Source organism: Geodermatophilus sp. SYSU D01036 (genome assembly GCF_054050435.1).
On sequence record NZ_JBJGZJ010000015.1, the window covers coordinates 1 to 56557 of the forward strand.

Here is a 56557-nt window from a genome sequence, read left to right on the forward strand (position 1 = left end):
CCCCCCCCCGGACGACGGCCGCCCGCCCCCCCCCCCCCCCCCCCCCCCCCCCCCCCCCCCCCCCCCCCCCCCCCCCCCCCCCCCCCCCCCCCCCCCCCCCCCCCCCCCCCGGCCGTGCCGCGTCCTGCACGGGCCGGGGCGGCGGGACGTCGCGGGGCGCGCCGAGGCGCTCCCTCGGATCGGTCATCGGCTGCTCCCCCCGTGTCCGGCCATCGCGGCGGTGCTGCTTATGCGGCGCAGTCGCGGCAGTACATCTGGTCGCCGCGGGTGGCGGCGAGCCGGCTGCGGTGCTGCACGAGGAAGCACCGCGAGCAGGTGAACTCGTCCTCCTGCTTCGGGAGCACGCGGACGGTCAGCTCCTCGTTGGACAGGTCCGCGCCGGGCAGCTCGAGGCTCTCGTTGAAGTCGGTCTCGTCGACGTCGACCGAGGCCGACTGGGCCTCCGCCCGACGGGCCTTGAGCTCCTCGAGGGAGTCCTCGCCGAGCTCGTCGGCCTCGTTGCGGCGCGGGGCGTCGTAGTCGGTGGCCATGGGGTGTGCCCCTCCTCCGGGGTAGTTCGCGGACGCGCGGGGCGCCCGCCTCGTCCGACGGCGGCGGGGTCCGCCGTCGGCCTGGCCGGCCGCCCGGGGGCGGCCGCTGGTCACGGGACCGGACCTGTTCCCGGCCGACCACGGGGTCGGCTGGGTGCGGGACCGGCAGCCCCCCAACGCCGTGCGGCCCCGGTTTGTGCCCGCCTGTCCGCGCGGGACACACGAGGACGGACGACGGCCCGTCCGGGGCGCCGGGACCCGCCCGGGCGGGCGGTCGGGAGGCGGAGTGCCGGAGGTTACCCTGCCGCCCGTGTCGAGTCCCGTGGGAGCTGACCCCGCCGTCGTCGGTCCGTATCTCGCCTCCGTGCTCAACGACGAGCGCTGGCAGGAGGTGACCGTCGAGCTGATCGCGGCGGGCATGTCCAACCTCACCTACGTCGTGACCCCCGCCGGGGGCACGGCCGACGACGCGGTGATCCTGCGGCGGCCCCCGACGGGCGCCGTGCTGGCCACCGCCCACGACATGGTCCGCGAGCACAAGGTCGTCTCCGCGCTCGGGCCGACGTCGGTCCCGGTGCCGCGGACGCTGCACCTGTGCACCGACACCGGGGTGCTGGGCGCGCCGTTCTACGTCATGGAGCGGGTCGTCGGCCTGCACGTGGTGAACGAGATCCCGGCCGGCTACGCCGACACCCCGGAGCTGCGGCGGCGGATCGGCGACGGGCTGATCGACGTCCTGGCCGACCTGCACGCCGTCGACGCCGAGGCCGTGGGCCTGGGCGACTTCGGCCGGCCCGAGGGCTTCCTCGCCCGGCAGGTGCGCCGGTGGACCAAGCAGTGGGACGCCACGCGCGACCGCGACCGCCCGCAGATGGACGCCCTCGCCGAGCGGCTGGCCGAGACCGTGCCCGCCACCCAGCGGAGCGGGATCGTGCACGGCGACTACCGGCTGGACAACTGCCTGCTCGACCCCGAGCGCCCCGGCGCCATCCGCGCCGTCCTCGACTGGGAGATGTCGACCCTCGGCGACCCGCTCACCGACATCGGCATGCTGTTCGTCTACTGGCCCGAGGCCGGGGAGACCCGCCCGGTGCTCAGCCCGGTGACGACGCTGCCCGGCTTCCCCACCCGCCGGGAGATCGCCGAGCGCTACGCGCAGCGCAGCGGCGTGGACCTCTCCGACCTCGACTGGTACGTCGGTTTCGCCTTCTTCAAGTTCGCCGCGATCGTCGCCGGCATCGTGGCCCGCTCGGCCGCCGGCGCGATGGCCGGCAAGGACACCTCCGGCTACGCCGACCGCATCGACCCGTGCGTCGAGCTGGGACGCGCCGCGCTGGAGGACGGTGCCCTCTGAGCCCGGAGGGCCCGCCTAGACTCCGCGCGACCCGACCTGGCGCGGCCCGCCGGACCCCTCCGGGTCGCCGCCGAGGAGGACCACCGTGAGCACCAGCACCGCCACCCCGCCGGTGCGTCCCCGCAAGGACCGTCGCTACCTGCCGCCGCTGGTCTTCCTGCTGGTGCTGGCCCTGGGCGCGCTCGGGGTGTGGTGGAAGGTCTTCTCCGACGAGGGCGCCCGCGACGCGGCGCAGGCCGCGGCGTGCGAGACCGCCGAGGCGGCGCCGCCGTCGCTGGACCCCAGCACGGTCACGGTGCGCGTCTACAACGCCTCGGACATCGCGGGCAAGGCGCAGGAGGTCGCCGGCGAGCTGACCGCGCGCGGCTTCGTCGTCGAGGAGGTCGCCAACGACCCGACCGACCGCGAGGTGACCGGCCCGGGCGAGATCCGGCACGGGGCGCGCGGCACCGACGCCGCCCGGTACCTGTCGCTGTTCCTCCCGGACGCCGGCGCCTACCAGGACACCCGCGCCGACGCCCGCGTCGACCTGGTGATCGGCCCGCAGTTCACCGGGCTGGCCACGGCCGACCAGGTCGCGGCCACGCTCACCCCGATCGCCAGCGCCGAGGCCGCCTGCTGAAGGACCCCGTCCCTCTCACCCCTCGCAGGCTCGGGGTGAGCCTCCGGACGGGGCCGTTCCAGCACGTCACGGGTGGAGGCGGTCGAGCAGCGCGACCAGCGGCCCGGCGACCGACTCCGGGACCGCGACCGCCATCGGTTCGGCGAACGGCCGGCCGGGCAGGCCGGTGACCACCAGCCCGGCCTCGGCGGCGACCAGCGCGCCGGCGGCGTGGTCCCAGGGCTTGAGGTCCAGCTCGTAGTAGGCGTCCACCCGCCCGGCGGCGACCGAGCACAGGTCCAGCGACGCGCAGCCCTGCCGGCGGATGTCGCGGACCTCGGGGAGCAGCTGGGCGACGACGGCGCCCTGGGCCCGCCGCTGCTCCACCCGGTAGCCGAACCCGGTGGCCACCAGCGTCTGCCCGAGGGACGCCGGCCGGTTGCCGGCCAGCCGCACCGGCTCCGGCCGCGCCGGGGTGGAGAGGAACGCCCCGCCGCCGGCGGTGGCGGTGAACAGCTCCCCGGTGGGGACGTCGAGCACCGCGCCGGCCACCGTGACGCCGTCGACCTGGGCGGCGATGGAGACGGCGTACCCGCGCAGCCCGTAGAGGAAGTTGACGGTGCCGTCGATGGGGTCGACCACCCACCGCACGCCGCTGGTGCCCTCGCGGGAGGCGCCCTCCTCGCCGAGCAGGCCGTCCTCGGGCCGGGCGGCGAGCAGCCGGCCGGTGATCAGCCGCTCGGAGGCGGTGTCGACGGCGGTGACGACGTCGGTGGGGCTGCTCTTGACGTCGACGGCGGCCGCGGCCGACCCGCGCTCGCGGGCGACCAGGTCGGCCGCCTCCCGGGCGGTCGCGACGGCGAGGTCGAGCAACTCGGCGGGGGGCGGTGGGGCACTCACCCGGGCGATCCTGCCCGAGCCGCCACCCGGGGTGCGGCCCCGGTCACTAGGGTGACCGCCGTGCAGGGGTTCGGCGTGGACATCGGCGGCAGCGGCATCAAGGGGTGCCTGGTCGACCTCGAGGCCGGCGCCCTCGTGGGCGAGCGGGTGCGGGTGGAGACGCCGCAGCCGTCGACGCCGGAGGCGGTCTACGAGGTCGTCGCGGGCATCGTGTCGTCCTTCGGCTGGACCGGCCGCATCGGCGTCACCTACCCCGGGGTCATGAAGCGGGGGGTCGCGCACACCGCCGCCAACATGGACAAGGCCTGGATCGGCACCGACGTCGACGCCGGGCTGAGCGCGCTGGTGCCCGGGACCGTCGAGACCCTCAACGACGCCGACGCCGCCGGGCTGGCCGAGATGCGCTACGGCGCCGGCCGGGGCCAGGACGGCGTCGTCCTCATGCTCACCTTCGGCACCGGCATCGGCAGCGCGCTGTTCGTCGACGGGCGGCTGGTGCCCAACACCGAGTTCGGGCACATCCAGGTCGACGGCGAGGACGGCGAGAAGCGCGCGTCGGCGGCCGCCCGCGAGCGCGAGGACCTCAGCTACCCCCAGTGGGCCAAGCGGGTCGACCGCTACCTCGACGTCCTCGAGGCGGGGCTCTGGGTCGACCTGATCATCGTCGGCGGCGGGGTGAGCAAGAAGGCGCACAAGTGGGTGCCGCTGCTGAGCACGCGGACGCCGGTGGTGCCCGCCCAGCTGCAGAACGACGCCGGCATCGTCGGGGCCGCGCTGGCCGCCGCGGAGCGGTTCGAGCCCTGACCGGGGCGCGCCCCCGCCCGTCCGGGCGATCCCGCGCCGTTCGAGGCGGTGGTCACACCGGTTCCCGTCGCTACAATGGAAGAGCCCCAGCCCGTCACCACCCAGCCGGGAGTCATCCCCCGTCCGAACAGCGGCGAAACACCGTGCCGGACACTGGGGCCCTCCCCGCTCCGCGGCCGACGGCAGGGGCCGCTGCCCGGGAGTCACACCGCCCCCGGGGAACGCACCCAGCACGGGAAGGATCCTGAGTGCCCGCCGACAAGCCTGCACCGGACGACGCCGCCGCGAGCAGCACCCGCTCGAAGACGGTCGCCGCGAGCACCCGGTCTCCCCGGGCCAGCGCCACCGTCGGGGTCACCGACGACGCGCCGGCCAAGCCCGCCGCACGCAAGCGGGCCGCCTCGGCGAAGACGGCCAAGCCGGCCGCGCCGAAGGGAGCCGCCAAGCCGAGCATCAGCCCCTCCCCCGGTACCGGTGAGGGCACCGTGCTGACCGCCGTCGCCTCCGGGGACGCCGCCGTGGCGGTGGTCGACGCCGGCGCCGAGGGCCTGTCGATCGACGAGACGGTGGTCGCCGGTCCCGACGGCGCCGAGGCCGAGGCGCCCGCCGCCGAGGAGGCCACCGCCGAGGGCGGCGACTTCGAGTGGGACGAGGAGGAGGAGTCCGAGGCGCTGCGGCAGGCCCGCAAGGACGCCGAGCTCACCGCCTCGGCCGACTCGGTCCGCGCCTACCTCAAGCAGATCGGCAAGGTCGCCCTCCTCAACGCCGAGGAGGAGGTCGACCTGGCCAAGCGCATCGAGGCCGGCCTGTACGCCGCCGAGCGCATGCGCCAGGTCGAGGAGGAGGGCCAGAAGCTCTCCCCGCAGATGCGCCGCGACCTCAACTGGATCATCCGCGACGGCGAGCGCGCCAAGAACCACCTGCTGGAGGCCAACCTCCGCCTGGTGGTCTCCCTCGCCAAGCGCTACACCGGCCGCGGCATGGCGTTCCTGGACCTCATCCAGGAGGGCAACCTCGGCCTGATCCGCGCCGTCGAGAAGTTCGACTACACCAAGGGCTACAAGTTCTCCACGTACGCCACCTGGTGGATCCGGCAGGCGATCACCCGCGCGATGGCCGACCAGGCCCGCACCATCCGCATCCCGGTGCACATGGTCGAGGTCATCAACAAGCTCGGCCGCATCCAGCGCGAGCTGCTCCAGGACCTGGGCCGCGAGCCCACCCCCGAGGAGCTGGCCAAGGAGATGGACATCACCCCGGACAAGGTGCTGGAGATCCAGCAGTACGCCCGGGAGCCGATCAGCCTCGACCAGACCATCGGCGACGAGGGCGACAGCCAGCTCGGTGACTTCATCGAGGACTCCGAGGCGGTCGTCGCCGTCGACGCGGTCAGCTTCACCCTCATGCAGGACCAGCTGACCAGCGTGCTGCAGACGCTGTCGGAGCGGGAGGCCGGCGTGGTCCGGCTGCGGTTCGGCCTCACCGACGGCCAGCCGCGCACGCTCGACGAGATCGGCCAGGTCTACGGGGTCACCCGCGAGCGGATCCGGCAGATCGAGTCCAAGACGATGTCGAAGCTGCGCCACCCCAGCCGCTCCCAGGTGCTGCGCGACTACCTCGACTGAGGAAGGACCCTCCTGCCCCCCACCGCTCGCAGGCTCGCGGCGGGCCCCTGCAGGAGGGCCGTTCCAGAACGTCATCTGACGGCCGGCACCCAGCACGGGTGCCGGCCGTCGGCGTGTGTCGGCCGCGTTGCGGGATGGTCACGATCTCACCCCGCCGGGCGGACGACGCGGTGTACCGCGGCACCGGCCGGGTAGACGGCGTAGCGTGGGCGACGTCGAGACAGCAGCGGACCCACAGCCGGAAACCAGCCCGGCGCCCGGAACGACCCAGCACCACCAACAGACCGGCACCACCCAGAGGTCCCTGCTGAACACCGTCCCCACCGGTCCCAGCGGTCACCGGCTCACCGGAACCCGGCGAGTCGTCCGCAGTGACAGGAGGCACGGGAACAGGAGGATCCATCCTGGCGCTGTGCAGGAGGCCGATCCGCAGCAGCGGGTCCGTGCGGTAGAGAGCGAGTGATGACCCAGATGACCCAGACGCTGACGACGACCCCCGCCGCCGACGACCTGGTCGTGCCCTTCCACTGCGACCGGTGCGGCGCACTGGCCAAGGTGCGTGTCGTGCTCGCCAGTGGCAGCGACCTCGTCTTCTGCGGGCACCACGCCCGCGAGTACGAGTCCAAGCTCCGCGACATCGCCGTCGACATCATCGAGACCGACGGCGAGCAGCGCCTCGCACACTGAGAGAGGCGCTATCGTCGCTCACCGCGATGATGCCCTCACCCGACGCCGCCGCCGGCGTCCCCGTCCCGCCTGACGCGGACGGGGACCCGGCGGCTCCGTCGTTCCCGGGGACCCCCGGTCGACGGCGACCCGAGGAACCCCCGATGCCGCAGCACCCTGCCTCGTCCCCGTCGACCGGCGCCGCTCCCCAGGCGGACACCGACGCGCACGCGGACCTGTCCGACGACACCCGCCCGGTCCCCCGCGACCGCGGTCCCGTCGGGCCCGACGCACCCCCTCCGCCGGCCGCCGCCCCCGCCGGCCCGCCGGAGCAGCCCGCCGCGGACGCCGGCGACACGCCCGGGCCGGACCCGGTCCACGACACCGTCGCGCTCACCGGCGGCCCGGCCGCACCGGGCACCGGGCAGCGGACCACCGAGCCGGTCGGGCTGAGCACGCCCGCCGCTCCGCGAACCCCCGCCGGGGACGCCTCGGACACCGTCGTCCTCAGCGACGCCGCCGTCCCGGCCGACCCGCCGGCCCCGCCGCCGCCCGCCGCTCCCCCCGTCCCCCCGTCCGGCTCCGGCGGGAGCTCCGGCACGGGCTCCGGTGGCGCCCCGGGCCCCGGCGGTCCCGGGGAGCCGCCCGCGGGCACCCGCCGCCCGGGCTGGCGCCGGCCCGCCGTGCTGGCCCCCGTCGGCCTGCTCGCCGTCCTCGGGCTGGCCTGGGGCGCCGACGTGCTGGTGGCCGGCGACGACGTGCCCCGCAACACCGTGGTGGCCGGCGTCGACGTCGGCGGCCTGTCCCCCGCGGCCGCCGCCGACCGGCTGGAGCAGGACCTCGCCCCGCGGGTCGCCGCCGACCACGTCGTCGTCGCCGACGACGTGGAGGCCACGCTCTCCCCCGCCACCGCCGGCATCACCCTCGACGTGGACGCGACCGTCGACGCCGCCGACGACCAGCCGCTGAACCCCTGGACCCGCCTGGTCTCGCTGTTCACCGAGCGCGAGGTCGACCCGGTCATCACCGGCGAGGACACCGCGCTGGCCGCCCAGGTCGACACCATCGCCACCCAGGTGGACCGGGTGCCGGTCGACGCGACCATCGCGATCGAGGGCACCACGCCGACCCTGGTCGAGCCGGTGGACGGCCGGACGCTGGACCGCGAGGGCGCCGCCGAGGCGATCACCGCGGCGCTGGCCGCCGGCGGCGACCCGGGGACGCCGATCGAGCTGCCGGTCGACGTCGAGCCGGTGCGGGTGGGCACCGAGGAGGCGCAGCGCGTCCTCGACGGGACCGTCACCCCCGCGCTCGCCGCGCCGGTCACGGTGACCAGCCAGGACGGCGGCACCTCGGTCGAGATCCCGGTCGAGGCGATCGCGGCGTCCCTGACGTTCACCCCGCAGGACGGCGGCGAGCTCGCCGTCGCGGTCGACCCGGCGGCGCTGCAGTCGGCGATGGCCGAGGAGTTCACCGCCTTCGGCGAGCCCGCCCAGGACGCCCGCTTCGAGGTCGTGGGCGACGGCGTGCAGGTCGTCCCGTCGGTCGACGGCACCGGCGTCGACCCGCAGGCGCTGTCCGGCCAGCTGCTCGAGGTGCTGGACGACCCGGCGCCGCGCACGGTCACCGCGCAGCTGGGCCCGGTGCCGGCCGAGCTGACCACCGAGGAGGCGCAGGCGCTCGGCATCGTCGAGGAGGTCAGCTCCTTCACGACCACGACGACGAACAACGCCAGCGCCACCAACATCCGGACGGTGGCCGAGGAGGTCGACGGCGCGCTGGTGCTGCCCGGCGAGACGTTCAGCCTCAACACCCACACCGGCCCGCGCGGCACCGCACAGGGCTACGTGCCGGCCAACGTGATCAGCGGCGGCGAGCTGTCGACGGCGGTCGGCGGCGGGATCAGCCAGTTCGCCACCACGATGTTCAACGCGGTCTTCTTCGCCGGCCTCGAGGACGTCTACCACAAGCCGCACAGCTTCTACATCAGCCGCTACCCCGCCGGCCGCGAGGCCACGGTGTACGAGGGCCAGATCGACCTGCAGTGGCGCAACGACTCCGACACCGGGATCTTCGTCGACACCCGGTGGACCCCCGGGGCCTCCGGCGGGTCGATCACGGTGACCTTCTACGGGACGCGGCGCTACGAGATCGAGGCGATCGAGGGCCCGCGGACGAACTACCGGCAGCCGGCGGTGCAGGAGAAGGTCGACGACGGCGACTGCATCTCGCAGTCCGGCGTGCAGGGCTTCGACGTCACCGTGACCCGGGTGTTCCGCGACCTGCAGAGCGGCTCGGAGATCGAGCGGGAGACGTTCGAGACCAGCTACGCCGCGGAGGCGGTCATCCGCTGCGTCGCCCCGCCGCCGGCTGCCGACCCGGCCGCGCCCCCGCCCGACGGCGGCACGCCGCCGGCGGGCCCCACGGCCTGACCCGCTCCCCGATCGGGCCCACCGGCGCCCGTCCCCGCCCCGTCGGCGGCGGGGGCGGGCGCCGGGCGTGCACACTGGCCTGGTGAGCACCGTGCGGGCCGGCGGGCGGTCCCGCACCGGCGGGGCCGCGGAGGACGCGCACGCCCCCGCGGCCGCCCCACCCCCTGCCGGCGCCCGCCGCGCCGACCTCCCGTCCCCCGGTCGCCTCGACCACTGGCCGCCGGTGGTGCGGGTGCCGCTGCAGGTCCTCGGCCGCACGGTGGCCAAGGCCTGGAAGGACCGCATCCTCGGGCTGTCCGGCGAGGCGGCGTTCTGGCAGATCCTCTCGGTGCCGCCGCTGCTGATCGCGCTGCTCGGGTCGCTGGGCTTCCTCGGCGACTGGATCGGCGCGCAGGCGGTGCAGACCGTCGAGGACACCCTGGTCAACGCCTCCAGCGAGGTGCTCACCGCCGACGTCGTCGACTCGCTGGTGCGGCCCACCCTCAACGACATCCTGACCTCGGGCCGGCTCGACGTCGTCAGCCTGGGCTTCCTGATCACCCTGTGGGCCGGGTCCTCGGCGACGGCGACGTTCATGAACACGATCGTCATCGCCTACGACCAGCGCGACGTCCGCGGCCCGATCGCCACCCGGCTCATGGCGCTGTGGCTGTTCGTCGTCGGCCTGGTGCTCGCCGTGGTCTGCCTGCCGCTGCTGGTGCTCGGCCGCGGGGTGCTGGTCGGGCTGCTCCCGCAGGACTGGCACGAGACGGCGACGGTCCTGATCAACGCCGTCTACTGGCCGCTGGTGGTCATCGGCCTGCTGCTCGCGCTGACGAGCTTCTACCACGTGGTCCTGCCGCGGCGGCTGCCGTGGCGGCGGCACCTGCCGGGGACGCTGCTGGCCGTCGGGTTCTTCATGGTGGCGGCGACGGTGCTGCGGCTGTACGTGTCCGACATCCTCGTCGCCGCGCTGCCCTACGGGGCGCTGGCCACCCCGATCGCGGCGCTGCTGTTCCTGTTCTTCTTCGGGATGGCGGTGCTGCTCGGCGCCGAGCTCAACGCGACCGTCCAGGAGCGCTGGCCGGCGCCGCTGCGCCGGCACACCCGCCGGGCGCAGCGCCGCCGCGCCGCCGAGCTCGAGGCCGAGGCGAAGCGCCTCGGCCTGCGTTAGACGGAGGACCCCGTCCTCCCCACCGTTCGCGAGCTCACGGCGGGCCCCTGGACGAGCCACCGGGCAGCCGGACGGGACGAGGTCCCGCGTCAGTCCTTGCGGAGCTGCTCGTAGATCTCCTTGCAGGCCGGGCAGACGGGGCTGCCGGGCTTGGGCGACTTGGTCACCGGGAACACCTCGCCGCACAGCGCCTCGACCAGCGTGCCCATGACGGCGCTCTCGGCGATCTTGTTCTTGCGGACGTAGTGGAAGACCTCGTTGGCGTTGCCGGTGTCCGAGTCACGGACGTCGGGCTTCTCGAGCAGGTCGGTGTTGCTCACGGTCTCTCCCAGGCTCGGGGACGTCTCCTGCGCGGGCGCCCCGGCGTCCTCCGGCGGAGGTGGTGACCGGACGCGACCGCCCCGCCCACCATGATGGCAGGGTGCCTCCCGAAGCTCCCCGCACCGAGCCCCGCCATGCCGCCGTTGCGCCCCTGACCCTCTCCCCCGAGGTGGCCGAGGCGCTCGACGCCGGCGCTCCCGTCGTCGCCCTGGAGAGCACGCTCCTCGCCCACGGCCTGCCGCGGCCGGACAACCGCGCCGCCGCCGACGACGTCGAGGCGGCCGTCCGGGCCGGCGGCGCGGTGCCGGCCACGATCGCGGTGCTCGACGGCGTGCCGCACGTGGGCCTGACTGCCGAGCAGGTCGACCGGGTGTGCGCCGACCCCGACCTGGCCAAGCTCGGCGTCCGCGACCTGCCGGTGGCCGCCGCGCTCGGCCTGTCCGGTGCCACCACCGTCTCGAGCACCGCGCTGCTGGCCGAGGCCGCGGGGATCGGCGTCTTCGCCACCGGCGGGCTGGGCGGGGTGCACCGGCAGTCGGCCGAGACCTTCGACGAGTCCGCCGACCTCACCGCGTTGTCGCGCACGTCGCTGGCGGTGGTCTGCGCCGGCGTGAAGTCCATCCTCGACGTCCCGGCGACGCTGGAGCGGCTGGAGAGCCTGTCGGTCACCGTCGTCGGCTACGGCACCCGCACCTTCCCCGGGTTCTACGTCGCCGACTCCGGCGCCCAGGTGGACTGGGTGGTCGAGTCCCCCGAGCAGGCGGCCGCGGTGCTCGCCGCGCGGCGCGAGGTGGCGCCGGGCGCGGTGGTCGTGGCCAACCCGCTGCCGGCCGACGAGCAGCTGGACCCGGAGCTGCACGCCCGGGTGATCGCCGACGCCCTGGCCGCCGCGGAGGCCGCCGGGGTGCGCGGCAAGGCGGTGACGCCGTTCGTGCTCGACCACCTGCACCGGTCCAGCGAGGGCGCCACGCTCGCGGTGAACGTGCGGCTGGTGCTGCGCAACGCGGAGCTGGCGGGGCGCATCGCGGCCGCGCTGGCCGCCGCGGCCCGCTGAGCACCCGCCCGGTCGTCGTCGTCGGCGACCTGGCCACCGACGTCGTCGCCGTCCTGTCCGGCGAGCCGGCGCCCGGCTCGGACCGGCCGGCCGCCATCCGCACCCGCGGGGGCGGGGCCGGGGCCAACGTCGCCGCGCACCTGGCCGCGCTCGGGGTGCCGGTCACCCTCGCCGGGTGCGTGGGCGACGACCCGGCCGGCGCGGCACTGGTGGCCGAGCTCGCCGCCGCCGGGGTGGGCCTGGCGGTGCGGACCGTGCCCGGCGCGGCCAGCGGGACGATCGTCAGCCTGGTCGAGCCGGACGGGCAGCGGAGCATGCTCGCCGACCGCGGCGCCAACCTGGACCTGCGGCCCGGCGACGTCCCGCCGCCGGTGCCCGGTGCCCACCTGCACCTGTCGGGCTACACGCTGCTCGACGAGCGTCCCCGCGCGGCCGGGCTCGCGGCGCTGGCCGCGGCCCGGGCGGCCGGCTGCACGGTGTCGCTGGACCCGGCCTCCTCCGGCCCGCTCACGTCGTACGGCGTGGACCGGTGGCTGGCCGACACCGCCGGCGTCGACCTGCTGCTGCCCAACGCCGACGAGGCCCGGCTGCTGTCGGGGTGCGCGGACGTCGCCGACGCCGCGCGGGCGCTGGCCGCCCGGCACGGCGCGGTCGCGGTCACCCTCGGGGCGGACGGCGCGCTGTGGGCCGCCGGGGGCGCGGTGCTGCACCGCCCGGCGCACCCGGCCCGGGTCGTGGACACCACCGGCGCCGGGGACGCGTTCACCGCGGGGCTGCTCGCGGTGTGGCTGGGCGGCCCGGACGCCGACCCGGCCGCGGCGCTGGACGCGGGGCTGGCGCGGGCCGCCGAGGTGGTCGGCCGCGCAGGAGCGCGCTGAGGACCGGCGGGCTCAGCCCTCGATGACGGTGCCGCCCTCGATGGCGCGCCGCCGGCGGGACGGGTCGTCGAGGATCCGGTCGGGCTGCGGCGGCCTGTAGCGGTGGGCGTCGAGCTTCTTCTTCGGCGGCCGGTCGTTGGCCATGACGACGGCGATCCACGGCAGCACCGTGCCCAGCACGGCGAACACGATCGCCAGCCACAGGATCTGGTAGGTCGCCGCGGCCAGCACCAGGGCGACGGCGCGCACGGCCATGGTCAGGACGTACCGCTTCTTCCGGGCCGCGTGCTGCTCGGCCAGGCTCGGCTCGGCCTGGGTGATCAGCACCGGCTCCGACCGGCGGGGTCGTGCGGACTGCTGGCTCGAGGCCACGGACACCCATCCCCTCCGCTGGACCGGGGGCCGGCGCTGTCGCCTCACGGCCGGGACCGGTCCCTGCTGGCCGACCCCGGGATCCCCGGTCCGGCCACCCATGGTGCCACCGGGACAGGGGCTGCGCAGGTACCTCCGCGGACGATCCCGGGCCACATCCAGCGTGTCGCGGCGGACTCCCCGCCGCCTACCCGGCGGCCTGCTCCGCCGCCTGCTTCGCCGCCTTCTTGGCGGCCTGCTTCGCGGCCCTGACCTCGGCCAGCGACTCCGGGCCGGTGATGTCGGCGACCGACCGGCGCGACCCCTCCTCGCCGTAGGAGCCGGCCGCCTCGCGCCACCCCGGCGGGGTCACGCCGTACTGCTTGCCGAGCAGCGCGACGAGGATCCTCGCCTTCTGCGCGCCGAAGCCGGGCAGCTCGCCGACCCGGCGCAGCAGCATGGCCCCGTCCGGGACGCCGTCCCACAGGCCCTCGGCCCGGCCGTCGTAGCGGTCCACCAGCAGCCGGCACAGTGCCTGGGCGCGCTGGGCCATCGAGCCCGGGTAGCGGTGCACGGCCGGCGGTCCCTGGAACCAGGCGAGCAGCCGGTCGGGGTCGGCGTCGGCGATCGCGGCCGCCGAGAGCGGGTCCACGCCCATGCGGTCGGCCAGCAGCCGCGGGCCGGCGAAGGCGCGCTCCATCGGGAACTGCTGGTCGAACAGCATGCCGAGGACGAGGGCGAGCGGGTCGCGGCCGAGCAGGTCGTCGGCGGCGTCGTCCTGGGTGATCCGGAGGTGCGGCACACCGAGATGGTGCCGCAGGGCGGCCCCGTCGCGGTCGTCCGCCCGCAGGCGCGTCCCCGCGCCGACGTCCCCGGGGCGGCCGCGACGGGTCCGGGGACGGCACGTGGACCTCCGGCGGGCGGACGGGGGCGAAGGGCGGATCGACTCGCGGCCTTGGTCTCTGGGCGCCGGCGCGCCCCGGCGGCACCGTCGGGTCCAGGCATCCCGCAGGCCCGGGTGCGAGCTCAGCCGAGGCCCCGCCCGCAGGCGTCGAACCGCTCCGGGGAGGCCTGAGTTCCATGAAGCGCGTCATCGTCGACCACTTCGGCGGGCCCGAGGTCCTGCGGGTGGTGGAGGACCAGATCCCCCGACCGGCTGCCGGTGAGGTGCGCATCCGGGTCCTGGCCGCGGGGGTGTCGCTGACCGACGCCCAGCTCCGCGCCGGGACCTACCTGGGCGTGCCCCGGCCGCCGTTCACGCCCGGCTACGAGGTCGTCGGCGTCGTCGACGACCTCGGCCCTGCCTGCTCGTGGCTGCACGCCGGGGACCGGGTGGCCGCGTTGACCGCCTACGGCGGCTACGCCGAGTACGTCTGCGTGCCCGAGGCGGAGGCCGTCGACGTGCCCGAGGGCCTCGACCCGGCGGAGGTGGCGGGGCTCGTCCTGACCTACGGGACCGCCTACCAGGTGTTGCACCGCAGCGCGCACGTGCAGGCCGGCGAGTCGGTGCTCGTGCACGGCGCGGCCGGCCGGGTGGGCGTCGCGGTCCTCGAACTGGGAGCGCTCGACGGGCTGCGCCTGTACGGGACCTGCTCCGCACGGGACCGCGCCGCGGTCGAGCGGCTCGGGGCGGTGGCGATCGACTACCGCCACGAGGACTTCCTGGCCCGGATCCGCGAGCTGACCGGCGACGGCGTCGACGTCGTCCTCGACGGCATCGGCGGCGCGACCTCGATCCGCTCCTTCCGCGCCCTGCGGCCGGGCGGACGCCTCGTCGTCTACGGCCACTACGCGATGCTGGCCCGCGGGCGCACGAGCCTGCGGCGGTGGGCCGCCGGCTGGGCCGGGTGGTACGGCACGACCGCCACCGTCACGCTGTGGGGCCTGCTCGACCCGCGTCGGCAGGTGACGGCCTACCGGATCCAGAGGTTGCGCGACAGCCGCCAGGTGCTGCCCGTGTCCGGCCGCCGGCCGGCCCGGCTGGTGGGGGGCGGCCCGCGGAACCCGCAGGAGTTCCGGGAGGACCTCGGCGTGCTGCTCGAGCTGCTCTCCGCCGACAAGATCCACCCGACCGTCGCCGGGCGCCTGCCGCTGTCCGAGGCCCGCCGCGCGCACGAGATGCTCGGCGGGTCGGCGGCGAGGGGCAAGCTCGTCCTTGTGCCGTAGCGGGAGAGGAGTGCCCCGATGGCGCTCGACACCCGGGCCGGGCCGGCCGTGGGCCCCGTCCCCGGCGGGGTGCGGCGGCCGCCGCGGACGCGCTACCTGCCCATCGCCGAGCACGGTCTCATCGGCGACCTGCACACCGTCGCGCTGGTCGGCACCGACGGGACGATCGACTGGTACTGCTGCCCGCGGTTCGACTCGCCGAGCGTGTTCGCGGCGATCCTGGACGCCGACGACGGGGGCCTGTTCCGCATCTGTCCCGACGGCGAGGACTGGACCTGCAGACAGCTCTACCTCCCCGACACCAACCTGCTCATCACGCGCTTCCTGACCCCCGGCGGAGTGGGTGAGGTGCACGACTTCATGCCACCGCCGCGCTCCGGCGCGACGGTGCACCGCTCTCGGCTGATCCGCCGGGTCCTCGCGGTGCGGGGGCAGATGCGCTTCGTCGTCGACGTCGCCCCGCGCTTCGACTACGCGCGCGCCGGCCACCAGGGCGCGCTGACCCCGCACGGCGCGCTCTTCCGCTCGTCCCGACTGGCACTCGGCCTCTCGGCGAACTGCCCGCTGGAACTCGTCGACGGCCGGGACGTCCGCGCGCGCATCGAGCTGCGGGCCGGGGAGACGGCCACGTTCGTGCTCGACCGCGTCGAACCGGACGAGCTGCCGGCGCCCTGCTCCGAGGCCGACGTCGCCGCCGCGTTCGACGCCACCGTGGCGTTCTGGCGGGGCTGGCTGTGCCGCTCCCGCTACGACGGGCGGTGGCGGGAGATGGTGCACCGTTCGGCGCTGACGCTGAAGCTGCTCACCTACGCCCCGACCGGCGCGCTCGTGGCCGCCCCCACCACCAGCCTGCCGGAGGTCGTCGGCGGCGCACGCAACTGGGACTACCGCTACACCTGGATGCGCGACGCCGCCTTCTCGCTCCACGCGCTGCTCAGGCTCGGGTTCACCGAGGAGGCCGGCGCCTTCATGCAGTGGCTGGAGGGCCGCGTCCGGCACGGGACCGGCCGCGAGTCCGGCCCGCTGCAGATCGTGTACGGCATCGACGGGCGCGCGGACCTGCCCGAGGAGGAACTCGCGCACCTGGAGGGCTACATGGGCTCGGCGCCGGTGCGCATCGGCAACGGCGCGGCGACCCAGCTGCAGCTGGACGTCTACGGCGAGCTGGTCGACTCCCTCTACCTGTGCGACAAGTCCGGGCTGCCCGTCTACCAGGACGGCTGGACCGAGCTCACCCGGACCCTCGAGTGGCTGATCGAGCACTGGGACCAGCCCGACGAGGGCATCTGGGAAACCCGCGGCGGCCGGCGGGACTACACCCACTCCCGGCTGATGTGCTGGGTCGCTGTCGAGCGCGCCATCCGGATCGCCCTGCAGCGCGGCCTGCCCGCCGACCTCCTGCGCTGGATGGCGGTCCGCGATCGCATCTACGGCCAGATCACCGAGCGGGCCTGGCACCCCGGCCGCCGCGCGTTCGTCCAGCACTACGACACCGACGTGCTCGACGCCTCCCTGCTGCTCATGCCGCTGTGCAAGTTCATCGCGCCCACCGACCCGCGGTGGCTCTCCACCCTGGACGCGATCACCGCCGAACTGGTCTCGGACAGCCTCGTCCACCGCTACGACGCGGACGCCTCGCCCGACGGGCTCGCCGGCAGGGAGGCCACCTTCTCGATGTGCTCCTTCTGGTGGGTGGAGGCGCTCGCCCGGGCCGGGCGTCTCGACCAGGCGCGGCTGGCCTTCGAGAAGATGCTCACCTACGCCAACCACGTCGGGCTGTACTCCGAGGAGATCGGGCTGACCGGCGAGCAGCTCGGCAACTTCCCGCAGGCCTTCACCCATCTCGCGCTGATCAGCGCCGCCTACGACCTGGACCGCCGGCTGGGGTGAGCCCCTCACCCGCTCACCCCGGCGGCGAACGGCATCCGGTCCCGCATCGGGCCCGGCACCGGGACCCCCCTGGTCATGAGCGGAAGGAAGCCCGGTCCGGGGGCTGGTCCCGCCCGCGTGGATGACCACGGGGGGCCGGGCGGCGAGCGGCGCGGTTCCTCGCCGCGGGGTCCCGGCGGCATCCACCGGCGGTCACGAGCGACCAGCGCGGCGATGCGGATCGCCTCGGCGTCCGTGAGGCAGCCGAGGCGGGATCGACGCCGGACGTGAGCGCTGCTGCGGCTCCCGGCATCACCCGCCGGAGGTGAGGCGACGTCCCGAGCCGCTCCCTACCGTCGGCGTCCCACGACGCCGTTCGACCCCGGAGGCCCGATGACCGCGGAGGACGGCGGGTCCGGGGCCCCGGGCCAGGGCGACCGACCGCTGTGGCTGACCGTCGTCCTCGGCGTGGCCGGTACCGCCGTCGCGCTCTGGGGTGTCCACGCCCTCCGCGGGATCCTGGGACCCGTCGCCCTGGCGTTCGTCCTCACCGTCGTGGCCCACCCGCTGATCGGTGCGCTGGTGCACCGCGGGATGCGGCGGGGGCTCGCGGTCGCGGTGGCCGTGCTCGTCGTCGACGGGGGGCTCGTCGCCTTCGCGCTGGCCCTCGCGGTCTCCCTCGGCCAGCTGGCGACCGTGCTTCCGGAGTACACCGCGGAGTGGCGGGAGCTCCTGGACGGGCTGCGCTCCACCCTGGCCGGGTGGGGCGTCGGCCCCGAGCAGGTGGAACAGGCACTGCGCTCGGTCGGGCCCGAGGCGGTCACCGCGGCCCTGGGCGACGTGCTGTCCGGCGTCGCCGGGTCCCTCGCTGCGCTGTTCCTGGTGATGGCGACGGTCGTGTTCATGACCGCCGAGGCGGCCGGGGTGCCCGAGCGCCTGGCCGAGGTGCCCGGCACGGCACACCTGCACGAGGCCCTGGGCGAGTTCGCCCGGAACACCCGGCGCTACGTGGTCGTGACCACCGTCTTCGGCCTCGCCGTGGCCGTCGTCGACACGATCGCCCTCGTCGTCCTCGGCATCCCGCTCCCCCTGCTGTGGGGACTGCTGTCGTTCCTGACCAACTACGTCCCGAACATCGGGTTCTTCCTCGGCCTGGCACCGCCGACGATCCTCGCGCTCCTCGTGGGCGGACCCGGCACGGCACTGCTCGTGGTGGTCGTCTACACCGTGGCCAACTTCGTCCTGCAGTCGTTGGTCCAGCCGATGGTCGTCGGTGACGTGGTCAGGCTCTCGGTGACCCTGACCTTCCTGTCCGTGATCCTGTGGACCGTCGTCCTCGGCCCGGTGGGGGCGATCCTCGCCATCCCACTCACGCTGTTCCTCCAGGCCGTGCTCGTGGGTCAGGACCCGGCGCGTCGATGGGCCAGGACCCTGCTGGCCGGCGCGTCGGGAGCCGAGCACGCCGGGCGGCGTCCGGCCAGGTCCGGGCGGCTCCGCGGACGGCGGGCGGCCGCCTCGCCGCGGGCGGCCACGGCACCGGGGAGGGACGGCGCCAGGGAGGACGCGAGTGGCTAGGCGGCGCGGTCCGGTCTCCTCGCCTCCGCCGACGCCCGCGCCCACGGGCACCCGGCCGGACGGCCCGACCTGCCCTGCGCGCCGCGCCTGCCGCGCGTAGCGTTCATCCGTGGGCGTCGTCGGGGAGACCCCCGGCACCGGGTGCGGCGAGCACGTCCTGCAGCTGCACCGGACCGAGGACGAGCAGCTGACCGGTCTGACCGCCTGGATCCGCCGCGGCCTGGAGCTGGGCGACAAGGTCGTCTGCACCGGACCGCCGCCGCGCCCGGAGGACTCGCTGGTCGCCGCGCTGGTCGCACGGGGCGTCGACGCGGGCGCGGCCGTGCGGGAGGGGCGGCTCGTCGTGCTGCCCGCCGTGGACTTCTACGCCGCCGAGGGCCACGCCGCCGCGGTGGACCGCGCGCTGGCCGAGGGCTTCGCCGGCGTGTGGATGGCGGCCGAGGAGCGTGCCTGGCTGACCGCCCTCCCCCCGGCCGCCCACCGGCTCGTCGAGCAGCGGATGGACGAGCTGGTCTGCACCCGGCCGGTGCACACGCTGTGCCAGTACCCGCACGCGGGTACGGCCGGCTCGCGGCTGGAGGAGGTGCTCGCCGTCCACCGGTCCGGGATGCAGGAGGCCACCTTCGCCACGACCCGGGACCTGGACGGGCTGGCCCTGCACGGTGAGGTGGACGGCACGAACACCGACGTCTTCGAGGCCGTGCTGGCCGCGGCGAGCCGGGCCGCGTCGCGGGTGCTGTGGCTGGACCTGGCCGACGTCGCCCACCTCGACGCCGGTTCCTGCTGGCGGCTGGAGGACGCGACGCTCGCGTTCCGGCTGGCCGGCGGCCACGTCCTGCTCGTCGCCCCCCAGCCGCCGGTCGAGCTCATCCTGCGGCTCATGGAGGTCGACGAGCTGCCGGGCGTGCACGTGCTGACGGGGCGGCCATGACCTCCGGCACCGGAGCGGACCTGCTGCACGCCGCGCTGCTGTACGACTCCGTGGACGAGCTGCGCGGGGCGGCGGTGCCGTTCCTCGCCGCCGGGCTGGCCGCCGGCGAGGCGGTGGTGCTCGCCTGCGGAGAGGAGCGCGACGCGCTCCTGGCCCGGGCCGCCGACGGCGAGGACCGCGTCCTCCGGCTGCCGCCCCGGGACGTCTGGACCGGCTGTGCCCGCGCGCTGGCCGCCTGGCGCCGGCTCGTGCGCCGCTGCACCGCCGCCGGCGCCCCGCGGGTCCGGCTGGTCGCCGCCGTTCCCCCCGACCCCCAGCGGTGGGCGGAGTGGCACCGCTACGAGGCGGCCCTCACCCTGGCGCTGGCCCCGCTGCCGCTGACGGCCCTGTGCGTCTACGACCGGCGCGTAGTCTCCGACGTCGTGCGGGACGGGGTGGAGGAGACCCATCCCCTGCGGCTGACCCCCGGCGGGCTCGTGCCCGGGAACCGCCAGGTCGAGCCCGCGACCGTGCTGCGCCGGTACGCCGCGGGCCCGGCACCCGCGGCCCCGGACCGCCCGCCCACCCTCGTCCTGACCGGCCTGACCGACCCGAGCCGGCTGCCGGAACTGCGCGCGCACGTGCGGGCCGCGCTGGACGGGGCGGACGGGCAGGCGCAGTCGTACGGCCGGTTCGCCGCCGCGGTCACGGAGGTGCTGGGCAACGCCTTCCGGCACGGCACGCCGCCGGTCGCCGTCCGGGTGTGGACGACGCCGACCCGGCTGGAGTGCACCGTCACCGACAGCGGGGACGGCTTCGACGACCCGCTGGCCGGCTTCCTGCCCCCCGACGCCGGCACGTCACCGGCGCGAGCGGGCCTGTGGATGGCCCGGCAGGCCTGCGACACCGTCGAGACCTCCCGCGCCCCCACGGGGTTCGCCGTCCGCCTGGCCACCTCCCTGCCCGGGCCGGACGCACCGCCCGGGTCCGCCCCGGGGGCCGGGACGGACCGGGGCGGGACCGACCGGGGCGGGACCGACCGGGTGGACCGGGCCCGCGCCGAGGCCCGCGAGCTGGCCCGCCGGCTGGGTGCGCGGCTCCAGCCGTCCTGACCGGAGCGGGCAGCGGTGGGCCCCGCCTCCGGAGTCGGGCAGGGACCGACCGGGCCCGGTGCTGCTGGTGCCGCGCCCGTCCTCGGGAGCAGACTCGTGCCGGGCCCCTGGAGGGCTCCCCTTCCCGCGGCGGCGCCGCTCGAGAGGAGGACCCGATGACCACGACCACCACCGGTCACGTCACCGTCGGCGAGGTGATGCGGCCCCCGGTGGCGACGGTCGAGCGCGACGCCCACGTGGCCGCGGCCGCCTGGCTGATGAAGAAGCACCACGACAACGCGCTGGTCGTCGTCACCGACGGCGCGACGCAGGAGCCGGTCACCCTGGTCTGCGACAGCGACGTCGCCCAGGTGGTCGCCGACGGGCGGGACCTGGAGCAGGTGCGGCTCACCGAGCTGCCGCTGTCGGAGATGGTCCTGGTCGCGCCGGACACCCCGGTCGCCGACGCCGCGGAGCGGATGCTCGCGGCGGGCGTCGTCTACGCGCCCGTGGTGCAGGACCGCCGCCTGGTCGGGCTGGTCGACATCTCGGCCGTGTGCCGCGGCCTGCTCGCCGAGCGGCGGGCCGGCGGGGCCTAGTCGGCGCGCGCTCAGGCGGAGACGGCGAACAGCGGCCAGCTCCCGGGCACGCCGCGCAGGTCGTGGACGCCGCGGTCGCCGAAGGCGAGCCCCGAGCCGACGACGAGGTCCCGGACCGTGCCGGAGACGAGCACCTCCCCCGGCGCCGCCTCCGCCAGGACCCGCGCGCCGATGTGCACCGCCAGGCCGCTGACCCCGCCGCCGTCGGTCCGCTCCACCTCACCGGCGTGCACCCCCGCCCGCACCCGGAGCCCGACGGTCGCGGCGGCCTCGCGCACCGCGACCGCGCACCGGATGGCCCGCGCCGGGCCGGCGAAGGTGGCGAGGAGCCCGTCCCCGGCGACGTCGACCTCCGACCCGCCGTAGCGGGCCAGCTCCTCCCGCGCCAGGGTCAGGAAGCGGTCGCGGATGGAGGCCCAGGCGGCGTCGCCGACCCGCGCGACCAGCTCGGTCGAGCCGACCAGGTCCAGGAACAGCACCGTGGCGAGGACGGTCGTGGCGGGCTGCCCCGCGGGGCGGGTGCCGGTGAGGAACTCCTGGATCTCGGCCAGCGGGGTCTCGGTGTCCCCGAGGAAGAAGAGGTGGTCGTCGCCCTGGAGCTCGACCATCCGGGCGCCGGGGATGTGCTCGGCGAGGTACCGGCCGATGCCGATCGGGATCATGAGGTCGCCGCGGCGGTGCAGCACCAGGGTCGGTACCCGGATGGTGGGGAGCACGTCGCGCAGGTCGATGTGCGGGTAGAGCTCGAACATCCGGCGGGCCATCCCGGGGCTGGCGCCGAGCCGCTGCAGCGTCCCCCACCAGGCGCGCAGCGCCGTGTCGCCCCGGCGTCCGGGGGCCCAGGCGCCCAGCCCGGCCCCCTCCCCCCAGTGGTCGACCAGCCCGGACAGCAGCGCCGTCATCACCGGCTCCTCCACCCCGCAGGGGAAGTCCGGCCCCCGGGTGATCCGCGGGTACGCGCCGTAGAGCACCAGCGCCCGGGTGCGCTCGGGGTGCTGGGCGGCGAACAGCAGGGCCATCGCCCCGCCCTCGGAGACGCCGAAGAGGACCGCCCGCTCGGAGCCGGCGGCGTCCATCACCGCGGTCAGGTCCTCGACCCGCTCCTCGAGGCTGGCCGGGCCCGGCACGGGGTCGGACAGGCCGGTGCCCCGCTTGTCGAACAGGATCAGCCGGCTGAAGCCGGCGAGGCGCTCGAGGAACCGGCGCAGCGACGGCTCCTGCCAGTTCCAGTCGAGGTGCGAGATGAACCCGGGCGCGGCCACCAGGTCGAAGGGCCCCTCCCCGACCACCTGGTAGGCGATGGCGAGGTCCCCACTCCGGGCGTACCGCGTCCTCGGCGCCACGGCGCAGTCTGGCACGCCGGCCGCCGGCCGCGGCACCCGCCGACCACCCGGGCCACGTGGCGTCCCCGCACGTCGTGGATGCCGACGCCGTGTCACAGCGTCCGGGTCAGGACCTCCCGCCCGGTCCGGGTGAACCCACGGGCCCCGTACCACTCCGCCAGCCCGTGCGCCCGCTGTCCGGCGGGGGTGACCACGACGTCGAGCTCGGCGCAGCCACGGGCGCGGCACCAGTCGGCGGCGGCGCCGACGAGTCGCGCGGCCCAGCCCCGCCGGCGGCGCTCCGGGAGCACGTAGAGGTCCTCGAGCTCGGCGCTCCGGCCGGCCTCGAAGCCGAAGGTGGTCGTCACCGTCGCCACCGCCACGAGGCCCGTCGCGTCCTCGGCGACCAGCAGGTGGTTGGCCGGCTCGGCGAGGAACGGCCGGACGCGGGCCCGGACGTCGGCCTCCGGCGTGGCGAACCCCTCCTCGCGGAAGAACCGCACCAGCAGGTCGGCCACCGCGTCGGCGTCCTCGGGACCGGCCGGCCGGACGCCACCCCCGGACCTCACGGCACGGTGGAGAGGAAGCGGCGCACCTCGGCGTCGAACGCCGCGGGAGCCTCGAGGTTGACGACGTGGCCGACGCCGGGGAGGAGGACCAGCCGGGATCCGGGGATCGCGGCGTGCAGCGCCTCCGCCACCGGCTGCGGCGCCCGCACGTCCTCGGCGCCGCAGAGCAGCAGCGTCGGGACGGCGACGGTCGGCAGCACACTCCGCAGGTCGGCGTCGGCGAACGCGGTCAGCATCGACCGCGTCCCGGCCGGACGGACGTCCAGCATCACCCCGCGGACGAGGTCGAGGGTCTCCTGCGGCACGGGACCGGCGAAGAAGCCGGACAGGTAGCCGTCGACCCACTCCGCCGGTGGGCGGTCGACCTCCGCGCGCACCCGCCGCAGGCGGGACTCGACCTCCTCCGGCGGCAGCGACCCCCTCCACCCGGCGTAGGCGGAGACGAGGACCAGGGAGCGGACCACCTCCGGGTGGCGCTGCCACACCGCGAGGGCCAGGCCGCCACCGAAGGACAGCCCGCACAGGTGCACCCGGCCCAGGCCCAGCCCCTCGACGAGCGCGGCGACCGCGTCGGCGTACCCGGCCAGTGGCAGGCCCGCCGGCGGATCCGGAGACGCGCCGCAGCCGGGCGCATCCCAGGCGACCACGTCGAACCCGTCCGACAGCCCCTGCAGCTGCAGCCGCCACAGCCGGCCGTCGCTCCATCCACCGTGCAGGAGCAGGAGAGGCGCCCCAGCACCCGCGCGGTGGTAGGCGATGGTCCACCCGCCGGCCTCGACGACGTCCACGGCGGCCCCTCGGCGTTGTTGCTGGCCGTGGTGCGGGGCGGCTGCCACCCCGCGCGGGCCGAGCGTCCCACCGCGGCCGCCGGCCGTCGAGACGCCGGTTCGTGGTGACCGGACGACCCTGGTGCGTCCGCCGGCGGACGCGGGATGCTGTCTGGCCGACCCAGGGACCGGGTCGGACCGGCCGGCCGGGCAGGCACCGAGCCCGACCGGCGCGGACGAGGAGGCGGCCGTGCCGCAGACGCTGACGGTGTCCCAGCTGGGGACGGTCCTGGGGGTCTGGGCCCATCCGGACGACGAGGCCTACCTGTCGGCCGCGCTGATGGCCGAGGCCCGGGACGCGGGGCAGACCGTCGTGGTGGTCACCGCCACCGACGGTGCGCTCGGGGGCGACGGTCCGGTCGCCGACCTGCGGCGGCTGGAGGTGGTGGCGAGCCTGGCCGCGGTCGGCGTCACCGACCACCGGTGGCTCGGCTTCCGGGACGGGCGGTGCGCCGCCGTCCCCCCGGACGACGGCGGCCGGGCGGTGCGCGCCGTGCTCGAGGACGTGCGGCCGGACAGCGTGGTCACCTTCGGCCGCGACGGCCTGACCGGGCACCCCGACCACGCGGCCGTGTCGGGCTGGGTCGAGCGGGCCTGGCGGGCGGACGGGTGCCGCGCCCTGCTGCTGCAGGCCACGCTCACGGAGAGCTTCCACCGCCGCTGGGGACGGCTCACGGCGCGCTCCGCCGTGTGGATGCCCGGAGCCCACCCGCCGTCCGTGCCCGACGCGGAGGTGGCCCTGCGGGTCCGGGCGCACGGGCGGACCGCGCGTCGCAAGCTGGAGGCCCTCCGGGCGCACGCGTCGCAGACCACCGTCCTCCGGGAGGCCGTCGGGGAGGACACCTACCTCCGCTGGTGGTCGGAGGAGAGCTTCGTCCGGGTCCCCGCTGCGCCGGCGGTCCTCGTCCCCGTGCCCCGGGCTCCCGGCGATGCGGGTGCACGGGCGTTCTCCCGTGGGGAGGACCGCTGACCCGTTCCACCGGAGCGGGTCCGGTCGCCGCGCACCGCTCGCGCAGGATGGGCCGGTGCGCGCGGTGGTGAGCAGGGTGTCCTCGGCCTCGGTGACCGTCGACGGGGCCGTCGTCGGGGAGATCGGGACGGGCCTGCTCGCGCTGGTCGGCGTCGGCCGGGACGACGACGCCGAGCGGGCCCGGACCCTGGCCCGGAAGGTCCACGAGCTGCGGGTGTTCCCCACCGCCGACGGCGCCCGCTCGGCCGGCGACCTCGGCCTGCCGGTGCTGGTGGTGAGCCAGTTCACCCTCTACGCGGACACGCGGAAGGGCCGCCGCCCGTCCTGGGACGCCGCCGCGCCCGGCGACGTCGCCGAGCCACTGGTGGACGAGGTGGTCGCCGAGCTGCGGCGGCGCGGGACCGGCGTCGCGACCGGCGTGTTCGGCGCGCGGATGGCGGTGGCGTCGGTCAACGAGGGGCCGATGACCTTGCTGCTGGAGGTCTGACCCGGCGACGGAGCGGGTACGGGTGGTGACCGAACACACGGCCTGTGCGTTGCCTGTGAACCCGGGCCGCGCGGAACACCTGGCCCCGTCGGGACCGTTGTACGGGGCGAAACACAACGGACCACAACGGACGAACGAACCGTGGGGCCCCGCCGGACAACGGAGCCCCACCCCCGACGCGGGTGCGCCACCGCCACCGGACAGCCGGCGGTGCATCCGAACTCCGAGCAAGGACGAAGACATCCCGTGACGCTCCTCCAGTCTTCCCCCAGCGACGCCCTCGAGGTCCGCTCGCCCCGCCGCGAGCCGGACACCAGTGGCCTGGTGTCGACCGACCTGGTGCGCGTGTACCTCAACACCATCGGCAAGACCGCCCTGCTGACCGCCGAGCAGGAGGTGGAGCTGGCCAAGCGCATCGAGGCCGGCCTCTACGCCGAGCGGCTGCTCACCGAGCGGCAGCTCACCCCCGCCCTGCAGCGCGACTACAAGGCCCTCGCGGTCGACGGCAAGGCCGCCAAGCGGCACCTGCTCGAGGCCAACCTGCGCCTGGTCGTCTCGGTGGCCAAGCGCTACACCGGCCACGGCATGACGTTCCTGGACCTCATCCAGGAGGGCAACGTCGGCCTGATCCGCGCCGTCGAGAAGTTCGACTACACAAAGGGCTTCAAGTTCTCGACCTACGCGACGTGGTGGATCCGCCAGGCGATCACCCGCGCGATGGCCGACTCCGGCCGCACCATCCGGCTCCCCGTGCACCTGGCCGAGCAGGTCAACAAGGTCGTGCGGACCCGCCGGCGGGTGCACCAGGAGCTCGAGCGCGAGCCCACCGCCGAGGAGCTCGGCCTCGAGCTCGACATGACGCCCGAGCGGGTCACCGAGCTGCTCGAGTACAGCCGCGACCTGGTCAGCCTCGACCAGACCGTCGGCGCCGACGAGGAGTCCCGCCTCGGTGACTTCATCGAGGACGCCGACGCCGCGGTGGCCGAGGACGCGGTGGCCTTCCAGATGATGAAGGGCGACGTGCGCAACGTCCTCTCCACGTTGGAGGAGCGCGAGCGCGACGTGGTCGTGCTGCGCTTCGGCCTCGACGGCGGCCAGCCCCGCACGCTCGAGCAGATCGGCAAGCAGTTCGGTCTCTCCCGCGAGCGGGTGCGCCAGATCGAGCGCGAGACGATGGCCAAGCTGCGCGACCCGCAACGCGCCGACGCCCTGCGCGACTACCTGGCCTGAGCACTGCCACCCGAGAGCCGGCTCCCCTCCGCGGGGGCCGGCTCTCGGCGTTGACAGGGGCCGGGCCCCGGGCCAGGCTCGTGCTCAACCGATCGGTTGAGGAGGCGGTCATGGCGGACACGGTGGAGCGGTGGGCGAGGCTCGCGGACGACTTCGGCCGCAGGGTCGACGGCGTCCCGCCCGGCCGCTGGGACGACCCGGCGCCGTGCGAGGGCTGGGTGGCCCGCGACGTCGTCCGGCACCTGGTGGAGTGGATGCCGGCGCTCTACTTCCCCGCCGTCGACCGGCCGGTGCCCGCACACCCCTCGGTCGACGACGACCCCGCAGGCGCCTGGCGGTCCACCGACGCCGCGATCCGGGCCCTGCTCGCCGACCCGGACCTCGCCCGCCGGCCGACCAGCACCCGCGCCGGGGACATGCCGCTCGAGGACCTCGTCGCCATGACCGGCCTCATGGACCTGCTCGTGCACGCCTGGGACCTCGCCCGCGCCACCGGACAGGACGAGACGCTGGACCGGGAGGAGGCGGCGGCGTTCCTCGCCGGCATCGAGCCGTGGGACGCCGCCCTGCGCGGCAGCGGGCACTACGGCCCGCGGGTGCCGGTCCCCGACGACGCCGACGACCAGACCAGGCTGCTCGCCTTCACCGGCCGCCGTCCCTGAGCCGGACGTGTCGACGCCGGTGCCGATGAGTTCCGGCGCCGCCGGCGGTCACTCCCTCGTCGACACCGAGGAGGAACCGTGGGTCAGCTGTTGAGGGTGCAGAACTTCACCGTCTCGAGCGACGGGTACGGCGCCGGCGAGGGGCAGAGCCTGGAGCGGCCGTTCGGGCACGCCGACCCCCGGAAGCTGATGGCCTGGGCGCTCGCCACCGCGAGCTTCCCCGGCCGCACCGAGCCGGGCGGCAGCCGCGGTCTGGACGACTACTTCACCCGCGACTTCGCGCACGGCATCGGCGCCGAGATCATGGGCCGCAACAAGTTCTCGCCCCACCGCGGTCCCTGGGAGGACCTCGAGTGGCAGGGCTGGTGGGGCGACGAGCCGCCGTTCCACACGCCGGTGTTCGTGATGACCCACCACGTGCGGCCCTCGTTCACGCTGGCGGACACCACGTTCCACTTCGTCGACGCCGACCCGGTCACGGTGCTGGAGAAGGCGCGCGCGGCGGCCGGCGGCGCCGACGTCCGGCTCGGGGGCGGCGCGAGCGTGATCCGGCAGTTCCTCGACGCCGACCTCGTCGACACGCTGCACGTCGCCGTCGTGCCGGTCGAGCTGGGCGGCGGCTCCCGGCTGTGGACCTCGCCCGACGAGCTGCTCGACCGCTTCCACCGCGACGTCGTCCCCAGCTCCAGCGGGGTCACGCACCACCTGTTCTGGCGCCGCTGAGCCCGCTCAGTCGCGCATGCGGCGGGGGCCGGGCTCGACGCGGGCGGTCGGCGGGCCGACCCGCACGGTGCCGCCGGCGACCACCAGCGAGCGGCCGCCGTGCCACGGCTTGGCCGGGCCGACGATCACCGGCGACAGCGTCAGGCCGAGCACCTCGGGCAGGTCCTCGGCGAGCCGGGCCACCCGCAGCAGCAGGTCCTCCAGCGCCGCGACGTCGACCGGCTCGGCCCCGCGCCAGCCGTCGAGCAGCGGCCACGCCCGCGGCGCGCGGACCAGCTCGGCGGCGTCGAGGTCGGTCAGCGGCAGCGTGCGGTAGGCGCGGTCGCCGAGCAGCTCGGTGGCCACTCCCCCGAGGCCGAAGCTGACCAGGGCGCCGAACGACGGGTCGTCGACGACCTCGATGACGGTGGCCACGCCCGGCGCGGCCATCTCCTGCACGATCACCGGGTCGCCGGCCGGGATGGCCTCGAACGCGGCGCGGACGGCGCCGGCGTCGGGCAGGTCCAGCCGCACGCCGCCGAGGTCGGTGCGGTGCCGCAGCCACGGCGCCGTCGACTTGAGCACCACCGGGTAGCCGATCGCGTCGGCCGCGGCGACGGCCTCGTCCGCGGTGGTCGCCGTCCGCGTGCCGAGAAGCGGCACCCCGTAGGCGCCCAGCAGCGCGATGACCTCGTCGTCGGTGAGCGGCCGGCCGCCGGGCGACCCCGCCATCGCGCCGAGCACCACCGACCGGGCGCGGGCGGCGTCGACGCCGGGCAGCTCGGGCACGGTGCCCACCGGCCGGCGGCGCCAGCGGGCGTACTCGGCGACCCGCGCCAGCGCGATGACCGCCCGCTCCGGCGTCGCGTACGACGGGACCGAGCCGCGGGCGGGCATCCCCTCCTCGTCGGGCACGGTGAGCTCCGGCGGGATCCCCTCCGCGGACAGGAACGTCGCGAGCACCGGCTTCTCCGAGGCCTGCGACACCTCGCGCAGCGCCCGGCCGTACGCATCGGGTGAGGTGCGCACCAGCGGCGGGAGGAACACCGCGACGACGGCGTCCACCCCCTCGTCGTCGACCGCCTCCTGCAGCGCCGCGCGGAAGGCCTCCGGGGTGCCGGCGGTGCCGATGTCGACGGGCGCCTCGCGCGCCAGGGTCAGGCCCTGGTCGAGGACGGCGTCGGCGACCAGCACGCCCAGCGCCGTGGAGTTCCCGACGACGGCGACCCGGTCGCCCGCGGGCAGCGGCTGGTGGGCCAGCAGCATGCCGACCTCGAACAGCTGGGCGACGGTCTCCACCCGGATGACGCCGGCCGAGGTGAACAGCGCCGCCACCGACTGCTCGGGCACCGCGACCGACGTGCCGGCCAGGCCCGGGGTGAGCCCGCCGTGCCGGCCGCTCTTCACCGCGACCACCGGCTTGGTGCGGGCGACGCTGCGTGCCAGGCGGGCGAACTTGCGGGGGTTGCCGAAGCTCTCCAGGTGCAGCAGCACGACCTCGGTGCCGGGGTCGGTGGCCCAGTACTGCAGCAGGTCGTTGCCGCTGACGTCGGCGCGGTTTCCGGCCGAGACGAAGCTGGACAGGCCGATGTTGCGGCTGCGGGCCCGCTCGAGCAGGGCCACGCCGAGCGCGCCGGACTGCGCGAAGAAGCCCACCCGCCCGCGGCCGGGGACCATCGGGGCGAGGCTGGCGTCGAGCCGGATCGCCGGGTCGGTGTTGACGATGCCGAGGCAGTTGGGGCCGACCACCCGCATGCCCGAGGCCCGGGCCGCGGCGACCAGCCGCCGCTCGGCCTCCCGGCCCTCGGGCCCGGTCTCGCCGAACCCGCCGGAGATGACCACCAGGCCGCGGACCCGCTTGCGCCGGCAGGCCTCCACCACGCCCGCGACCTCGTCGGCGGGGACGGCGACGACGGCGAGGTCGACGTCGCCGGGGACGTCCTCGATGGAGGCGTAGGCGGGGACGCCGCGCACGTGCCGGGTGCCGGGGTTGACCGGGTAGACCGGCCCGTCGAAGCGGTAGTCGAGCAGGTTGCGCAGGACGAGGTTGCCGATCTTGCTCTCGTCGTTGCTGGCGCCGACCACCGCGACCGACGTCGGGGTGAGCAGCCGCGCGATCGACCGGGACTCGCTGCGCTGCTCGCGCTCGTAGGCGACCGCCAGCGAGGTCTCGGTGGGGGCGATCGGGAAGGTCAGGTGGACCACGCCCTCCTCGTAGGAGCGGCGGGCCTGGTAGCCGGCGTCGAGGAAGACCCGGACCATCCGGCCGTTCTGCGACAGCACCTCGGCGACGAAGGTGGTGATGCCGCGCTCGCGGGCGGCGGCGGCCAGGTGCTCGAGCAGCACCGAGCCGAGCCCGCGACCCTGGTGGGCGTCCTCGATGAGGAAGGCGACCTCGGCCTCGGTGGTGCCCGGGAGGCGGTCGTAGCGGCCGACGCCGATCAGCTGGTCGCCGAGCAGCAGGACGAACGCGACGCGGGCGTCGTGGTCGACGTGGGTGAAGCGGTGCAGGTCCCGGTCCGACAGCCGCCTCATCGGCCCGAAGAACCGGTAGTAGCGGGTCTGGTCGGAGCTGCGGTCCATGAGCCCGGTCAGGCCCTCGGCGTCCTCCGGGCAGATGGGGCGCAGGTGCACCGTGCCGCCGTCGGCGGCGATGATGTCGGCCTCCCAGTGCGCGGGCGGCTGCGGCGCGGCCTCGGCGGGGGCCTGCTCGACGGTCTGCTGCTCAGTCACGGGGGTCGTCCGGGTCGAGGCCGAAGTAGGGGAAGGACGCCTTGCGGGTGCGGCTGATGGCCCGGTCGACGCGGGACTCGGTGAACGGGTCCCACGCCGAGAAGCCGGTGTAGCCGCCCTCGGTCATGTGCGTGGGCGGCCGGGCCCGCAGCCCGCGGGCGACGACGTCGTCGCGCCAGGACTGCGGGATCGCCGTCACCGGGTCCAGCCGCTCCCCCGACGCCTCGGCGAGCAGGTGCGTCCAGGCCCGCGGCACGCAGCGCACCAGCCCGTACCCGCCGCCGCCGAGGGCGACCCAGCGGCCGTCGCAGACCTCGTGCGCGAGCTCGTGCACCGCCCGGTAGCTGGCCCGCTGGCCGTCGACGGTGAGCGCGAGGTCGGCCAGGGGGTCCTCGTGGTGGGCGTCGCAGCCGCACTGGGTGACCAGGACCTGGGGTGCGAACGCGCGCACCACGCTGGGGACGACGGCGGTGAAGGCGCGCAGCCAGCCGGAGTCGTCGGTGCCGTTGGGCAGGGCGAGGTTGACCGCGGTGCCCAGCGCCTTCTCGGGGTCGCCGGTCTCCTCGGGAAAGCCGGTGCCGGGGAACAGCGTCAGCGGGGTCTGGTGGACGCTCACGGTGAGCACCCGCGGGTCGTCGTAGAAGGCGGCCTGCACGCCGTCGCCGTGGTGCACGTCGAGGTCGACGTAGGCGATCCGCTCGTAGCCCTGGCCGAGCAGCCAGGCGATGGCGATCGCGGCGTCGTTGAACACGCAGAAGCCCGAGGCGCGGTCGCGCATGGCGTGGTGCAGGCCGCCGGAGATGTTGACCGCGTGCTGCGCCCGGCCGGAGTGCACCAGCTCGGCGGCCTGCACGCTGCCGCCGGTGATGAGCGCGGCGGCGTCGTACATGCCCTCGAAGACCGGGTTGTCGGCGGTGCCCAGGCCGAACGCCTCGTCGGGGTGGGTGGGCGCGCGCCGCACCGCCTCCAGGTAGGCGGGGTCGTGGACCAGGGTCAGCAGGTCCTCGCCGGCCGGGGTGGGGCGGACCACCTCCACCCGGCCCGGCGCCAGCACGCCCAGCCCGTCGGCCAGCCGCATGGTGAGGTCCAGCCGCACCGGGTGCAGCGGGTGGTCACCGCCCATCGTGTAGCCGAGCAGGGCGTCGTCCCAGACGACGGCCACCGAGTCGCTCACGAGCCCTCCCTGTCGCCGTCCCCGCGGGCGCGCCGTCCGGGCCGGTGCCCGCGCGGGTGGTGCCCGGCCCGGACGCTACCGCCGCGCCCTCCGGCCGTCCCCTCCACGGCGCCGCGCCCGTGACGCCGGTCGCCCGGGAACCCCGTTCGCGATCCCCGGAGCGGGGTCCCGCGCACCGTACGATCGGGTCAGACACGGAGGAGTGCCAGTGAACGACCTCATCGACACCACCGAGATGTACCTCCGCACGATCTTCGAGCTGGAGGAGGAGGGCATCGTCCCGCTGCGGGCGCGCATCGCCGAGCGGCTGCACCAGAGCGGCCCGACGGTGTCCCAGACCGTGGCCCGCATGGAGCGCGACGGCCTGCTGACCGTCGAGGGCGACCGCCACCTGCAGCTGTCGGAGACCGGGCGGGCGCTGGCCACCGCGGTCATGCGCAAGCACCGGCTGGCCGAGTGCCTGCTCGTCGACGTCATCGGCCTGGACTACGCCGAGGTCCACGAGGAGGCCTGCCGCTGGGAGCACGTCATGAGCGAGGCGGTGGAGCGCCGCCTGCTGACCCTGCTCGGCAACCCGACGGTCTCCCCCTTCGGCAACCCGATCCCGGGCCTGGACGCGCTCGGCGGGGAGACCTCGGCCGTCCTCGACGCCCTGACGCTGCTGTCGAACACCGCGACCGCCGAGGGCCGGCAGGTGACCATCCGGCGGATCAGCGAGCAGCTCCAGGAGGACGCCGCGCTGCTGCGGCAGCTCGCCGACCAGGGCATCCGCCCCGGCGTCACGATGGTGGCGCAGTCGGTGAACGGCACGATCAGCCTCGACGGGCACCCGCTGCCGCAGGGCGTGGCCCAGCACCTGTTCGTCTCGGCGATGGACGAGGACCTGACTCCGGTCGAGGCCGCCGCCCAGCTGTAGGCGTCCCCTCCCCCGGAGCGTCGCAGCGCCCGGTCCCCCGCTCCGGCGGGGAACCGGGCGCTGCTGGTTACGGTGGGCGGCACCGTCCCGTCGTCCCCGCGAGGAGCCCCGGTGAGCCCGTCCGACGCCGTGCCCGAGACCGCTCCCGATCCCGATCCGGCGCACCCGTTCGCCCGGCTGTCCGACTTCGTCGCGATCCCGCGGGTGACCGGCCTGGCGCTGGCCCGCGACGGCCGGCTGGCGGTCTCGGTGCAGACCCTCGACGCCGATCGGAAGAAGTGGGTCTCGGCGCTGTGGGACGTCGACCCCGAGGGGCACCGCCCGCCGCGCCGGCTGACCCGCAGCGCGCCCGGGGAGGGGGCGCCGGCGTTCGCCCCGGACGGCACGCTGCTGTTCCTCTCGGCCCGCCCCGACCCCGCCACGGGCAAGGACGGCGGCGACCCGAAGCCGGCGCTGTGGGCGCTGCCGCCCGGCGGCGGGGAGGCCCGGCCGGTGGTGACCCGGCCCGGCGGCGTGGGCGGGTTCGCCGTGGCGGCCGACAGCGGCGAGGTCGTCGTCGTGGCCTCGACCATGCCCGGCGCCGCCGACGCGGACGAGGACGAGCAGCGCCGCAAGGCCCGCGCCGACGCCGGGGTGTCGGCGGTGCTGCACGAGGCCTATCCGGTCCGGTACTGGGACAGCGACCTCGGGCCGGCGGCCCCGCACCTGTTCTGGGCCGGCGCCCTGCCCGCGGAGGACCCCGCCGGCGAGCCGGCCGGGCCGGTGCCGCTGCGCGACCTGACCCCCGACGTCCTCCCGCCGCTCGGCTCCGGGGAGGCGGTGGCCCTCTCCCCCGACGGCCGGCTGCTGGTGCGCGTGGACTCCGTCGCCGACGGCCCGGCCGGCCGGCGCGACCGGCTGGTCCTCGTCGAGACCGCGACCGGCGACGCCCGGGTCCTGGTCGACGACCCGCTGGCCGACGTGTACGCCGCCGCGTTCTCCCCCGACGGCGCCGCGGTGGTCTGCGTGCGCGAGTCGATGACCACCTACGCCGAGCCGCCGGACTACACGCTGCTGCTGGTCGACGTCGCCTCCGGGGACGCCCGCGACCTGACCCCGGACTTCGACCGCTGGCCCAGCGCCCCGCAGTTCAGCGCCGAGGGCGACGCCGTCTACTTCCTCGCCGACGACGACGGCCGGCACGCCCTGTTCCGGGTGGAGGTCGCCGGCGGCGCCCCGGTCCGGCTGACCGGCGACGGCGCCTACAGCGACCTGCGGGTGGCCCGCGACGGCAGCGCCCTGTTCGCGCTGCGCTCGGCCTACGACGAGCCGCCGGCGCCGGTGCGCCTGGACCCGCGCGCTCCCGGCCAGCACCCCGAGCCGCTGCCGGCCCCCGGCGCGCTCGGGCCGCTGCCGGGCACCCTGCACGAGGTGCGCGCCACCGCCGCCGACGGCGCGGAGGTGCAGTCGTGGCTGGTGCTGCCCGAGGGCGCCACCGCGGAGGACCCGGCGCCGCTGCTGCTGTGGATCCACGGCGGGCCGCTGATGAGCTGGAACTCCTGGTCGTGGCGCTGGTGCCCGTGGGTGCTGGCGGCCCGCGGCTACGCCGTCCTGCTGCCCAACCCGGCGCTGTCGCAGGGGTTCGGGCAGGACTTCGTCCGCCGCGGCTGGGGCGAGTGGGGCGGCGCCCCGTACACCGACCTGATGACCGCCGTGGACGCCGCCCTCGAGCGGCCCGAGGTGGACGCGGAGCGGACCGCGGCGATGGGCGGCTCCTTCGGCGGCTACATGGCCAACTGGGTGGCCACCCAGACCGACCGGTTCCGGGCGATCGTCACCCACGCGAGCCTGTGGGACCTCGACTCGTTCGTCGGCACCACGGACGCCGCCTACTACTGGGAGCGGGAGTGGGGCGCGCCGCTGGTCGAGCCCAAGCGCTACGAGCAGAACTCCCCGCACCGGTTCGCCGACGCCATCCGCACGCCGGTGCTGGTGATCCACGGCGACAAGGACTACCGCGTGCCGATCGGCGAGGGCCTGCGGCTCTGGTACGACCTGCAGAAGCGCGGCGTCCCGTCGCGGTTCCTGTACTTCCCCGACGAGAACCACTGGGTGCTCACTCCCGGGAACGCGACGGTCTGGTACGAGACGGTGATCGCCTTCCTCGCCGAGCACGTCCTCGGGCAGGGGTGGCAGCGGCCCGAGCTGGTCTGAGCCCGCTCACCCGGCCTCCTCGAGGGTGCGGCTGATCAGCACGCGGAGCTCGCTCGGTGGCAGGCACTGCGCCAGGCCGTCGGCGAGCAGCCGGGGCAGCCGGGCGCCGGGGTCGGCGGCCAGGGCGCGGTCCAGGGCCACGTTGGCCGTGGCGCCGTCGCCGCGCAGCCAGGCGCTGACCGCGAGCAGCGTGGCCGGCGGTCCGTCGAGCGGCACCGGCGCGCGGCGGGTGCACTCGGTCCACAGCACCTCGGCGGCCGCGGCGTCCTCGCCCAGCGCGAGGCCGAGCGCGCGGTCGCGGACGTCGGGGATCGTGAGCCCCCACAGCACCCGGGCCACCCGGGCGTCGGGGAGCCGGGTGGCCGCGGTGGCCGGTCCGGGCCGGCAGTCGGCCAGGGCCGCGGCGATCGCCGCGCCGGCGTCCGCGGCGACCGCGTCCCGGCCGAGCGCCCGGAGCCGGGCGGCGTGCTCGCGCCCCTCCGCCAGGCAGGCCGCCGCCATCGCGGGCGCCCCCGGGTCGCCGTCGGGCGGGGTGATCCGCGCGGCGAGCGCGGCGCGGTCGGCGGCCAGGAGCGCTCCGCCGGCCACCGCCGCCGCGGCCAGCGGGCTGGCCCCGGCGGGCAGCGGCGTCCCGGCGCCGGGCTCGCAGCACGGGTACGGGCAGTCGTAGTCCCACCAGCGGCCCGACCGGACCAGCAGGGCCTCGCGCACCGGCACGTCCCGGGCGTCGAGGGCGAGCACGAGCTCGTGCACCAGGTCGCGGTGCGGGAGCTCCGGGGCCGGCTCCCCCGGCCCGGACGACTGGACGGGGACCGACCGGTCGTCGGGGGCCATGAGGTCAGGAGCCATGACGTCGGGGACCTCGGACACCACGGCGAGCAGCACGGCGACCGGGTCGTCGGTGAGCACCTTCCCGGCCAGCGTGACCGCCAGTGCGTGCGCCGCGGCGGGCGGCGGGAGGTCGGCGCGCACGGTGAGGCCGACGCGGCTGCCGCCCGGCCCGCGCAGGCCGACCAGCACGATCGACTCGGCGGGGTGGAAGCCGAGCAGGTGGGGCAGGGCGGCGGCGACCTCGCCGGTGTCGCCGAGCCGGATGACGGGGATGGGGGGTTGGTCCACCCGGGCAACGCTGCAGCCGGGCGCCCGCCGTGAGCGTCGTCAGAGCCCTCCTGTGGAGGGGTCCGGCCCTGTGGACGGCCGGGCCCCGGACCGTCAGTCGAGGGCGTCGGCCTGCGTCTCGTAGGCCTGCTCGAGCAGGGCGGTGAACGCCGCGGGGTCGGGCCGGCCGCCGGAGGTGTCGGTGGTCAGCAGCACGACCACCCGCTCCCCGTCCTGCACGACGCCGACCAGCGCCGGCACGGTCAGCTGCTGACCGTCGGGCCCGGTCACCGTGGTGGTGTAGGTGACCCCCGCGGAGCCGTCGCCGAGGTCGGGGACGTCGAGCTCGGCGAAGGCGATGGTCACCGTGCCGATCTCCGGCGCGCTCACCTGCACCTCCCGGCACTGGTCGAGCTGCTGCCCGAAGCCGGCCAGCGCGTCCTCGGCCGGGCCGCCGGAGGCCAGCGCCTGCACGGTCGTGACCGTCCCGGCGACCGCGACCTGCGCGGCGACGTCGTCGTACTCGTCGAAGGACGGCTGGGTGCCCTGCACCGCGGGCTCGCACTCCGGCGGGGTCACCTGCAGGTCCTCGGGAGTGCCGCCGGCCGCCGCCGCGCCCTGCTCCAGCTGGGCCTCGGTCAGCGGGGTGACCTGCGCGCCGGCGCCGAACGCCTCGGCCGGGAGCAGGCCGGGCGCGAGGTCGGTCCCGGAGGACGGCGACGTCGGGGACGAGCCCGACGCGGCGGTGGAGGCGGGCGAGGCCGCGCCCCGGACGTCCTCCCCGCCGCACGCCGCGAGCAGCGGGACGGCGAGCAGGCCCGCGGTGGCGGCGAGGACGGGGCGGCGTCCGGTCATCCGCCGGACGGTATCCCGCGCCGGGCGGAGGGGCAGGTCAGCCACCCGTCCGGGTCACAGCTCGTACTGGACGGCGCTGCGGGCGGCCAGGTACGGGTGCACGTGCTCGGCGATCACCGCGAGGTGCACCGGGTCGGTGGCGTAGCGCCGGAAGGCCTCGGCGTCGGGGAAGTCGGCGACCAGGACCGTGTGCGCGTTGCCCTCGACCAGGCCGGCGTCGGGCGCGACGGTGAACGCCAGCGACCCGGGCACCTGCTCGGGCAGCCGGCGCAGCGCGGCCACCGTCTCGGCCCGCCGGGCGTCGTCGGCGGCGTCGGACCAGGTGAAGTGCACGACGTGTCGGATCACGCCGGTCACCCTGTCAGGCGGGCCCGGAAAGAGGACCGGACGGGGTCGGTAGGGTCCGGCGCATGGGACGACGGCTGCGGATCGCACTGCTGTCGTACCGCAGCAAGCCGCACGGCGGCGGCCAGGGCGTCTACGTCCGGGCCCTCTCGCGCGAGCTGACCGTCCTCGGCCACCACGTCGAGGTCCTCTCCGGCCAGCCCTACCCCGAGCTCGACGACGGCGTCCCGCTCACCCGGGTGCCGAGCCTCGACCTCTACCGCGAGCCCGACCCGTTCCGGACGCCGCGCCCCTCGGAGTTCCGCGACCGGATCGACGTCCTGGAGTGGGCGGCGATGTGCACCGCCGCGTTCCCGGAGCCGCTGACCTTCACGCTGCGCGCCGCCCGGCTGCTGCTCCCCCGCGCGCACGAGTTCGACGTCGTGCACGACAACCAGAGCCTGGGCTACGGGCTGCTGCGGCTGGTCCGCGCCGGCGTGCCGACCGTGGCCACCGTGCACCACCCGATCGCCATCGACCGGCAGCTCGAGCTCGCCGCCGCGCCCACGCTCCGCCGCCGGCTGACCCTGCGCCGCTGGTACGCCTTCACCGCCATGCAGGCCCGCGTGGCGCCCCGGCTGGACGCGGTCACCACCGTCTCGGAGAACTCGCGGCGCGACATCGAGACCCACCTCGGCGTGCCCGCTGCGGGCGTCGAGGTCATCCCGGTCGGCATCGACCCCGAGGTGTTCACCCCGCCGCCGGCCGGCCGGCCGCGCGAGGCCGACTCGATCGTCGTCACCACCAGCGCCGACGTCCCGCTCAAGGGCCTGGTGCACCTGCTCGAGGCGGTGGCCAAGCTGCGCACCGAGCGGCCGGTGCGGCTGACCGTCGTCGGCACCGCGCGGCCCGGCGGGCCGGCCGAGTCGGCGCTGGACCGCCTCGGCCTGCGCGACGCCGTCCGCTTCACCGGGCCGCTGCCCGAGGCCGACCTGGTGCGCCTGCTGCAGACGGCGACCGTCGCCGCCATCCCCTCCCTCTACGAGGGCTTCTCGCTGCCCGCGGTCGAGGCCATGGCCTGCGGGACGCCGCTGGTCACCACCGACGCCGGCGCGCTGCCGGAGGTGGTCGGCTCCCAGGCCGGCCTGCGGGTGCGGGCCGGGGACGTCGACGAGCTGACGGCGGCGCTGAGGCTGGTGCTGGAGAAGCCGTCGCTGCAGGAGCAGCTGGGCCGCGCCGGGCGCCGCCGGGTGCTGGCCTCCTACACGTGGCGGTCGACCGCGGAGCGGACCGCGGACTGGTACGCCGAGGTGCTGGACCGGAAGGGACGCCGCGGATGACGCCGGGCCCGACGCGCGACCGGGAGGGTCGTCCGTGCTGACCGTCGACTACGACCTGCTGGACCTGCGCCCCGGGATGACCGTGCTGGACCTCGGCTGCGGCGAGGGACGGCACGCCTTCGAGGCCTACCGCCGCGGCGCGTCCGTGGTCGCGGTCGACTGGGGCGTGCCCGAGGTGGAGACCACCAAGCGGTGGCTGGGCGCGATCGCCGAGGCCGGCGAGGCGCCGGCCGGGGCGCACTTCGAGGTGGTCCGCGGCGACCTGCGGCACCTGCCGTTCCCCGACGGCAGCGTGGACCGGGTGATCGCCTCCGAGGTGCTCGAGCACATCCCCGACGACGGCTCCGCGATGGCCGAGATCGCCCGGGTGCTCAAGCCGGGCGGGCGGGTCGCCGTCACCGTGCCGCGGTACGGCCCCGAGCGGGTCTGCTGGGCGCTGTCGGACGCCTACCACGCCAACGAGGGCGGCCACATCCGCATCTACCGCGGAGACGTGCTGCGCGCCCGGCTGTCGGTGGCGGGCCTGGTGCCCGGGCGCAGCCACCACGCGCACGCGCTGCACGCGCCCTACTGGTGGCTCAAGTGCGCCGTCGGGGTGGACCGGGACGCCGCCGTCGTCCGGGCCTACCACCGGCTGCTGGTGTGGGACCTGACGAAGCGGCCGTGGGTGACCCGGCTGGCCGAGAAGGTGCTCGACCCGCTGATCGGCAAGAGCCTCGTGGTCTACGCGGACAAGCCGCGGGTGCCGGCAGCGGGGACCCGCCCGGAGCGGGAGCAGACCGCTGCCGTCCGCTGAGCTGCCCGAGCTGCCCGGCGTCCTCGACGGGGCCGCCGTGCGGCGCACCGTGGCCGCCATCGCCGCCGAGCAGGGCCGCGACGGGTCCCTGCCGTGGTTCCGCGGCGGGCAGCTGGACCCGTGGGACTCGGTCGAGGCGGCGATGGCCCTCGACGTCGGCGGGGAGCACGCGCGGGCGGCGGCCGCCTACCGCTGGCTGGCCGCCCGGCAGCGCGCGGACGGCTCCTGGGCCGCGGAGTACCGCGACGGCGCCGAGACCCAGCCCGCCGTCGAGAGCAACCACGCCGGCTACCTCGCCGTCGGCGCGTGGCACACGTGGCTGGCCAGCGGCGACGAGCGGCTGGTCCGGGAGCTGTGGCCGACGGCGCGCCGCGGCCTGGACCTCGTCGTGGACATGCAGCTGGCCTCGGGCGCGATCGGCTGGGCGCTGCGGCCCGACGGCACGCCGGACGACGTCGCGCTGCTGACCGGCAACGCCAGCCTGTTCCAGGCGCTGCGCTGCGGCATCGCGCTGGCGGAGCTGGCCGGGCAGTCGCAGCCGGACTGGGAGCTGGCGGTCACCGGCCTCGGCACGGCGCTGCGCACCGACCCCGCCGCTTTCGCCGACCGCTCCCGGTACTCGATGGACTGGTACTACCCGGTGCTGGCCGGCGCGGTCACCGGCGGGCCCGCCCGTGCCCGGCTGGCCGCCGACTGGGACCGCTTCGTCGTCCCGGGCCTCGGCGCCCGCTGCGTGGCCGACCGCCCGTGGGTGACCGGCGCGGAGACCTGCGAGCTGGCGCTGGCGCTGGTCGTCGCCGGGCAGCCGGAGGCCGCGTTGGAGCAGGTGGCGGCGATGCAGCACCTGCGGCACGACGACGGCTCGTACTGGACCGGGTTCGTCTACCCGGACGACGCCCGCTGGCCGGTCGAGCGGACGACGTGGACCGCGGCGGCGGTGGTGCTCGCCGCGGACGCGCTGGCCGGCGCCACGCCCGCCTGCGGGCTGTTCGCCGACCCCGCGGCGCTGCCCGCGCCGGGCACCGAGGACGCCGGTTCGGCAGCGCCGCTGCCGGGCAGTGCCCCTGCGTGACGCGCACGTCGGCACGGCCCCGTTCCCCCCGCACCCCCACTCCCGACGGCGTCAGCGTCGTCGTGATGAGCCGCGACCGGCGCGCGGACCTGCTGGCCACGCTGCCCCGCCACGAGGCGCCGGTCGTGCTGGTGGACAACGGCTCCACCGACGGCACCGTCGACGCCGTCCGCGCCGCGCTGCCGCAGGTGACCGTGCTGCCGCTGGCGGAGAACGCCGGCGCGCACGCCCGCACGATCGGCGCCGGGCACGCGGGCAGCGAGTTCGTGGCCTTCGCCGACGACGACTCGTGGTGGGCGCCCGGCGACCTGGCCCGCGCCGCGGAGGTCATGCGCGCGCACCCGCGGCTGGCGGTGCTCAACGCCCGGGTCCTCGTCGGCCCGGAGGAGCGGCTGGACCCGCTGTGCCCGGAGCTGGCCGCGAGCCCCCTCGGCACCCCGGCGCACCTGCCCGGGCCGCGGTTGCTCGGCTTCATCGCGTGCGCGGCGATGGTGCGCACCGAGGCGTTCCTGTCCGTCGGCGGCTTCGACCCGGTGGTGCGCTTCCCCGGCGAGGAGGAGCGGCTGTCGCTGGACCTCGCCGCCGCCGGCTGGGACATCGCCTACGTGGACTCGGTGACGGTGCACCACCACCCCTCGGTCCGCCGGTCCGACCCGGACGCGCGGCGGGCGGCGATCTGGCGCTCGAAGGCGCTCACCGCGGTGATGCGGCTGCCGCTGCGCGACGTCGTCCGCACCGTCGGCACCGCCCTGCGGACCGGGGCACCGGAACGGCGGGGGCTGCGGCGGGCGCTGCCGGACTTGCCCGCCGCGCTGCGCCGGCGTCGCCGGCTGCCCGCGCACGTCCTGGCCGACCTGCGGCTGCTGGCCGGGGACGCCCGGTGACGGCCACCGTGCCCCGGCCCCTGCACGCGGACACCGGCCCGGACCCGCGGGTCGCCGTCGTCATGATCACCCACCAGCGCCGCGACGAGGTGCTCGGGGCGCTGGACCGGCTGCTGGCGCTGCCCGAGCGGCCGCACGTGGTGGCCGTCGACAACGGCTCCACGGACGGGACCGCGGAGGCGATCGCCCGGCACTTCCCCGCCGTCGATCTGGTCGCCAGCCCGGAGAACCTCGGCGCGACCGGCCGCAACGTCGGCGTCGACCGGGTGGACACGCCCTACGTGGCCTTCTGCGACGACGACACGTGGTGGGAGCCGGGGTCGCTGCGGCGGGCGGCCGACGTCCTCGACGCGCACCCGCGGCTGGCCGTGGTGACCGCGCGGATCCTGGTCGAGCCCGGCGGGCGGGAGGACCCGATCGTGCCGGAGCTGCGCGACTCCCCCGTCCGCGGCGCCGGCTGGCTGCCCGGCCCGGCGCTCGGGTCCTTCCTCGCCGGCGCGAGCGTCCTGCGCCGGGAGGCGTTCCTCGAGGTCGGCGGCTTCTGCGAGCGGCTGTGGCTGGGCGGGGAGGAGGAGCTCATGGCCGGCGACCTCGCCACCGCCGGCTGGGAGCTGTGCTACCTGCCCGAGCTGACCGTGCACCACCAGGCGTCGAAGGCCCGCGACGGGCACCGTCGCCGGCGCGACGGCATCCGCAACACCCTCTGGACGACGTGGCTGCGGCGCCCGCTGCGCCCCGCGCTGCGCCGCACCCTGCACCTGCTGGCCACGCTGCCCCGGGACCGGGTGACCGCGCAGGGGCTGTGGGCCGCCGTCCGCGGGATCCCGTGGCTGGTGCGCGAGCGGCGGGTGCTGCCCCCGCACGCCGAGGCCCGGTTCGCCGCGCTCGACGCCGCCCAGCGCCGCTCCACCGCCCGCCGCTACGTGAGCTGAGGCGGCACCGTCGCACCGCTCGTCGACCTGGTGCTGTCTCCGCGCCGCCGAGACGACACCGGGTCGACGACGGGCGCCCGGAGGACCAGGCCAATCCGGTCGATTGGCCCGTAGGGGGTGGGCCGGCCGCGCAGCAGAGTGGCGGTCGTGTTGCAGCACCGTCCGGTTCCCGTGTCCGCCCGCCTCCCGCGCCGCCTCGTCCAGCTGTACGCCGGCCTCGCGCTCTACGGGGCGTCGATGGCCCTGCTGGTGCGGTCCTCGCTCGGGGTCACGCCGTGGGACGTGCTGCACCAGGGCCTCGCGCAGCGGCTGGGCTGGTCGCTGGGGCTGGTGACCGTGGTGGTGGGCGCGCTGGTGCTGCTGGTGTGGATCCCGCTGCGGGAGCGGCCGGGGATCGGCACGGTGAGCAACGTCGTCGTCATCGGGGTCGCCGTCGACGGCACGCTCGCCGTCCTGCCCGCGCCGTCGCACCTGGCGGCGCAGGCGGCGTTCGCGGTGTCGGGCATCGTCCTCAACGCCGTCGCCACGGCCGCCTACGTCGGGGTGCACCTCGGGCCCGGCCCGCGGGACGGGCTGATGACCGGGCTGGTGCGGCGCACCGGCGGGTCGGTGCGGCTCGTGCGGACCACGATCGAGGTCGCCGTCGTCGCGACCGGGTGGGTGCTCGGCGGCACCCTCGGCGTCGCGACCGTCGCCTACGCCCTGGCCATCGGCCCGCTCACCCAGGTGCTGCTGCCCCGCCTGTCGGTGCGGCCGGGGGTCAGCGCGCGCAGTTGATGCAGGTGCGCGCTGTCGGCCGGGCGGCCAGCCGCTCGGGCGCGATCGCGCCGCCGCAGGTCTCGCAGCGGCCGTAGGTGCCGGCCTCGACGGCGGTGACGGCGGCGTCGACGTCGGCCAGCCGGCGGCGCGCCTGCTCCAGCAGCGCCGCCACCTGCTGCCGCTCGAAGGCGATGGTCGCACCCTCCGGGTCGTGCTCGTCGTCGGCGTTGGACGCCCGCGACGCGGCGACGATCTCGTCGAACTGGCGGGTCAGCGCCTCGATCTGCGCCTGGGCGGCCGCCCGCTCGGCCCCCAGCGCGTCAGCGGACACGGCGCAGCAGCCGCAGCGAGCCGGTGCCCGGCAGTTCCTCGAAGTCGCCGGACCCGAGCACCCGCCGGTACACGCCGAACGGGGCCTGGCCGCCGTCGGCGGGGTCGGGGAAGACGTCGTGGATGGCCAGCGTGCCGCCGACGGCGAGCTTGTCCACCCAGGCGTCCTGGTCGCGGCGCGCGGACTCCTCGGTGTGGCTGCCGTCGAGGAACAGCAGCGCCAGCGGGGCCGTCCACAGCGGCGCGAGCACCTCCGACCGCGCCACGACGGCGACGACGACGTCCTCGGCGCCGGCGTCGGCGATCGTCCGGCGGAACCGCGGCAGGGTGTCGATCCGCCCGACGGCGGGGTCGACCAGCGACGGGTCGTGGTACTCCCAGCCGGGCTGGTGCTCCTCGGAGCCGCGGTGGTGGTCGACGGTGACCACCTGCCGGCCGGTCTCCCGCGCGGCGGCGGCGAGGTAGAGCGCCGACTTGCCCATCCACGAGCCGATCTCCAGCAGCGGCCCGGGCACCGCCACGGTGCGGGCGGCCTCGTAGAGGGCGCGGCCCTCGTCGGCGGGCATGAACCCGGGAGCCGCTTCCGCCGCGGCCAGCAGTGGAAGGACCCCGTCCTCCTCCCGCCTCGCGAGCTCGCCGCGAGCCTCTGGACGGGGCCGGTCAGTGCTCGTGTTCATCGGGCAAACCTCGCACGCAGCCCCGACAGACGTCGCTCGGGGGCCGCGCCGGCCGCCGTCCCGGCCGCGGTGGCGAAGAACGCGCCGACCGCCGTCGTCACCGGGACCGCCAGCACCAGCGCGATCGCGCCGACCAGCGTGCGGATGACCTCCTCGGCCACCGCGGCGCTGGTGAGCGTGACGCCGGCGGGCTGCGTGTAGACCTCGAACAGCAGCAGCAGCGGCAGCGCGGCCCCCGCGTAGGCGAAGACGATCGTGTAGACGGTCGAGGCGATGTGGTCGCGGCCGACGGCCATGCCGCGGCGGTACAGCTGCCGCCACCCCATCGCCGGGTCCACCTCGTTGAGCTGCCAGATCGCCGAGGCCTGGGTGATCGTGACGTCGTTGAGCACGCCGAGGCCGGCGACGACGACCCCGGCGATCACCAGGCCGGAGAAGTCCAGCGTCGGGTCGAACGTCAGCAGCTGGATGGTCTCCTCGCTGGTGAGCCCGGTCAGCCGCGCGACGCCGACGGCCACCGAGCCCAGCACGGTCACCAGCGCCAGGCCGAACAGGGTGCCCACCAGCGCCGTCGTCGTCCGGGCGGAGAAGCCGTGCGCGAGGTACAGGACGACGAACATGATCGCCGACGAGCCGACCAGGCTGACCAGCGTCGGCGAGGACCCCTCGAGCAGCGCGGGCAGCACGAACTGCAGGAGGACGAAGAACGCGAAGGCGAGGCCGACCAGCGCGGCGAGCCCGCGCAGCCGCGCGACCGCCCCGACGACGAGGGCGAACGCCACCGCGAGGACGACGATCGGCGTGGTCCGCTCGAAGTCGGCGAACTGGTAGTTCGGGCCGCCCTCGGCGCCGGGGTCGCGGGTGAGCACGAGGGTGTCGCCCTCGCCCACCCCGTTGGCGACCACCTCGGCCGACAGGTCGACCTGCTGGTAGTCCCCCGCGCCGTCGCCCTCGAGCACCTCGACGACGGCGGTGGCGCACGTGGCCTGCCCGGTCCCGGTCTCCCCGCAGGGCAGCGTCTGCAGCGAGACCACCCGCGCGTCGGCGTAGGTGGTCCCCGCCGGCAGGAAGGTGGCCGCGACCTGCTCGGCGCGGGTCGGCTCGCCGCCGGGCCAGAGCACGACCAGGCCGACCACGGTGGCCAGCCCGACCGGCACCAGCAGCAGGAGCATCAGCGTGACCGCGCGCCGTCGCCGGGTCAGCGTCTCCGGGCTCGGCGGGGGCGCGTCGGGGTCGGGCCCGTGGCTGTGGGTGTGGGGCGGCACCCGGCCAGGCTAGGAGCAGCCCCCGGCCCGGGACCGCCCGACACCGCGGTCGCGCACCGCCGGTCAGGCGCTGCGGCCGTCCGGCCCGTCCGGGCGCCGCGACGGGCCCCCCGACGGCGGTGCGCCGCCGGCGTCGGCCGGCCCGGCGCCCTCGCCGACCACCTCGAAGCGGCGCCACAGGCCGGTCAGCTGCAGCGGCCGGGCGACCGCGGCCGGCGGCTCGACCAGCGCCACGGTGACCGCCCGCGGCTGGGTCATCCGCTGCAGCTGCACGAGCACGGCCATCCCGGCGGAGTTCATGTAGGAGACGCCGCTCAGCTCCAGCTCCACCCGCGAGAGCGTGGGCACCGACAGCAGCTGGTCGGTGACCACGCGGACCAGCGGCCGGCGGGCGGCCTCGGTGAGCTCGCCGGTCACGGTGATGCAGCTGACGTCGCCGTCGAGCCGGGCGTCGACCTCGGGCTCGCCCTCGTGGGGCGCGGCGGCGAGGTCCTCGGCCGCGGGTCCACCGGGTTCTCGGTGCTCGTCCATGCCCGGGGTCTGCCCCCGTTGCCCGCCGTCCATGCGCGACCGGGAACAACAACCGACGAGAGACGTTTACACGGATGCCCGATCGAGGTAATCTCCAGTTGCCACTGGAGGTTCATCCCCGGGCAGCGAACTCCACACCGGATCTCCCAGGAGGTTCACCAGCCATGGTGCTGACCGCGTACGACCCCTTCCCGACCGCGTCCGCCGCCTTCCGCGCCCTGGACCAGCTCACCGGCCGCACCGGCACCGCCCGCGCCCTGTCGGGCATGCCAATGGACGCCTACCGCGTCGGTGACAAGTTCGTCGCCCACTTCGACCTGCCCGGCGTCGACCCGGGCTCGATCGACCTGTCGCTCGAGGGCACGACCCTCACCGTCAGCGCGGAGCGCTCGATCCCGCAGTTGGAGGGCGCGGAGTGGGCCGTCGCCGAGCGCCCCTACGGCGCCTACACCCGGCAGCTGGTCCTCGGCCGCAGCCTCGACACCGACCGGCTCGAGGCCAGCTACCACGACGGCGTGCTCACCGTGAGCATCCCGGTCGCGGAGAAGGCCCGGTCCCGCAAGATCACCGTGACCCGCGCCGACGTGCCGGCCGCGGTCGAGGGCCGGACCATCGAGGGCGAGCAGGAGCCCGCCCAGGGCGAGACCCGGGCCGTCGAGGGCTGACCGGCGTCCCGTCCGCGGGGGCCGGGCCGGTGCGGCCCGGCCCCCGCGTCGCATCCGGGGCCCGCCGGGTCCCGGCACCGCAGGGAGGAGGAGGTCCCGTGCCCGGCCCCGTCGACCGCCAGCAGGGCGACCCGCAGCAGGCCGACCCGGCGGCCGACGCCGTGCGCCGGCTCGACGACCCCGACTTCCCGGCGCTGACGATGAGCCAGGCCGCCGCGCTGCTCGGCGTCCAGGCCGCCTTCCTGCGCAGCCTCGACGGCTCCGGGGTCCTGCAGCCGCACCGCTCCCCCGGCGGCCACCGGCGCTACTCGCGCCACCAGCTCGTCCTCGCCGCGCGGCTGCGCGGCCTGCTCGACGACGGCCACACGCTCGCCTCCGCCGAGGTCATCCTCGGCCTGCAGGACGAGCTCGCCGACGCCCGCGCCGACACCGACCGGCTGCGCGAGACCGTCGCCCGCCTCCGCGCCGGGCGCCCGGAGGAGCCGGAGCAGGGCGGGAGTTGATACCCCCTGGGGGTAGGGGTACAGTCGTCCGCGTGACCGACTCGGAGAGCGCCCCCGGCCACGTCCACGGCTACATCCCCCGCAAGGACGACCACCTCAAGCGGCTGCGCCGCATCGAGGGCCAGGCCCGCGGGCTGCAGCGCATGGTCGAGGACGAGAAGTACTGCATCGACATCCTCACCCAGGTCTCGGCGATGACCTCCGCGCTGCAGTCGGTGGCGTTGAGCCTGCTCGAGGAGCACCTGTCGCACTGCGTCGCCGAGGCCGTCGCCACCGGCGGCCCGGAGGCCGACGCGAAGGTCCGCGAGGCCTCCGCCGCGATCGCCCGGCTCGTCCGCTCCTGATCCCCACCCCCACCCCGGAGGACCCCGCCATGAGCACCGCCAGCTACACCGTCACCGGCATGACCTGCCAGCACTGCGTCGCCTCGGTCACCGAGGAGGTCAGCGAGATCCCCGGCGTCACCGACGTCCAGGTGGACCTGGCCAGCGGCGGCCTGACCGTCACCAGCGACGCCCCCGTCGACGACGCCGCCGTGCGCGCCGCCGTCGCGGAGGCCGGCTACGAGGTCGCCGGCCGCTGACGCGGCCGGTCGGGAGGGAGCCGTCGTGCGCACCGCCACCCGGGTCGCCGCCGTCCTCGGCGCCGCGGCCGCCGTCCTCGGTGCCGGCTGGGGCGTGGGCGCCCTCGCCGGCCCGGTGGGCGCGCCCCCGGCCGCCGCGGGGGACGCCACCGCGGCGCACGCCGGCGACGGCGGGCACGCGCCGGCGGCTCCTCCCGCCGGGGAGCACGACCTGCCCGCCGGACTCGCCGTCTCCGCCGAGGGCCACACCCTCGACCTCGCCGACGACGCCCTCCCCGCCGGCGCCGCGGTGCCGCTGTCGTTCCGGCTGCTCGGGCCCGACGGCGCCCCGGTGACCGCCTACGAGGCCGTGCACGAGCAGGACCTGCACCTGGTCGTCGTCCGCCGGGACCTCACCGGCTACCAGCACGTGCACCCCGAGATGTCCCCCGACGGCACCTGGACGACGACGGTCGCGCTCGAGCCCGGCGCCTGGCGGGTGCTGGCCGACGCCACGCCCGCCGCCCTCGGCGAGGACCTCGTGCTCGGCGCCGACCTCGCCGTCGGCGGCGCCTGGGAACCCGCGCCGCTGCCCGCCCCCGCGGCGACCGCGCAGGTGGACGGCTACACCGTCACCCTCGACGGCGACCTGGTGGCCGGCCGGGAGTCCGAGGTCGTGCTCACCGTGCGCCGCGACGGCGTGCCGGTGACCGACCTGCAGCCCTACCTCGGCGCCCGCGGCCACCTGGTCGCGCTGCGCGCCGGCGACCTCGGCTACCTGCACGTCCACCCCACCGGGGACTCCGGCGGGCAGGTCCGCTTCGCCGTCGAGGTGCCCGCGGCCGGCGAGCACCGGCTGTTCCTCGACTTCCGCCACGGCGACGTCGTCCGCACCGCCGCCTTCACCTTGACCGCCCGGAGCGCCCCGTGACCACCCCCACGCAGATCGAGCTGTCGATCGGCGGCATGACCTGCGCGTCGTGCGCGGCCCGCATCGAGAAGAAGCTCAACCGGCTCGACGGCGTGACTGCCACCGTCAACTACGCGACGGAGAAGGCCCGGGTCACCTTCGGCGACGGCGTCGCGCCCGAGGACCTGGTCGCGACCGTGGAGAGGGCCGGCTACACCGCCGCCCTCCCGGCGCCGCCCAGGGAGGACGCCCCGGAGTCCGATCCGGACGCCGGGCTGCGGCAGCGGCTGCTGGTCTCCGCGGCGCTCAGCCTGCCGGTCGTCCTGCTCGGGATGGTCCCGGCGCTGCAGTTCGAGTACTGGCAGTGGGCCTCGCTGACGCTGGCCGCGCCGGTGGTCGTCTGGGGCGGCTGGCCGTTCCACCGCGCCGCCTGGACCAACCTCCGCCACGGCGCGGCCACCATGGACACCCTCGTCTCGCTCGGCACCCTCGCCGCCTTCGGCTGGTCGCTGTACGCGTTGTTCCTCGGCACCGCCGGCGAGCCCGGGATGACGCACCCGTTCTCGCTGGCCGTCACCCGCGGCGACGGCAGCGGCGACGTCTACCTGGAGGCCGCCGCGGGCGTGACCACCTTCCTGCTGGCCGGCCGCTACGCCGAGGCGCGCGCCAAGCGGCGGGCCGGGTCGGCCCTGCGGGCGCTGCTGGAGATGGGCGCCCGCGAGGCGTCGGTCCTGCGGGGCGGCGCCGAGGTGCGCGTGCCGGTGGAGCAGCTGCGGCCCGGCGACCTGTTCGTGGTCCGGCCGGGCGAGCGGGTGGCCACCGACGGCGAGGTGGTCGAGGGCTCCTCCGCCGTCGACGCCTCGATGCTCACCGGCGAGTCGGTGCCGGTCGAGGTCGGCCCGGGCGACGCCGTCGTCGGCGCCACGGTCAACGCCGGCGGCCGGCTGGTCGTGCGGGCCACCCGGGTCGGCGCGGACACCCAGCTCGCGCAGATGGCGCGGCTGGTCGAGGAGGCACAGAACGGCAAGGCGCAGGTGCAGCGGCTGGCCGACCGGGTGTCCGGGGTGTTCGTGCCGGTCGTGCTCGCCCTCGCGCTGGCCACCCTGGGCTTCTGGATCGGCACCGGCGCCGGCGTGGCCGGGGCGTTCCCCGCCGCCGTCGCGGTGCTGATCATCGCCTGCCCCTGCGCGCTCGGGCTGGCCACGCCGACCGCGCTCATGGTCGGCACCGGCCGCGGCGCGCAGCTCGGCATCCTCGTGCGCGGCCCGGAGGTGCTGGAGTCCACGCGCCGGGTCGACACCGTCGTGCTCGACAAGACCGGCACCGTCACCACCGGCCGGATGAGCCTGGCCGGCGTGGTCGCCGCCGCCGGCGAGGACGCCGCCGAGGTGCTGCGCCGGGCCGGCGCGCTGGAGGACGCCTCCGAGCACCCGATCGCCGCGGCCGTGGCGTCCGCCGCCCGCGAGCGGGCCGGTGCGCTGCCGGCCGTCACCGGGTTCCGCAGCGAGGCCGGGCTGGGCGTCCGCGGCACCGTCGAGGGCGTGCCGGTCGTCGTCGGCCGGCCCGCGCTGGTGGGCGCGCTGCCCCCGGAGCTGGCCGCCGCGGTCGCCGACGCGGACGCCGCCGGGCGCACCGCGGTCGCCGTCGGCTGGGACGGCGCCGCGCGCGGCGTGCTCGTCGTCGCCGACACCGTCAAGCCGACGTCGGCGGCCGCCGTCCGCCAGTTCCGCGCGCTCGGGCTGCGGCCGGTGCTGCTCACCGGCGACTCCGCCGCCGCCGCCCGCGCGGTCGCCGCCGAGGTCGGCATCGACGACGTCGTCGCCGAGGTGCTGCCGCAGGACAAGGTCGACGCCGTCCGGCGGCTGCAGGCCGAGGGCCGGACGGTGGCGATGGTCGGCGACGGCGTCAACGACGCGGCCGCGCTGGCGCAGGCCGACCTGGGACTGGCGATGGGCACCGGCACCGACGTCGCCATCCAGGCCAGCGACCTCACCCTCGTCCGCGGCGACCTGCGCGCCGCCGCCGACGCCGTCCGGCTGGCCCGCCGCACCCTCGCGGTGATCAAGGGGAACCTGTTCTGGGCGTTCGCCTACAACGTCGCCGCGCTGCCGCTGGCGATGGCCGGGCTGCTCAACCCGATGATCGCCGGGGCCGCGATGGCGTTCAGCTCGGTCTTCGTCGTCACCAACAGCCTGCGGCTGCGCCGGTTCCGGCCCCTGCCGGGCAACGCCACCACGGCGGTGCCCTCCGGCACGCCGGCGCCCGCGCCCGCGTTGGACCCGGCATGACGAGCCGCCGCTGGACCGCCGCCGACGTCCCCGACCAGACCGGGCGCACCGCCGTCGTCACCGGCGCCACGAGCGGGCTGGGCCTGGCCACCGCGCGGGCGCTCGCGGAGCGGGGCGCGCGGGTGGTGCTCGCCGTCCGCGACACCACCCGCGGGGAGGCGGCGGCCGCCGGCCTGCCCGGGGACGTCGAGGTGCGCCGGCTGGACCTGGCGGACCTGGCCTCGGTGCGCGCCTTCGCCGGGGCCTGGGACGGCCCGCTCGACGTCCTGGTGAACAACGCCGGGATCATGATGGTGCCCGAGGGCCGCACCGCCGACGGCTTCGAGCTGCAGTTCGGCACCAACCACCTCGGCCACTTCGCGCTGACCAACCTGCTGCTGCCGCACGTCACCGACCGAGTGGTGACCCTGTCGTCGGGGGCGCACCGGATGGGCGCGATCGACCTCGACGACCTCGACTGGGAGCGGCGGCGCTACTCCGCCGAGCGCGCCTACGGCCAGTCGAAGCTGGCCAACCTGCTGTTCACGCTGGAGCTTCAGCGCCGGCTGACCGCCGCGGGCTCGCCGGTGCGGGCCATGGCGGCGCACCCGGGCTGGTCGGCCACCAACCTGCAGGGCCGCACCGGGAACCGGCTGAAGGACGCGTTCGCGCTCCTAGGCAACCGGGTGGTCGCCCAGTCCGCGGAGCAGGGCGCGCTGCCGACGCTGTTCGCCGCGACCGCCGACCTCCCCGGCGGCAGCTACGCCGGGCCGGACGGGCTGGGCGAGCTCCGCGGGTACCCGACGCTGGTCGGCCGGACGGCCGCCGCCAGCGACCCCGACCTCGCGGCCCGCCTCTGGACGGCGTCCGCGCGGCTCACCGGCGTCGACTTCCCGGCGGCTCTGCCCACCCGCTGACGCCCCCCGGGTGCACGTCCGCGGAAGTGCACGGTGCATCTCCGCGGAAGTGCACGCTCAGAGGGCTGGGAGCAGGAGCAGGACGGTCGGGACCAGGAGGAGCAGGCCCGCGCCGAGCAGGACGGCGGCCCGGGCGGCGGCCGGCAACGGGGCCGGCGGGCTGACCAGCCTCAGCACCCGGGCGGCGACCGCGCTGCCGGTCACCGCCAGCGCGCCGCTCGGCACGCCCCCGCCCGCGCCCCCGGCCGTGACGACGATCGCCTGCGCCAGCGTGCGCCGCGGGTCGGGCCCGGCCAGCGAGGTCAGCGCGCGGTCGTCGGCGCGCATCTCCACCAGCTCGCGCACCGCGGCGTGCGCCCGGGCGGCCGCGGGCAGCACCGGCAGGGCCGCCTCCCACGCGACGAACGGCAGCAGGTAGAGGTGGTGGTGCTCGGCCAGGTGCGCCCGCTCGTGCGCGACGACGGCGGCCAGCTGCCCGTCGTCGAGCTCGGCGACCATGCCCGAGGACAGCACCAGCAGCGGGCGGGCGCCGGGGATGCAGAACGCGACCGGCGCGGGGTGCTCGAGCAGCCGGGCGTCGGGGGCGGCCGAGGACGGCTGCACGACCAGCTCCAGCAGCGCCCGGTGCCGCCGCCGCGTGCGCGCGGTGCGCACCCACGACAGCACGAGGACGCCGAGCAGCTCGGCGGCGAGGACGCCCGCGAGGGTGAGGGTGACCCAGTGGTCGCCGCGGACCGGGTCGCGGGCCGGGTGCCCGGTCAGCACCGCCCAGCCGGCCTCGGGCAGCGAGTGGCCCCACGGCGCCAGCCCGTGCACGAGCAGCGCGCCGATGATCGACAGGCCGCCGGCCAGCCCGAGCGCCTGCCAGCAGACCAGCGCCACCAGCGGGTCGCGCCGGGGCCACCGGGCGCGGCCGAGCAGCGCCGGCACCGGCCAGGCGAGCAGGGCGGCGAGGACCGCGAGCGCCGCGGCGGTCGCGGGCAGCACGTCAGCGGGCGCCGGCGTCCGGGGCGCTCTCGGCCAGCAGCTGCCGCAGCAGGCGGGCCTCCTCGGGGTCGACGCCGCCGACGAACCGGGCGAGTACCGCCTGCCGGTCGCCGGCCTGGCCGAGGACCTCGTGCATGAGCTCGGCGGCGTGGTCGGCGCGGCTGGCCCGCGGGCGGAAGCGACGCGGTCGGGCGTCGTCGTGCTCGACGAAGCCCTTGGCCTCCAGCCGGGACAGCACGGTGTGCACGGTGGTGAGCGCGAGCTCGCGGTCGGCCAGGGCGTCGCGCAGCTCGGCCGCGGCCACCGGCCCGTCGGCCGCCCACAGCACGTCCATGACGGTGCGCTCCAGGTCCCCCAGCGACGCCACGACGACTCCTCCCGGCTCGGTTTCTCTACCCAGCGTAGAACGCGCCCCACGGGCCGGTCGTGCCCCTGGTCCCTGCCCGCCGGGACGAAGGTCCCTGCCTGTCCGCGACCTCACACGCCGATCGTCTACGCGGCGTAGAAAACGAGTTCTACAGAGCGTAGAAAGAGTGTGTCGGCTCAGAGGCGGCACAGACGAGGAGCAGCGCGCGTGGACGTGCTCGACATCGCCCGGTGGCAGTTCGGCATCACGACCGTCTACCACTTCCTGATGGTCCCGCTGACCATCGGACTGGGGATCCTGGTGGCGGTCATGCACACCCTCTGGGTGCGCACCGACAAGCCGGAGTGGCTCCGGATGACGCGCTTCTGGGGCCGCGTCTACCTGGTCAACTTCGTGCTGGGCGTGGCCACCGGCCTGGTCCAGGAGTTCCAGTTCGGCCTGGCGTGGAGCGAGTACTCGCGCTTCGTCGGCGACGTGTTCGGCTCGCTGCTGGCGATGGAGGCGCTGCTCGCCTTCTTCCTCGAGTCGACCTTCCTCGGCCTGTGGATCTTCGGCTGGGGCCGCATCCCGAAGAAGCTGCACCTGGCGGCGCTGTGGGCCGCGGTGATCGGCTCGATCGTCAGCGCGTACTTCATCATCGCGGCCAACTCGTGGATGCAGCACCCGGTCGGCGTCACCGTCGGCGACGACGGCCGCCCGCAGCAGGTCGACTTCCTCGCCGTCCTGACCAACAACACCGCCCTGGCCGCGTTCAGCCACGCGATCGTCGCCGCGCTGATGGTCGCCGGCGCCCTGCTCGTCGGCATCGGCCTGTACCAGCTGCGGAAGCGGGAGCTGGCCGGCGCCCCGACCACCGACGTCGAGCACTCGGTCTGGCGCCGCTCGGTGCGGCTCGGCGGGTACGTGTCGCTGGCCGCCTTCGTCCTGGTCGCCGTCACCGGCGACTGGCAGGGCAAGCTCATGTACGCGCAGCAGCCGCTGAAGATGAGCTCGGCCGAGGCGCTGTGCGAGACCGAGGCACCGGCGCCGTTCTCGGTCTTCGCCTGGGGCAAGCTCGGCTCCAACGAGTGCGACGACGTCCACAGCTGGACCGTCCCCGGCCTGCTCTCCTTCCTCGCGCACAGCGACTTCGAGACCGCCGTCCCCGGCGTCAACGAGCTGCAGGAGGAGTACGCCGCCGTCTACGGCGAGACCTACCCCGACGACCCGTCCTTCGGCGACCGCGCCGGCCAGGAGATCGACTACACCCCGGTGCTCGCGGTCACCTACTGGAGCTTCCGGCTCATGATCGGCATGGGTGCGGTGTCGGCCGGCGTCGCCGCCTATGCCCTGTGGGCCACCCGCCGCGGCCGCGTGCCGACGTCGCGGATCGGCGTCTACGGCTCGCTGCTCGCCGTCGGCGCGCCCTTCGTGGCCAACGCGGCCGGCTGGGTGTTCACCGAGATGGGCCGCCAGCCCTTCGTCGTCTACCCGAACCCGGACGTGCCCGTGGACGAGCAGGTGTGGTTCTTCACCGCCCAGGCCGTCTCCCCCGGCATCACCGCCACCGAGGTGTGGACGTCGCTGATCAGCCTCGGCCTGCTCTACGGCGCCCTCGCGGTGGTCGAGCTGTTCCTCCTCGTGCGGCTGGCCCGCCGCGGCGTCACCACCGGGGACACGACGCCGACCCCGCCGGCGGTCGGGTCGTCCCGCCGGGACGACGACGACCCGCGCCCGGGCGACGACCGGGCCGACGACGACGTCCTCTCCTTCGCGTACTGACCGGAGTGCCTGACATGGACCTGCAGACCCTGTGGTTCGCCGCCGTCGCGGTGCTGTGGACCGGCTTCCTGCTGCTCGAGGGCTTCGACTTCGGCGTCGCCGCGCTGCTGCCGGTGCTCGGTCGCCGCGGTGCTGTCGACGGGCGTGCCGACCGGCACCTCATGCTCCGCACGATCGGGCCCGTCTGGGACGGCAACGAGGTCTGGCTGATCACCGCCGCCGGCGCGGTGTTCGCCGCCTTCCCCGGCTGGTACGCCACCTGGCTGCCGGCGCTGTACCTGCCCTTCGTCCTGGTGCTGCTCGGCCTGATCGTGCGGGCGGTGGCCTTCGAGTGGCGGCACAGCTCGCACGACCCGCGCTGGGATGCCGCCTGGACCCGCGTCATCACCGGCGGCTCGCTGGTGGCCGCCGCTGGCGTGGGCGCGGCACTGGCCGCCACCACCCTCGGCCTGCCGATCGACGCCGACGGCACCCGGGTCGGCGGCGCGTTCGCCGGGGTGGGCTGGTCCGCGCTGCTGGGCGCGGCCGCGGTGGTCGGCTACTCGCTGGTGCACGGCGCGCTGTTCCTCGCGCTCAAGACCGACGGCCCGCTGCGGCTGCGGGCGCGGGCGTTCGCGCTGCGCTGGTCGCCGGTGGCCGCGCTGCCGCTGCTGGCCTGGGCCGGGCTGGTCCAGCTGCGGTCGGGCACGGCGCTCACCGGCGCGCTGTGGCTGGTGGCCGCGCTCGCCGTCGTCGTGACGTGGACCCGGGTGCGGCTGGACCGCGAGGGGCAGGCCTTCGCCGGCTGGGCCACCGTGCTGCTCGCCTCCGCGGCCGCGCTGTTTGGCTCGGCCTACCCGGTGGTCGTGCCCTCGACGATCGACCCGGCCTTCGACGTCACCATCGCCGAGGCGTCGGTCAGCGACTACACGCTCACCGTGATGACCTGGGTGGCCGCGGTCGGCCTGCCGGTCGTGCTCGCCTACCAGGCCTGGACGTACTGGGTGTTCCGCCGCCGCCTGACCGCCGAGCCGCAGTCCGAGCCGGTGGCCGCGTGACGGCAGAAATGGCCATTTCTGCCGCCCCGGGCCGAGGGCCGCTGGCCCCGCTGGCCGGCGTGCCGGGGCTGCCCCGGGCGCTGGCCCGGGCGGCGGCCGCCGCCCTCGGCTCGACGGCGGGGCTCGTGCTGCTCGCCGCCGGCCTCGCGCACACCGTCGCCCGGGCCGCCGGGTACGCCGACGGCGACCTGCTGCCGCCGCTCGCGCTGGCCGCCGCCGGCGCCGTGCTGCGGGCGGTGGCCGGCACCCTCGGCGAGCGGGCCGCCGCCCGTGACGCCCGCCGCGCCGAGGACGCGCTGCGCCGCGCGCTGCTCGACCGGCTGGCCGCCTCCCCCGCCGCGGTCGCCGCCGCGGGCGGCCCGGCCCCGGCCGCGGTGCTGGCCACCACCCGGCTGGCCGACCTCGCGCCCGCCCTCGCCACCTACCTGCCGGCGCTCGCGCAGACCGCCGTCGTCCCGCCGGTGCTGCTGGTGGTGCTCGCCGCCACCGACCTGCTCTCGGCCGGCCTGGTCGCGGCCACCCTGCCGCTGGTGCCGCTATTCATGGCGCTGGTGGGGCTGGCCACCCGGGACGGCACCACCGGCGCCGCCCGCGCCCTGGACCGGCTGGCCGCGCACGTCGCCGAGCTGGTCCGCGGCCTGCCGGTGCTGGTCGGTCTCGGCCGCGCCGCCGACCAGGTGACCGCGCTCGCCGAGCTGGGTGAGGCCACCCGCCGCCGCACGCTGGCCACCCTGCGCCTGGCGTTCCTCTCCGCCCTGGTGCTGGAGCTGATCGCCACGCTGTCGGTGGCGCTGGTCGCGGTCACCGTGGGCCTGCGGCTGGTGCACGGCGACCTCGCGCTCGCCGTCGGGCTCACCGCGCTGCTGCTCGCCCCCGAGGTCTTCGCCCCGCTGCGCGCACTCGGCACCGCCCACCACGCCGGCGAGGCCGCCACCCTGGCCGCCGCGGAGGCGCGCGCCGTGCTCGCCGCCCCGGTCGCGCCCGTTCCCGCGGCGGCGGACGACGACGACCCCCGCGGCGCCGACGTCGCCGTCTCCGGGCTGACCGTGCGCCA

57 protein-coding genes (1 of these 57 cut by a window edge) are annotated in these 56557 nt (G+C 76.3%); 38 read left to right on the forward strand and 19 right to left on the reverse strand.

From position 1 onward, the window contains the following. Positions 1 to 227: 227 nt before the first annotated feature. Positions 228 to 530 carry a DUF4193 domain-containing protein gene (locus ACI8AR_RS15330; RefSeq protein WP_204693870.1) on the reverse strand — a complete coding sequence of 101 codons (303 nt, stop codon included), beginning with the start codon at positions 528 to 530 and terminating at the stop codon, positions 228 to 230. Positions 531 to 840: 310 nt separating this feature from the next. Here ACI8AR_RS15330 and ACI8AR_RS15335 point away from each other — a divergent pair, with 310 nt between their 5' ends. Then, complete coding sequence (locus ACI8AR_RS15335) at positions 841 to 1884, forward strand: phosphotransferase family protein (protein ID WP_457051791.1); 1044 nt, start codon at positions 841 to 843, stop codon at positions 1882 to 1884. Positions 1885 to 1969: 85 nt separating this feature from the next. Further along, positions 1970 to 2506: a LytR C-terminal domain-containing protein gene (locus tag ACI8AR_RS15340; RefSeq protein ID WP_457051792.1), complete on the forward strand. Its 537-nt coding sequence runs from the start codon at positions 1970 to 1972 to the stop codon at positions 2504 to 2506. 66 nt (positions 2507 to 2572) lie between these two features. Here the strand turns inward: ACI8AR_RS15340 and ACI8AR_RS15345 are convergent, their stop codons facing one another. Then, positions 2573 to 3385: an inositol monophosphatase family protein gene (locus ACI8AR_RS15345; RefSeq protein ID WP_457051793.1), complete on the reverse strand. Its 813-nt coding sequence runs from the start codon at positions 3383 to 3385 to the stop codon at positions 2573 to 2575. Between the two features lie 51 nt (positions 3386 to 3436). Between ACI8AR_RS15345 and ppgK the strand changes: the two genes are divergently transcribed. The 5 genes from ppgK to ACI8AR_RS15370 all read left to right on the forward strand — a co-directional run bounded on the left by ppgK (position 3437) and on the right by ACI8AR_RS15370 (position 10065). Beyond that, the gene (ppgK, locus tag ACI8AR_RS15350) at positions 3437 to 4189 is read left to right on the forward strand and encodes a polyphosphate--glucose phosphotransferase (protein WP_456928668.1); all 753 of its coding nucleotides are present in this window, start codon (positions 3437 to 3439) and stop codon (positions 4187 to 4189) included. 248 nt (positions 4190 to 4437) lie between these two features. Beyond that, complete coding sequence (locus ACI8AR_RS15355) at positions 4438 to 5814, forward strand: RNA polymerase sigma factor (protein WP_457051794.1); 1377 nt, start codon at positions 4438 to 4440, stop codon at positions 5812 to 5814. A gap of 462 nt (positions 5815 to 6276) precedes the next feature. Continuing rightward, entirely contained in the window at positions 6277 to 6501 is a 225-nt protein-coding gene (locus ACI8AR_RS15360) for a DUF7455 domain-containing protein (RefSeq protein ID WP_143108228.1), read from the forward strand. A 143-nt stretch (positions 6502 to 6644) separates the two neighbouring features. Further along, positions 6645 to 8912, forward strand: a complete 2268-nt coding sequence (locus ACI8AR_RS15365; RefSeq protein ID WP_457051795.1) for a VanW family protein — start codon at positions 6645 to 6647, stop codon at positions 8910 to 8912. 82 nt (positions 8913 to 8994) lie between these two features. Further along, entirely contained in the window at positions 8995 to 10065 is a 1071-nt protein-coding gene (locus ACI8AR_RS15370) for a YihY/virulence factor BrkB family protein (protein ID WP_457051796.1), read from the forward strand. An 89-nt stretch (positions 10066 to 10154) separates the two neighbouring features. On the opposite strand, the gene ACI8AR_RS15375 is transcribed toward ACI8AR_RS15370, so the two are convergent. Beyond that, positions 10155 to 10385: a DUF3039 domain-containing protein gene (locus ACI8AR_RS15375; protein WP_456928672.1), complete on the reverse strand. Its 231-nt coding sequence runs from the start codon at positions 10383 to 10385 to the stop codon at positions 10155 to 10157. Between the two features lie 101 nt (positions 10386 to 10486). On the opposite strand from ACI8AR_RS15375, the gene ACI8AR_RS15380 reads away from it, so the two are divergent. Together ACI8AR_RS15380 and ACI8AR_RS15385 are read left to right on the forward strand one after the other, a co-directional pair. Further along, the gene (locus tag ACI8AR_RS15380) at positions 10487 to 11440 is read left to right on the forward strand and encodes a pseudouridine-5'-phosphate glycosidase (protein ID WP_457051797.1); all 954 of its coding nucleotides are present in this window, start codon (positions 10487 to 10489) and stop codon (positions 11438 to 11440) included. After that, positions 11437 to 12318: a carbohydrate kinase family protein gene (locus ACI8AR_RS15385; RefSeq protein WP_457051891.1), complete on the forward strand. Its 882-nt coding sequence runs from the start codon at positions 11437 to 11439 to the stop codon at positions 12316 to 12318. The genes ACI8AR_RS15380 and ACI8AR_RS15385 overlap by 4 nt, the downstream gene beginning before the upstream one ends. Positions 12319 to 12330: 12 nt before the next feature. Here ACI8AR_RS15385 and ACI8AR_RS15390 read toward each other — a convergent pair whose 3' ends face one another. Together ACI8AR_RS15390 and ACI8AR_RS15395 are read right to left on the reverse strand one after the other, a co-directional pair. Beyond that, the gene (locus ACI8AR_RS15390; RefSeq protein WP_457051798.1) at positions 12331 to 12690 is read right to left on the reverse strand and encodes a DUF3099 domain-containing protein; all 360 of its coding nucleotides are present in this window, start codon (positions 12688 to 12690) and stop codon (positions 12331 to 12333) included. A gap of 187 nt (positions 12691 to 12877) precedes the next feature. Further along, entirely contained in the window at positions 12878 to 13471 is a 594-nt protein-coding gene (locus ACI8AR_RS15395) for an HhH-GPD-type base excision DNA repair protein (protein ID WP_457051799.1), read from the reverse strand. Between the two features lie 278 nt (positions 13472 to 13749). Here ACI8AR_RS15395 and ACI8AR_RS15400 point away from each other — a divergent pair, with 278 nt between their 5' ends. The 6 genes from ACI8AR_RS15400 (at position 13750) to ACI8AR_RS15425 (ending at position 20879) form a co-directional block, all read left to right on the forward strand. Then, positions 13750 to 14835, forward strand: coding sequence for a medium chain dehydrogenase/reductase family protein (locus ACI8AR_RS15400; RefSeq protein WP_457051800.1), 1086 nt, complete (start codon positions 13750 to 13752; stop codon positions 14833 to 14835). An 18-nt stretch (positions 14836 to 14853) separates the two neighbouring features. Further along, on the forward strand, positions 14854 to 16725 hold the full coding sequence (locus tag ACI8AR_RS15405) for a glycoside hydrolase family 15 protein (protein WP_457051801.1): 1872 nt from the start codon (positions 14854 to 14856) through the stop codon (positions 16723 to 16725). A 372-nt stretch (positions 16726 to 17097) separates the two neighbouring features. Beyond that, positions 17098 to 18279, forward strand: coding sequence for an AI-2E family transporter (locus ACI8AR_RS15410; protein WP_457051802.1), 1182 nt, complete (start codon positions 17098 to 17100; stop codon positions 18277 to 18279). 109 nt (positions 18280 to 18388) lie between these two features. Further along, a complete protein-coding gene (locus ACI8AR_RS15415; protein ID WP_457051803.1) occupies positions 18389 to 19210 on the forward strand; it encodes an MEDS domain-containing protein in 822 nt (273 codons plus the stop codon). Then, positions 19207 to 20301 (forward strand): anti-sigma factor RsbA family regulatory protein, encoded by a 1095-nt coding sequence (locus ACI8AR_RS15420; RefSeq protein ID WP_457051804.1) that lies wholly within the window; start codon positions 19207 to 19209, stop codon positions 20299 to 20301. The genes ACI8AR_RS15415 and ACI8AR_RS15420 overlap by 4 nt, the downstream gene beginning before the upstream one ends. A gap of 155 nt (positions 20302 to 20456) precedes the next feature. Continuing rightward, positions 20457 to 20879, forward strand: a complete 423-nt coding sequence (locus ACI8AR_RS15425) for a CBS domain-containing protein (RefSeq protein ID WP_457051805.1) — start codon at positions 20457 to 20459, stop codon at positions 20877 to 20879. An 11-nt stretch (positions 20880 to 20890) separates the two neighbouring features. On the opposite strand, the gene ACI8AR_RS15430 is transcribed toward ACI8AR_RS15425, so the two are convergent. The 3 genes from ACI8AR_RS15430 to ACI8AR_RS15440 form a co-directional block, all read right to left on the reverse strand. After that, complete coding sequence (locus ACI8AR_RS15430; RefSeq protein WP_457051806.1) at positions 20891 to 22222, reverse strand: adenylate/guanylate cyclase domain-containing protein; 1332 nt, start codon at positions 22220 to 22222, stop codon at positions 20891 to 20893. A gap of 92 nt (positions 22223 to 22314) precedes the next feature. Then, a complete protein-coding gene (locus ACI8AR_RS15435) occupies positions 22315 to 22770 on the reverse strand; it encodes an N-acetyltransferase family protein (RefSeq protein WP_457051807.1) in 456 nt (151 codons plus the stop codon). Further along, positions 22767 to 23558: an alpha/beta fold hydrolase gene (locus tag ACI8AR_RS15440; protein ID WP_457051808.1), complete on the reverse strand. Its 792-nt coding sequence runs from the start codon at positions 23556 to 23558 to the stop codon at positions 22767 to 22769. The genes ACI8AR_RS15435 and ACI8AR_RS15440 overlap by 4 nt, the downstream gene beginning before the upstream one ends. Before the next feature lie 229 nt (positions 23559 to 23787). On the opposite strand from ACI8AR_RS15440, the gene ACI8AR_RS15445 reads away from it, so the two are divergent. The 5 genes from ACI8AR_RS15445 to ACI8AR_RS15465 all read left to right on the forward strand — a co-directional run bounded on the left by ACI8AR_RS15445 (position 23788) and on the right by ACI8AR_RS15465 (position 27669). Further along, on the forward strand, positions 23788 to 24567 hold the full coding sequence (locus tag ACI8AR_RS15445; RefSeq protein WP_457051809.1) for a PIG-L deacetylase family protein: 780 nt from the start codon (positions 23788 to 23790) through the stop codon (positions 24565 to 24567). 55 nt (positions 24568 to 24622) lie between these two features. Beyond that, complete coding sequence (gene dtd, locus ACI8AR_RS15450) at positions 24623 to 25054, forward strand: D-aminoacyl-tRNA deacylase (protein WP_457051810.1); 432 nt, start codon at positions 24623 to 24625, stop codon at positions 25052 to 25054. A gap of 246 nt (positions 25055 to 25300) precedes the next feature. After that, the gene (sigB, locus tag ACI8AR_RS15455; RefSeq protein ID WP_456928687.1) at positions 25301 to 26284 is read left to right on the forward strand and encodes an RNA polymerase sigma factor SigB; all 984 of its coding nucleotides are present in this window, start codon (positions 25301 to 25303) and stop codon (positions 26282 to 26284) included. 110 nt (positions 26285 to 26394) lie between these two features. Continuing rightward, positions 26395 to 26946 carry a TIGR03086 family metal-binding protein gene (locus ACI8AR_RS15460; protein WP_457051811.1) on the forward strand — a complete coding sequence of 184 codons (552 nt, stop codon included), beginning with the start codon at positions 26395 to 26397 and terminating at the stop codon, positions 26944 to 26946. A 78-nt stretch (positions 26947 to 27024) separates the two neighbouring features. After that, complete coding sequence (locus tag ACI8AR_RS15465) at positions 27025 to 27669, forward strand: dihydrofolate reductase family protein (RefSeq protein WP_457051812.1); 645 nt, start codon at positions 27025 to 27027, stop codon at positions 27667 to 27669. Between the two features lie 6 nt (positions 27670 to 27675). Here ACI8AR_RS15465 and ACI8AR_RS15470 read toward each other — a convergent pair whose 3' ends face one another. Both ACI8AR_RS15470 and ACI8AR_RS15475 read right to left on the reverse strand, forming a co-directional pair. Then, positions 27676 to 30381: a bifunctional acetate--CoA ligase family protein/GNAT family N-acetyltransferase gene (locus ACI8AR_RS15470; protein ID WP_457051813.1), complete on the reverse strand. Its 2706-nt coding sequence runs from the start codon at positions 30379 to 30381 to the stop codon at positions 27676 to 27678. Next, positions 30374 to 31555 carry an acetoin utilization protein AcuC gene (locus tag ACI8AR_RS15475; protein ID WP_457051814.1) on the reverse strand — a complete coding sequence of 394 codons (1182 nt, stop codon included), beginning with the start codon at positions 31553 to 31555 and terminating at the stop codon, positions 30374 to 30376. Before ACI8AR_RS15475 ends, ACI8AR_RS15470 begins: the two co-directional genes overlap by 8 nt. Before the next feature lie 208 nt (positions 31556 to 31763). Between ACI8AR_RS15475 and ACI8AR_RS15480 the strand changes: the two genes are divergently transcribed. Together ACI8AR_RS15480 and ACI8AR_RS15485 are read left to right on the forward strand one after the other, a co-directional pair. Continuing rightward, positions 31764 to 32471 carry a metal-dependent transcriptional regulator gene (locus ACI8AR_RS15480; protein WP_456936994.1) on the forward strand — a complete coding sequence of 236 codons (708 nt, stop codon included), beginning with the start codon at positions 31764 to 31766 and terminating at the stop codon, positions 32469 to 32471. A 111-nt stretch (positions 32472 to 32582) separates the two neighbouring features. Beyond that, the gene (locus tag ACI8AR_RS15485; RefSeq protein ID WP_457051815.1) at positions 32583 to 34664 is read left to right on the forward strand and encodes a S9 family peptidase; all 2082 of its coding nucleotides are present in this window, start codon (positions 32583 to 32585) and stop codon (positions 34662 to 34664) included. A gap of 6 nt (positions 34665 to 34670) precedes the next feature. Here ACI8AR_RS15485 and ACI8AR_RS15490 read toward each other — a convergent pair whose 3' ends face one another. The 3 genes from ACI8AR_RS15490 to ACI8AR_RS15500 form a co-directional block, all read right to left on the reverse strand. Beyond that, positions 34671 to 35783: a DUF4192 domain-containing protein gene (locus tag ACI8AR_RS15490; protein WP_457051816.1), complete on the reverse strand. Its 1113-nt coding sequence runs from the start codon at positions 35781 to 35783 to the stop codon at positions 34671 to 34673. 93 nt (positions 35784 to 35876) lie between these two features. Beyond that, a complete protein-coding gene (locus ACI8AR_RS15495; RefSeq protein WP_457051817.1) occupies positions 35877 to 36617 on the reverse strand; it encodes a hypothetical protein in 741 nt (246 codons plus the stop codon). 54 nt (positions 36618 to 36671) lie between these two features. Beyond that, complete coding sequence (locus ACI8AR_RS15500) at positions 36672 to 36965, reverse strand: Dabb family protein (RefSeq protein ID WP_457051818.1); 294 nt, start codon at positions 36963 to 36965, stop codon at positions 36672 to 36674. Between the two features lie 62 nt (positions 36966 to 37027). Between ACI8AR_RS15500 and ACI8AR_RS15505 the strand changes: the two genes are divergently transcribed. The 6 genes from ACI8AR_RS15505 to yczE all read left to right on the forward strand — a co-directional run bounded on the left by ACI8AR_RS15505 (position 37028) and on the right by yczE (position 42742). Then, on the forward strand, positions 37028 to 38281 hold the full coding sequence (locus ACI8AR_RS15505) for a glycosyltransferase family 4 protein (RefSeq protein WP_457051819.1): 1254 nt from the start codon (positions 37028 to 37030) through the stop codon (positions 38279 to 38281). A 34-nt stretch (positions 38282 to 38315) separates the two neighbouring features. Further along, complete coding sequence (locus ACI8AR_RS15510; protein ID WP_457051820.1) at positions 38316 to 39077, forward strand: class I SAM-dependent methyltransferase; 762 nt, start codon at positions 38316 to 38318, stop codon at positions 39075 to 39077. Between the two features lie 37 nt (positions 39078 to 39114). Then, entirely contained in the window at positions 39115 to 40149 is a 1035-nt protein-coding gene (locus tag ACI8AR_RS15515; protein ID WP_457051821.1) for a prenyltransferase, read from the forward strand. Between the two features lie 65 nt (positions 40150 to 40214). Further along, positions 40215 to 41033 (forward strand): glycosyltransferase, encoded by an 819-nt coding sequence (locus ACI8AR_RS15520; RefSeq protein ID WP_456936986.1) that lies wholly within the window; start codon positions 40215 to 40217, stop codon positions 41031 to 41033. After that, entirely contained in the window at positions 41030 to 41965 is a 936-nt protein-coding gene (locus tag ACI8AR_RS15525; protein ID WP_457051822.1) for a glycosyltransferase family 2 protein, read from the forward strand. The genes ACI8AR_RS15520 and ACI8AR_RS15525 overlap by 4 nt, the downstream gene beginning before the upstream one ends. A 171-nt stretch (positions 41966 to 42136) precedes the next feature. Next, positions 42137 to 42742: a membrane protein YczE gene (gene yczE, locus ACI8AR_RS15530; protein WP_457051823.1), complete on the forward strand. Its 606-nt coding sequence runs from the start codon at positions 42137 to 42139 to the stop codon at positions 42740 to 42742. Here yczE and ACI8AR_RS15535 read toward each other — a convergent pair. The 4 genes from ACI8AR_RS15535 to ACI8AR_RS15550 all read right to left on the reverse strand — a co-directional run bounded on the left by ACI8AR_RS15535 (position 42726) and on the right by ACI8AR_RS15550 (position 45527). Beyond that, the gene (locus ACI8AR_RS15535; RefSeq protein ID WP_457051824.1) at positions 42726 to 43055 is read right to left on the reverse strand and encodes a TraR/DksA family transcriptional regulator; all 330 of its coding nucleotides are present in this window, start codon (positions 43053 to 43055) and stop codon (positions 42726 to 42728) included. The genes yczE and ACI8AR_RS15535 overlap by 17 nt on opposite strands. Further along, a complete protein-coding gene (locus ACI8AR_RS15540) occupies positions 43045 to 43620 on the reverse strand; it encodes a class I SAM-dependent methyltransferase (RefSeq protein ID WP_457051825.1) in 576 nt (191 codons plus the stop codon). The genes ACI8AR_RS15535 and ACI8AR_RS15540 overlap by 11 nt, the downstream gene beginning before the upstream one ends. A gap of 107 nt (positions 43621 to 43727) precedes the next feature. Then, complete coding sequence (locus ACI8AR_RS15545; RefSeq protein ID WP_456936981.1) at positions 43728 to 44996, reverse strand: YibE/F family protein; 1269 nt, start codon at positions 44994 to 44996, stop codon at positions 43728 to 43730. 63 nt (positions 44997 to 45059) lie between these two features. Then, positions 45060 to 45527, reverse strand: a complete 468-nt coding sequence (locus tag ACI8AR_RS15550) for an STAS domain-containing protein (RefSeq protein ID WP_457051826.1) — start codon at positions 45525 to 45527, stop codon at positions 45060 to 45062. A gap of 164 nt (positions 45528 to 45691) precedes the next feature. Between ACI8AR_RS15550 and ACI8AR_RS15555 the strand changes: the two genes are divergently transcribed. The 7 genes from ACI8AR_RS15555 (at position 45692) to ACI8AR_RS15585 (ending at position 51351) form a co-directional block, all read left to right on the forward strand. Then, a complete protein-coding gene (locus ACI8AR_RS15555; protein ID WP_456936980.1) occupies positions 45692 to 46192 on the forward strand; it encodes an Hsp20/alpha crystallin family protein in 501 nt (166 codons plus the stop codon). A 98-nt stretch (positions 46193 to 46290) separates the two neighbouring features. Continuing rightward, positions 46291 to 46695, forward strand: a complete 405-nt coding sequence (locus ACI8AR_RS15560) for a helix-turn-helix domain-containing protein (protein WP_457051827.1) — start codon at positions 46291 to 46293, stop codon at positions 46693 to 46695. Between the two features lie 32 nt (positions 46696 to 46727). Further along, on the forward strand, positions 46728 to 47039 hold the full coding sequence (locus ACI8AR_RS15565; RefSeq protein ID WP_457051828.1) for a metal-sensitive transcriptional regulator: 312 nt from the start codon (positions 46728 to 46730) through the stop codon (positions 47037 to 47039). Positions 47040 to 47068: 29 nt separating this feature from the next. Beyond that, positions 47069 to 47278, forward strand: a complete 210-nt coding sequence (locus ACI8AR_RS15570; RefSeq protein ID WP_456936978.1) for a heavy-metal-associated domain-containing protein — start codon at positions 47069 to 47071, stop codon at positions 47276 to 47278. Positions 47279 to 47303: 25 nt separating this feature from the next. After that, on the forward strand, positions 47304 to 48188 hold the full coding sequence (locus ACI8AR_RS15575) for a hypothetical protein (RefSeq protein WP_457051829.1): 885 nt from the start codon (positions 47304 to 47306) through the stop codon (positions 48186 to 48188). Next, positions 48185 to 50455, forward strand: coding sequence for a heavy metal translocating P-type ATPase (locus ACI8AR_RS15580; RefSeq protein ID WP_457051830.1), 2271 nt, complete (start codon positions 48185 to 48187; stop codon positions 50453 to 50455). The genes ACI8AR_RS15575 and ACI8AR_RS15580 overlap by 4 nt, the downstream gene beginning before the upstream one ends. Then, positions 50452 to 51351 carry an oxidoreductase gene (locus ACI8AR_RS15585; protein WP_457051831.1) on the forward strand — a complete coding sequence of 300 codons (900 nt, stop codon included), beginning with the start codon at positions 50452 to 50454 and terminating at the stop codon, positions 51349 to 51351. Before ACI8AR_RS15580 ends, ACI8AR_RS15585 begins: the two co-directional genes overlap by 4 nt. A 57-nt stretch (positions 51352 to 51408) precedes the next feature. Here the strand turns inward: ACI8AR_RS15585 and ACI8AR_RS15590 are convergent, their stop codons facing one another. Both ACI8AR_RS15590 and ACI8AR_RS15595 read right to left on the reverse strand, forming a co-directional pair. After that, positions 51409 to 52338, reverse strand: coding sequence for a M56 family metallopeptidase (locus tag ACI8AR_RS15590; protein WP_457051832.1), 930 nt, complete (start codon positions 52336 to 52338; stop codon positions 51409 to 51411). A 1-nt stretch (position 52339) separates the two neighbouring features. Beyond that, positions 52340 to 52705, reverse strand: coding sequence for a BlaI/MecI/CopY family transcriptional regulator (locus ACI8AR_RS15595; RefSeq protein WP_456936974.1), 366 nt, complete (start codon positions 52703 to 52705; stop codon positions 52340 to 52342). Between the two features lie 207 nt (positions 52706 to 52912). On the opposite strand from ACI8AR_RS15595, the gene ACI8AR_RS15600 reads away from it, so the two are divergent. The 3 genes in view from ACI8AR_RS15600 to cydC are tightly spaced (at most 14 nt apart) and all read left to right on the forward strand, a layout consistent with a single transcriptional unit that may run on beyond the window. Then, entirely contained in the window at positions 52913 to 54466 is a 1554-nt protein-coding gene (locus tag ACI8AR_RS15600) for a cytochrome ubiquinol oxidase subunit I (RefSeq protein WP_457051833.1), read from the forward strand. A gap of 14 nt (positions 54467 to 54480) precedes the next feature. Continuing rightward, positions 54481 to 55503, forward strand: coding sequence for a cytochrome d ubiquinol oxidase subunit II (gene cydB, locus ACI8AR_RS15605; RefSeq protein ID WP_457051834.1), 1023 nt, complete (start codon positions 54481 to 54483; stop codon positions 55501 to 55503). Next, positions 55500 to 56557: the beginning of a thiol reductant ABC exporter subunit CydC gene (gene cydC, locus ACI8AR_RS15610; protein ID WP_457051835.1), read on the forward strand. Its footprint extends 2332 nt past the window's final position; the window shows 1058 of its 3390 coding nt (coding positions 1-1058); the start codon lies at positions 55500 to 55502; its stop codon lies beyond the right edge, outside the window. The genes cydB and cydC overlap by 4 nt, the downstream gene beginning before the upstream one ends.

Bases quoted from the DNA above. Each gene is read 5' to 3' on its own strand.
- ACI8AR_RS15520 (WP_456936986.1), top strand. From the start codon at position 40,215: ATGAGCCGCGACCGGCGCGCGGACCTGCTGGCCACGCTGCCCCGCCAC.
- ACI8AR_RS15365 (WP_457051795.1), top strand. From the start codon at position 6,645: ATGCCGCAGCACCCTGCCTCGTCCCCGTCGACCGGCGCCGCTCCCCAG.
- ACI8AR_RS15360 (WP_143108228.1), top strand. From the start codon at position 6,277: ATGACCCAGATGACCCAGACGCTGACGACGACCCCCGCCGCCGACGAC.
- ACI8AR_RS15330 (WP_204693870.1), bottom strand. From the start codon at position 530: ATGGCCACCGACTACGACGCCCCGCGCCGCAACGAGGCCGACGAGCTC.
- ACI8AR_RS15460 (WP_457051811.1), top strand. From the start codon at position 26,395: ATGGCGGACACGGTGGAGCGGTGGGCGAGGCTCGCGGACGACTTCGGC.
- ACI8AR_RS15555 (WP_456936980.1), top strand. From the start codon at position 45,692: ATGGTGCTGACCGCGTACGACCCCTTCCCGACCGCGTCCGCCGCCTTC.
- ACI8AR_RS15550 (WP_457051826.1), bottom strand. From the start codon at position 45,527: ATGGACGAGCACCGAGAACCCGGTGGACCCGCGGCCGAGGACCTCGCC.
- ACI8AR_RS15505 (WP_457051819.1), top strand. From the start codon at position 37,028: ATGGGACGACGGCTGCGGATCGCACTGCTGTCGTACCGCAGCAAGCCG.
- cydB (WP_457051834.1), top strand. From the start codon at position 54,481: ATGGACCTGCAGACCCTGTGGTTCGCCGCCGTCGCGGTGCTGTGGACC.
- ACI8AR_RS15570 (WP_456936978.1), top strand. From the start codon at position 47,069: ATGAGCACCGCCAGCTACACCGTCACCGGCATGACCTGCCAGCACTGC.
- ACI8AR_RS15405 (WP_457051801.1), top strand. From the start codon at position 14,854: ATGGCGCTCGACACCCGGGCCGGGCCGGCCGTGGGCCCCGTCCCCGGC.
- ACI8AR_RS15425 (WP_457051805.1), top strand. From the start codon at position 20,457: ATGACCACGACCACCACCGGTCACGTCACCGTCGGCGAGGTGATGCGG.
- ACI8AR_RS15420 (WP_457051804.1), top strand. From the start codon at position 19,207: ATGACCTCCGGCACCGGAGCGGACCTGCTGCACGCCGCGCTGCTGTAC.
- ACI8AR_RS15400 (WP_457051800.1), top strand. From the start codon at position 13,750: ATGAAGCGCGTCATCGTCGACCACTTCGGCGGGCCCGAGGTCCTGCGG.
- ACI8AR_RS15540 (WP_457051825.1), bottom strand. From the start codon at position 43,620: ATGCCCGCCGACGAGGGCCGCGCCCTCTACGAGGCCGCCCGCACCGTG.
- ACI8AR_RS15495 (WP_457051817.1), bottom strand. From the start codon at position 36,617: ATGACCGGACGCCGCCCCGTCCTCGCCGCCACCGCGGGCCTGCTCGCC.
- ACI8AR_RS15410 (WP_457051802.1), top strand. From the start codon at position 17,098: ATGACCGCGGAGGACGGCGGGTCCGGGGCCCCGGGCCAGGGCGACCGA.
- ACI8AR_RS15585 (WP_457051831.1), top strand. From the start codon at position 50,452: ATGACGAGCCGCCGCTGGACCGCCGCCGACGTCCCCGACCAGACCGGG.